Genomic DNA, 56,564 nt, shown 5'->3' with positions numbered 1-56,564 from the left:
GCTGAACGCGTGCAGATTCATCCCGTCGTCGCGCATGCTGACGCGGCCTCTGACGACGACGATGGAGTCGTTCGTGAGCGCCGGGGCGAACTCCTGGTACGCCTTCCCCATGAACATGCAGGTGATCTCGCCGCCGAAGTCCTCGACCTGGATCATCCCGTACTGGTTGCCGGAGGCCTTGGCCATGCGGTGCTGGACGCTCGTGACGAGGCCCGCGACGACCACGGTCTCGCCGTCGGCGATCGTCTCCGAGATCAGCAGGTCGGCGATCGTGGTGCTGTAGTGCTTGGCGAGCTCGGTCTCGAGTCCGGCGAGCGGATGGTCGGACACGTAGAGCCCGAGCATGTCGCGCTCAAAGGCGAGCTTGTCGCGCTTGGCCCATTCGGGCCGCTCGGGCACCTGGATCGCGGCGTGCGGCTCGTCCCAGAGGCTGTCGAAGTCGAAGCCGACCTGGCCGTTCGCCTCGTTGCGCTTCTCCCCCACCGCCGCCTCGACGGCGTCCTCGTGCACCTCGACCAGGGCGCGGCGGGTCGAGCCGAGCGAGTCGAAGGCGCCGGCCTTGATGAGCGACTCGATGGTGCGCTTGTTGGTCACCTGCAGCGGCACCTTGCGGAGGAAGTCGTGGAACGTCTCGAAGCGCCCCTTCTCCTCGCGGGCGGCCCGGATGCCCTCGACGACGTTCATGCCGACGTTGCGGACGGCGCCGAGGCCGAAGCGGATGTCGGTGCCGACTGCGGTGAAGAAGCCGATCGACTCGTTGACGTCCGGCGGGAGCACCTTGATCCCCATCCGCCGGCACTCGTTGAGGTAGGCGGCCATCTTGTCCTTGGAGTCGCCGACGCTGGTGAGCAGCGCGGCCATGTACTCCGCGGGGTAGTGCGCCTTGAGGTACGCCGTCCAGTAGGAGACGACGCCGTACGCCGCCGAGTGCGCCTTGTTGAAGGCGTAGTCGGAGAAGGGCAGCAGGATGTCCCAGAGGGTCTTGACGGCCTCCATCGAGTAGCCGTTGGCGATCATGCCGCCCGAGAAGCCCTCGAACTGCTTGTCCAGCTCGGACTTCTTCTTCTTGCCCATCGCGCGCCGCAGCAGGTCGGCCTGCGCGAGCGTGAAGCCCGCTAGCTTCTGCGCGATCGACATGACCTGCTCCTGGTACACGATCAGGCCGTAGGTCCCTCCGAGCACCTCCGAGAGCGGCTCCTCGAGCTCCGGGTGGATCGGGGTGATCTCCTGCACGCCGTTCTTCCGCAGCGCGTAGTTGGTGTGGGAGTCGGCGCCCATCGGGCCCGGCCGGTAGAGCGCGAGGACTGCGGAGATGTCCTCGAAGTTGTCGGGCTTCATCAGTCGGAGAAGGCCGCGCATCGGGCCGCCGTCGAGCTGGAAGACGCCGAGCGTGTCACCTCGGGCGAGGAGGTCGTAGGCGGCCTGGTCGTCGAGCTCGAGGTCCTCGAGCACGAGGTCCTGTCCGCGGTTGGCGCGGATGTTGTCGAGGGCGTCGTCGATGATCGTGAGGTTCCGCAGCCCCAGGAAGTCCATCTTGATCAGCCCGAGCGACTCGCACGCGGGGTAGTCGAACTGCGTGACGATCTGGCCGTCCTGCTCCCGCTTCATGATCGGGATGATGTCGAGCAGCGGATCGCTGGACATGATGACGCCGGCCGCGTGCACGCCCCACTGGCGCTTGAGGTTCTCGAGTCCGAGCGCGGTGTCGAACACCAGCTTGGCCTGCGGGTCCTCGGCGATGACGTTGCGCACGTCGAGCGCTTCCTTGTAGCGCGCGTGGGCGGGGTCGTTGATGCCGCTGAGCGGGATGTCCTTGCCCATGATCGCGGGCGGCATGGCCTTCGTCAGCTTCTCGCCCATCCCGAACGGGAAGCCGAGGACGCGCGAGGCGTCCTTGAGAGCCTGCTTCGCCTTGATGGTGCCGTAGGTGACGATCTGCGCGACGCGCTCGTCGCCGTACTTCTCGGTGACGTAGCGGATGACCTCGCCGCGGCGACGGTCGTCGAAGTCGACGTCGAAGTCGGGCATGGAGACGCGGTCGGGGTTGAGGAAGCGCTCGAAGATCAGGCCGTGGCGCAGCGGATCGAGGTCGGTGATCTTCATCGCGTAGGCCGCCATCGAGCCGGCACCGGAGCCGCGGCCGGGACCGACGCGGATCCCGTTGCGCTTGGACCAGTTGATGAAGTCGGCGACGACGAGGAAGTAGCCGGGGAAGCCCATCTGCAGGATGACGCGGGTCTCGTAGTCCGCCCGGTCGCGCACCTCCTGGGAGATGCCGTCCGGGTAGCGCTCGCGCAGTCCGGCCTCGACCTCCTTCACGAACCAGGTGTCCTCCGTCTCGCCCTCCGGCACCGGGAAGCGGGGCATGTAGTTCGCCGAGGTGTCGAACTGGACGTCGCAGCGCTCCGCGATGAGGAGCGTGTTGTCGCAGGCCTCGGGGTGGTCGCGGAAGACCTGGCGCATCTCGCGCGGCGACTTGAGGTAGAACTCGTCCGCGTCGAACTTGAAGCGCTTGGGGTCGTCGAGGGTGGTTCCGGACTGCACGCAGAGCAGCGCCGCGTGCGAGGTCGCGTCGTGCGCGTGCGTGTAGTGCAGGTCGTTGGTGGCGACCAACGGGAGGTCGAGGTCCTTCGCGAGCCGGATGATGTCGCCGATCACCCGCCGCTCGATGTCGAGGCCGTGATCCATGATCTCGGCGAAGAAGTTCTCCTTGCCGAAGATGTCGCGGTAGTCGGCGGCCGCCTGGCGGGCCTCCTTGTACTGGCCGAGGCGCAGGCGCGTCTGGACCTCGCCGCTCGGGCAGCCCGTGGTGCCGATCAGGCCCTCGGAGTACTGCGAGAGGATCTCGCGGTCCATGCGCGGCTTGAAGTAGTAGCCCTCGATCGACGCGCGCGAGGAGAGGCGGAAGAGGTTGTGCATGCCCGTCGTGGTCGAGCTGAGCAGCGTCATGTGGGTGTACGCGCCGGAGCCGGACACGTCGTCCCCTCCGCCGTCGCCCCAGCGGATGCGGGTCTTGTCGGAGCGGTGCGTCCCCGGGGTGAGGTAGGCCTCGGTGCCGATGATCGGCTTGATCCCCGCCGCCGTCGCGGTGCGCCAGAAGTCGAAGGCGCCGAACACGTTCCCGTGGTCGGTCACGGCGATGGCCGGCATGCCCTCCTCGACCGCCGCGTCGATCAGCGGCTTCACCCGCGCTGCACCGTCGAGCATCGAGTACTCGCTGTGCACGTGGAGGTGGACGAAGGAATCGTTACTCGGCAAGGATGCGCCTCCGGCGGACTGCGGGCAGGGGAGGGATGGCCGGCGACCCGGGAGGGCCCGTGGACACGGCGGGAAGAAGTCTAACCGCGCCGGACGCGGGTCCGGCCGGGAGAGCGCGGATCACTCCCCGCGCAGCACCTCGAGGGCGTGCACCAGGTCGTCGGGGTACGACGCCTCGAACTGCACCCACTCCCCCGAGCCCGGGTGGGTGAAGCCGAGCCGGACCGCGTCGAGCCACTGGCGGGTGAGGCCGAGCCGCTTCGAGAGGGTCGGATCGGCGCCGTACATCGCGTCGCCGACGCACGGGTGGCGCTGGGCGGCCATGTGCACGCGGATCTGGTGGGTGCGGCCGGTCTCGAGGTGGATCTCGAGGAGGGAGGCGAACGGGAAGGCCTCGATCGTCTCGTAGTGGGTCACCGAGGGCTTGCCGTCGGCGCGGACCGCGAACTTCCAGTCCGAGGACGGGTGGCGGCCGAGCGGGGCGTCGATCGTGCCGGCGAGCGGGTCGGGGTGGCCCTGCACGACCGCGTGGTAGACCTTCTCGACCGTGCGGTCGTGGAACGCGCGCTTGAGGTGCGTGTAGGCGCGCTCGGACTTCGCGACGACCATGAGGCCGCTCGTGCCGGCGTCGAGCCGGTGCACGATGCCCGCGCGCTCGGCCGCACCGGAGGTCGACACGGTGAAGCCCGCGGCGGCGAGGGCGCCGAGCACCGTCGGTCCCTCCCAGCCCACGGCGGGGTGCGCGGCCACTCCGACGGGCTTGTCGATCACCACGATGTCGTCGTCGTCGTGCACGATGCCGAGGCCGGGGACCGCCATCGGCACGATCCGCGGCTCCTCGCGCGGGCTCCACTCGACGCTCAGCCAGGTGCCTGCGTGCACGCGGTCGCTCTTGTCGAGGACCCGTCCGTCGGCGCTCACTCCGCCCGCCTCGGCGACCTCGGCCGCGAAGGTGCGCGAGAAGCCGAGCAGCTTCGCGACGGCCGCGTCCACGCGGAGGCCGTCGAGCCCGTCCGGGACCGGCAGCTCTCGGGACTGCGCCATCAGCGTCCGCCGGGGCGGTCGGCGTCGCGGGCCGCCTCCTCGACGGAGGAGGCCGCTGCGGGGGCGCCCGCTCCGGGGGCGGCGGGAGCGCCGTTCTCGGACACGACCTGGGCCTGCTCGTCGCGGCCCGCGCGCTCACGGGTGCCGTCGAGGCCGACGCCCCGCACGCTCAGGAGGACGAACAGCGCCATCGCCGTGCAGATCGCGATGTCGGCGACGTTGTAGATCGCCGGGAGCAGCCACGGCGTGAAGAGGAAGTCGACGACGTGTCCGAGCCCGAAGGAGGGCTCTCGGAACAGCCGGTCGAAGAGGTTGCCGAGGGTGCCGCCGAGCAGCAGGCCGAAGAAGACGCCCCACGCGGTGGAGCGGATCCGGCGCGAGAACCAGATCACGGCGACGACGACGCACGCCGCGATGATCGAGAAGATCCAGGTCGACCCGCTCGCGAGGGAGAAGGCGGCACCCGGGTTCTTCACGTAGTGCAGGATCAGGACGTCGCCGAGGACGTGGACGTCCTCGCCCAGGGGCAGGTTCGTCGTGACCAGGAACTTCGCGGTCTGATCGATCGCGAAGACCGCGAGCGCGACGAGGCCGAGGGTGACGAGCACCCTCGGCCTGACGTCCGCTGCGGCGGGACTACGCCCCAAAGCCCGACAGCGAGGACTCCGTCGACGCCGGCTGGGTGTCGAGGTCGCGGAGCTGGCCCTCGATGTAGCTCTTCAGCTTCTGGCGGTACTCGCGCTCGAAGGTACGGAGCTCGTCGATGCGGTGCTCGACCGTCGCGCGCTCCTCCTCGAGCTTCGCGACCTGCTGGCGCTGCTTGGCCTCGGCCTCGGCGACGATGCGGGCGGCCGTGGCACGGCCCTCGGCGACGAGAGCGTCGCGCTTCTCGGCACCCTCGCGCACGTGCTCCTCGTGGAGGCGGCGGGCGAGCTGCAGGAGTCCGCTGGAGCTCTCGGCCTCGTCGACCGGAGCCGACTGCGAGGAGCTGACGGGAGCGACGACCGGTGCGGGAGCCGGGGTGGGCTCGGGCTCGGGCTGCGGCTCCGGCTCGGGTGCCTCGTCGACCACCGGGGCGGGAGCAGGAGTGCTCTCGCGCGGGGCGTCGGGGACTCGGGCGTCCGACGGGCGGCTGTCGCCGGAGGAGAGGCGCTGACGAAGCTCCTCGTTCTCCTGGTTCAGGCGGCGGAGCTCCACGACGACCTCGTCGAGGAAGTCGTCGACCTCGTCCTGGTCGTATCCCTCACGGAACTTGGTCGGCTGGAACCGCTTGTTGACAACGTCTTCGGGAGTGAGCGCCATGGCTTTCCACCTTCGATTTCAAGTAGGTACACGTTTAACAACGCGCGACTAAAGCTAGCAACTTCAGGCGCACGGCGCAGTGCTGACACCGCGGGGAACGTCCGGACGTGCCAACGATACAGGGACGGTCAGGCGCGCTGGAGCCACGTGGCGATGTACATGCCCACGATGACGCAGAGCATGGTGAGGCTCCAGCCGAAATCGAGGGCGATCGGACCGATCGAGACCGGCTTGATCAGGCGTCGGAAGAAGCCGATCGGCGGGTCCGTGACGGTGTAGACGCCCTCCGCGGCGACGAGGCCGGCACCGCGGGGGCGCCAGTCGCGTCGGATCACGCGGACGAGGTCGAGCACGAACCGCGCCCACATCGCGAAGAAGTAGAGCAGCAGCACGAAGTACAGGACGCTCCCGAGGAGCGAGACGACGGAGGTCACCGGGGGCCAGGGCTCCCCGGGATCAGGACTTCGCGAAGAACGACGCGTCGGCGTCGCTCTCGGCGGAGGCGGAGTCGCCGGCGACGGTGATGTGCGACGGCGAGAGCAGGAAGACCTTGCTCGTCACGCGCTCGATGCGGCCGTAGAGGCCCTGCGAGAGTCCGCTCGCGAAGTCGATGAGGCGGCGGGCGTCCGCATCGCTCATCTGCGAGAGGTTGATGATCACGGGGATGCCGTCGCGGAAGTTCTCCGCGATGACCTGCGCGTCGCGGTACTGCTTCGGGTGGACGGTGAGGATCTCGTTCATCTCGGCGGGTGCCGTCGCCTTCGGGGTCTGGGGGGTGGGCTTGCGGAGCGGGGTGACCGTCGCGCGGGGCTGCTGCACCGGCTCGACGGGAGGGACGGGCTGCACCGGGGAGACCGGTGCGCGGTGGGCCGTCGCCGGGGCCGCCTCGACGGGCTCTGCGCGCTCGTACTCGACCTCTTCGTCGGCGAGTCCGAGGTAGACCATCGTCTTCTTCAGCGGGTTGGCCATGGGGTGTCCTCCGTGTCGTGTGTGCTCCCACAGGTGGGTCACCACGAGGTTAGGTGCGGGCGGGGCGTTCTCCGGTGATTGCCGATCCGATTCGCAGGTGTGTCGCACCCTCCGCGATCGCCTCGGCGAAGTCGTTCGACATGCCCGCCGAGATCGCCGTGGCGGAGGGCTCGACGGCGCGCACGCGGTCGGAGATGGACCGGAGCCGGGCGAACGCCGGACGGGGCTCCTCGTCCAGCGGGGCGACCGCCATCACGCCGCGCAGCGTGAGGCCGGGCGCCCCGGCGAGAGCCTCAACGAGGGGCTCGACGTCGGCGGGCGACGCTCCCCCGCGGTCGGGATCCTCGGTGAGGTTGACCTGCAGGAACACGTCGAGCGGCTCCTCCCCCGCCTCCAGCAGCGGGACGAGCGCGAGCCGGTCGACGGAGTGGACCGCGTCGGCGTAGCGGCGCACCTGGCGCGCCTTCTTGCTCTGGAGCTGCCCGATGAAGTGCCAGCGCGCAGCGGTCCCCGCCAGCTCGGCCGACTTCTCCTGCGCCTCCTGGTGCCGGTTCTCGCCGAAGTCGACGACGCCCAGCTCGAGGAGGTCGCGGAGCAGCGACACGGGGTGGAACTTGGTCACCACGATGGTCGTGATCGAGGACGCCTCGCGACCGGCAGAGCGGGTCGCGTCGGCGACCCGCTCGGAGACCTCGGCCCAGCGCGCGGCCAGCTCCGGATCCGGCACGACTACTTGAGGAAGTCGGGGATGTCCAGGTCGCTGTCGTCGTCGTCGAAGGACGGGTCGGCGACAGGGGCCGGGGCGGCGACGGGGGTGCTCGACCAGATCGAGCCGGCCGCAGGGGCGGCGGCGGGAGCCGGGACGGGCTCGGCGGCCGACTCGCTCGCCGAGCTCTGCTGCTGGCGCGGCTGGGCGATCGCGGCCTGAGCGGTCCCGCCCGGCTCTCCGCCGTCGAAGCCCGCGGCGATGACGGTGACGCGCACCTCGTCGCCGAGCGTGTCGTCGATCACGGCACCGAAGATGATGTTCGCCTCGGCGTGCACCGCCTCCTGGACGAGGCGCGCCGCGTCGTTGATCTCGAAGATGCCGAGGTTCGAGCCGCCCTGGATCGAGAGGAGCACGCCGTGCGCGCCGTCGATGCTGGCCTCGAGCAGAGGTGAGGCGACGGCCAGCTCGGCCGCCTTGATCGCGCGATCGGCGCCGCGCGACGAGCCGATGCCCATCAGCGCCGAGCCCGCGCCCTGCATGACCGACTTCACGTCGGCGAAGTCGAGGTTGATCAGGCCGGGCGTGGTGATCAGGTCGGTGATGCCCTGGACGCCGGCGAGGAGCACCTGGTCGGCGGTCGCGAAGGCCTCGAGCATCGAGATGCCGCGGTCGCTGATCTCGAGCAGGCGGTCGTTCGGGACGACGATGAGCGTGTCGACCTCGTTCTTCAGCGTCGCGACGCCGGCCTCGGCCTGCGTCTGCCGACGGCGTCCCTCGAACCCGAAGGGCTTGGTCACGACGCCGATGGTGAGGGCGCCGATCGACTTGGCGATCCGCGCGACGACGGGCGCGCCGCCTGTGCCGGTGCCGCCGCCCTCGCCCGCGGTGACGAAGACCATGTCGGCCCCCGCGAGGACCTCCTCGATCTCCTCGGCGTGGTCCTCGGCGGCGCGGCGGCCGACCTCGGGGTCGGCGCCGGCGCCGAGTCCGCGGGTCAGCTCGCGGCCCACGTCGAGCTTGACGTCGGCGTCGCTGAGCAGGAGCGCCTGGGCGTCCGTGTTGATCGCGATGAATTCGACACCGCGCAGGCCGAGCTCGATCATGCGGTTGACGGCGTTGACGCCGCCACCGCCGATGCCGACGACCTTGATCACGGCGAGGTAGTTCTGGTTTGAAGTCACGTCTCCGGCCTCCGGGCTGAACCTTAAACCTGTAGTTGAGGCTTAAAGTTATGCTGAGTATGCATTTGGGGTTCGGCTCCGACGGTAGGCGGAGTCCGGTCGCGCTCCCAGCAGACACGCCCGCAACGCTCGAAAGAACGCGCGGATCCGCCGCCGGTCAGGGCCGGGGCGCCACGACGGCGGCCTGGGGCGAGGACACGTCGTAGATGCCGACGACGGCGGGGTCGGTCGCGGCCATCAGCTTCTCGAGCACGACGGCCTTGAGCGCCGACTCGTCCGACCCGCCCCAGACGACTTCCGTGCCGTTCTGCAGGGTGAGCGAGACGTCGTCGCCGGTCGTGGCCGTGGCGGCCGTCACCTGCGGAGCGAGCGACGCGGGCAGGGAGCGCAGCACCCGCGCGGTCGCGCGGAAGCCGGCTCCCGAGGCGTCGCCGGACGCGGTGGTGAGGACCGGGTAGCCGGGCTGCGCCGAGTCCGCCGTCTCGATGACGACTCCGGCCGCGTCCACGAGCTCGAAGCGGCCCCCCGCCGCGATCACGCCGAGGGGCGTGCGCTCGACGATCGACACCACGAGGGTGCTCGGCGGCCGGGTCTGCACCGAGTAGCTCTGGATGAGCGGGGACGCGCCCAGCACGCGGCCGACCTCGTCCCGGTCCACCAGGGTGAGCGGGACGCCGAGCTGGTCGTCGAGCTCGCTCTGCAGGGCGGCGGCGTCGACGCGCTGAGTGCCCGAGATCTCGATCGTGCGCACGGCCATGAGCGGCGAGAAGGCCGCGACTCCGACGATGAGGGCGAGGGCGACGAGCGATCCGGCCACGACCAGGGCGATCAGGCGGCGCCGACGCGCGCGCTTCGTGAAGCGGCGGACCTCCCCCCGCTCGTAGCGCCTCCGCTCGCGGGCGGCCCGGGAGACGGCCCGGTTCTCGGCACCGGGCAGGCGCAGGCCCGAGAGGGTGCGGCGGACCGCGCCCGCGCGCGACGGAGTGCGCTCGGCCGGCTCCGGGTCCACGCGGATCGCGGAGACGATCCGGATCGGCTCGGTGTCCGGCTCCGGCTCGCCGCCGCGCGTGGGGACGCTCCGACCGGGCGCCGGAGGGCGTCCGCCGTCGGGCCGCTTCACGGCCGCTCCCCCGCTTCGGGCGCGAGGACCGCGGTCATCGTGCGACCGGCGCGGCCTCGCTCGCGCCGAGCGACTCGAGCACCTGCGGGATGATCCGGTAGACGTCGCCGCAGCCGAGGGTGATGACGAAGTCGCCCTCGCGCGCGATGCCGGCCGCGAGGCGGGCCGCCTCCGCCCAGTCCGGGACGAACGAGACGTGCGACGGGTCGGCGAACTTCTCGCTGACCAGCGCTCCGGTCACTCCGGGCTCCGGATCCTCGCGCGCCCCGTAGACGTCGAGGACGATCGTCTCGTCGGCGTAGCGCTCGAGCGTCTCGGCGAACTCGCGGGCGAAGAGGCGGGTGCGGCTGTAGAGGTGCGGCTGGTGCACGGCGATGATGCGGCCCTCGCCGACCACGGTGCGCGCGGCGGAGAGGGCGGCGGCCACCTCGGTGGGGTGGTGGGCGTAGTCGTCGTAGACGCTGACTCCGCGGACCGCTCCGTGCAGCTCGAAGCGGCGCTCCGTGCCTCCGAACGCCGACACGGCCTCGAGCGAGGCGGCCGGATCGAAGCCCAGGCCCACCAGCACTGCGAACGCGCCGGCCGCGTTGATCGCGTTGTGCCGGCCGGGGATGCGGAGGCGGGCCGAGTAGCGCCTGCCCTCGTACTCGACCGAGAAGCCGACGGGGCCGACGAGGTCGAGGTCGACGACGCGGACGTCCGCCCCCTCGGCCTCGCCGAAGGTCAGCACCCGTCCGCCGTCCAGCCGCTCGGTGACGCGGACGGCGCCGGGGTCGTCGGAGGAGATGACGACGAGCTCGCTCGCGGAGGAGGCGAAGGTGACGAAGGCCTCCTCGAACGCCTCCAGCGATCCGTAGTGGTCGAGGTGGTCCGGGTCGACGTTCGTGATGAGGGCGACCGCGGTGTCGTAGAGGAGGAAGCTGCCGTCCGATTCGTCGGCCTCGACGACGAAGACCTCGCCGGAGCCGGCGGCGGAGGAGGTGCCGAGGCTCTCGATGATGCCGCCGTTGACGAAGCTGGGGTCGGCGTCGACGCCGAGCAGGCCGGTGACGATCATGCCGGTCGACGTGGTCTTGCCGTGCGCTCCGGCCACCGCGACCAGGCGCTTGCCGCGCACCAGCCAGGCGAGGGCCTGCGAGCGGTGCAGCACGGGCAGGCCGCGCTCCTTCGCGAGCAGGTACTCCGGATTGTCGGGCCACAGGGCGGAGGTGACGACGACCGCCTCGGCGTCCCCGAGGTTCGCCGCGTCGTGGCCGATGGCGACCGGGACGCCGAGCTCCCGCAGCTGCTCGATGGGGTGGGACTCGCGGACGTCCGACCCGGTGACCCGGTGCCCGGCGTGGTGGAACAGCCGGGCGATCCCGCTCATCCCGGAGCCGCCGATGCCGATGAAGTGGACCGAGCCGAGCTCGTCGGGGACGGTGATGCCGAGGTCGGGCTTGATCACGGGGCTCTCGCTTTCGGGTGGGTCGCGGCGGGCGGGAGGAGCCTCCCGCGGTGCGCCGGATCAGTGTAGACGGTGGGCGGGAGTGCTCTCCCGAGCCGCGCGGAGCGGGCTCAGCGCGGAGCGGAGAGGGTCGACTCGATCAGGTCGACGAGCCGCCCGGAGCCGTCGCGGACTCCCACGCGGGCGGCCCGGCGCGCCATCTCGTCGCGACGGGCGGTGTCGGCCAGGAGCGGTACGAGCTCCCGCTGGACCCAGCCGGGGAGGAAGGCGGCGTCCTCGACGAGGACCGCTCCCCCGGCGTCGACGACGCCGCGCGCGTTGAAGCGCTGCTCGCCGTTGCCGACCGGGTACGGGACGTAGACCGCGGGCAGGCCGAGGGCTGTCAGCTCGCTGACGGTCGCCGCCCCCGCGCGGGAGACGGCCACGTCCGCGGCGGACAGCGCGAGGTCCATCCGGTCGCAGTAGGCGAGGAGGTGGTAGCCGGCCACCCCCGGGTCCGTGATCTCGGCGCGGTCGCCCGTGATGTGGAGGACCTGGAAGCCGGTGGCGACGAGATCCCGGGCGGCGGCGTGCACTGTCGCGTTGATCCGTCGAGCGCCGAGGGAGCCGCCGGTCACCAGGAGGGTCTGCCGGGACGGGTCGAGGCCCAGCGCCGCCATCGCCTCGTCGCGGCGCGCGGCCCGGTCGAGCTCGGCGATCTCGCGGCGCAGCGGCATGCCGACGACCCGCGCGTGCGGCAGGGGCGTGCCCTCGAAGGCCACGCCGACCGAGCGGGTCGCGCGCGCGCCGAGGCGGTTGGCGAGCCCGGGGCGCGCGTTGGCCTCGTGGACGGTGAAGGGGACGCCGGCGCGGCGGGCCGCCAGGTAGGCGGGTGCTGCCGCGTACCCTCCGAAGCCGACCACCGCGTCGATCCGCCGGTCGCGGATCGTCCGGACGATGCCGGCGATGGTCGCACGGAAGGCTCCGGGGAACCGCAGCGCCGCCGCGTTCGGACTGCGCGGGAACGGCAGCCGCGGGATCACCGAGAGCTCGTAGCCGCGGAGGGGGACGAGGCGGGCCTCGAGCCCCTCGGCGGTGCCGAGCACGAGCACCTCGTCGTCCGGGTTCCGCCTGCGGATCTCATCGGCCGTCGCGAGCAGCGGATTGACGTGGCCGGCGGTGCCGCCGCCGGCGAGGAGGTAGCGGGTCACTCCGCCGCCGCCTTCCTGCGGCGCAGCACGCCCGCGCCGGGCAGGGGCGCGGTCTGGGTGCGGGCGAAGGAGAGGACGACGCCGATGGCGAGGAGCGAGCTGAGCAGGGCGGTGCCTCCGGAGGAGATCAGCGGCAGCGGGACTCCCAGCACCGGGAGCACCCCCAGGACCACGCCGATGTTGACGAACGCCTGGCCGATCAGCCAGACCATGATCGCGCCGGTGCTGATCCGCACGAACGGATCGGAGGACGCGTGGATGACGCGGAAGAAGGCGACCGCGAGGACCACGAACAGCGCCAGGACGACGATCGCTCCGATCAGCCCGAGCTCCTCGCCGATGATGGCGAAGATGTAGTCGTTGTCCGCGGCGGGCAGCCAGGACCACTTGGCCTTGGAGTTGCCGAGGCCCACGCCGAAGATCCCGCCGGAGGCCATCGCCCAGGTGCCGTGCACCGGCTGCCAGCACGAGTTCTGGTACTCCTCGACGTTGGAGCAGTCGCCGAGGAAGGACATGATCCGGGTGAGGCGGTTGTCGCTGGAGACGGCGAACAGCACCGCTCCGATCGCACCGACCACCACGATCGGCACGAGGACCTTCATCTGAACGTTCGCGTAGAAGAGCGCGGCGAGGACGATGCCCGCCATGATCACGACCGTGCCCAGGTCGCCTCCGATGAGGACCAGTCCGATCGCCGCGCCGCCGACGATCAGGACGGGGATGAGCGCGTCCTTCCAGTCCTTCGGCGACCGGTAGCGGCGGGCGAGCAGGAGCCCCAGCCAGAGGGCGAGCGCGAGCTTGATGATCTCGGAGGGCTGCATGCTGAAGGCGCCGAGGCGGATCCAGTTGCGGTTCCCGCCGACGGAGTCGCCGAGCGGTGTGAAGAGCACGAGGCACTGGAGGACGCAGCCGGCGATGAGCAAGATCGGCGTCACGCGCTTCCACACGCCGAGGGGCAGCCGCGAGACCACCAGCATCATCGGGATCCCGAGGAGGGCGAACCCGCCCTGGCGCAGGAAGCCCCCGAAGGAGTCGTCGCTCGACACGTAGGAGGTGACCGACGAGGAGGAGAGCACCATCGTCAGTCCGAACAGCACCAGGAAGAGCGTGGTTCCGAAGAGGAGGTAGAAGTTCGGCGAGTGGGAGGCGAAGACCTTCGAGAGGACGATCCGCGCGGAGCGGGCCCCACTCCGGTCCTTCCCGCGCGGCTCAGTGCGCGAGCGGCCCGCGGGGCGGCTCGTCGTCGGAGCGGTCATCGGCTCCCCCTCCCAGGTGTGTCGCCACGGCGGCCGCGAAGGAGCGGCCCCGAGCCGCGTAGTCGAGGAACTGGTCCATCGAGGCCGCGGCGGGTGCGAGCAGGACGACGTCCCCCGAGCGGGCGAGCGTCGCGGCCGCCTCGACGGCCGCCTGCATCACCGCACCAGTGTCGTCCGGCACCGCCTCGCTCACGGGGAGGGCGGGCGCGTGTCGTCGGAATGCCGCGAGCAGCGCCGAGCGGTCGGCGCCGATCACCACGGCGCCCCGCAGGCGGCCGACGTGCGCGGCCACGAGGGCGTCCACGTCGACGCCCTTGAGCAGGCCGCCGACGACCCAGACGACCGACGGGTACGCGCGCAGCGAGGCGTCGGCGGCGTGCGGGTTCGTGGCCTTGGAGTCGTTCACCCAGGTCACCCCGTCGTGCTCGGCGACGACCTGGATGCGGTGGGCGTCGAGCTCGAAGGACGCCAGCGCGGTGCGGACGGCCGTGACCTCGATCCCGCACGCTCGGGAGAGCGCTGCCGCGGCGAGCACGTTCTGGACGATGTGCGGAGCGGCGAGGTTCCGAGCGGCGAGCTCGTCCACGGTGGTGATCTCGAGGGCACTGGTGCGGCGGTCCTCGAGGAAGGCGCGGTCGCAGAGGATGCCGTCGACGATCCCGAAGTCGCTCGGGCCGGGCACGCCGAGGCCGAACCCGATCGCCCGGGCGCCCTCCACCACCTCGGCGTCGAGCACCATCTGCTCGGTCGCCGCGTCGGCGCGGTTGTACACGCAGGCGACGCGGGTGCCGGCGTAGACCTTGCCCTTGGCTGCGCGGTAGGCGTCGAACGAACCGTGCCAGTCGAGGTGGTCGTCGGCGATGTTGAGGCACACGCTCGCGATCGGCTCGATCGCGCCCAGGTAGTGCAGCTGGTAGCTCGAGAGCTCCACGACGAGGACGTCGAAGCCCTGCGGGTCGCGGACCGCGTCGAGCACGGGCACGCCGATGTTGCCGCAGGGGGCGGCGCGGAGGCCGCCGGCCACGAGCATCGTCGCCGTGAGCTGGACGGTCGTGGTCTTCCCGTTGGTGCCGGTGACGGCCACCCATTCCGCCGGAGTGCCGTCGGCGCGCACGACCTTGTCGCGGACGCGCCAGGCGAGCTCGACGTCGCCCCACACGGGGATCCCGGACTCCGCCGCCCACACGAGGATCGGGTGCGTCGGCCGGAAGCCGGGCGACACCACGACCAGCTCCGGTGCGAACGCGTGCAGCTCCTCCGGAGCGGAGTCGAGGCGGTCGGCCCGGTGCAGGCGGGCGCCGATCACCTCGAGCAGGCGCTCGCGCTCCTCGTCGGCGCGGTCGGCGAGGACCAGCACCTCGGAGCCGAGCTCGGTCAGGGTGTCGGCCACCGAGAACCCGGTGACGCCCAGGCCCAGCACGGCGACGCGCAGGCCGCGCCAGTCCGAGTGCCAGCTGCGGAGGGAGTCGGGACGGGCGGGATCGGTCATGCCAGCGACAGCCATTCCAGGTAGAAGAGCCCGACTCCGGCGGCGACGAAGATGCCGGCGATGATCCAGAACCGGACCACGACGGTGATCTCGGCCCAGCCCTTGAGCTCGAAGTGGTGGTGGAGCGGGCTCATCAGGAAGATGCGCTTGCCCCGGGTCAGCTTGAAGTAGATCCGCTGGAGGATGACCGAGCCGGTCACGATGACGAACAGGCCGCCGATGAGGATGACCAGCAGCTCGGTGCGGGTGAGGATCGCCAGGGCCGCGAGCGCGCCGCCGAGGCCGAGCGAGCCGGTGTCGCCCATGAAGATCTGCGCCGGCGAGGTGTTCCACCAGAGGAAGCCCACCAGGGCACCGGAGACGGCCGCCGCGATGATGGCCAGGTCGAACGGGTCGCTCACCTGGTAGCACTTGTCGACGACCTCGGGGTTGAGGTGCTGGTCGAAGCACCACTGGTTCGACTGCCAGAACCCGATGATGACGTAGGAGCCGATCGCGAGGATCGAGGACCCGGTCGCGAGTCCGTCGAGCCCGTCGGCGACGTTCACGCCGTTCGACGTGCTGGTGACGATGATGCAGATCCACAGCACGAACAGGCCGATGCCGATCCAGCCGAGGGAGGCGAAGTCGAACGGCAGGTCGCGGATGAACGAGATCGAGGTGGACGCGGGGGTGAGCCCGTTGGAGTCGCGGACCATGATCGCGATCACCGCGAAGGCCGCGGCGACGATGACCTGGCCGGCGATCTTCGCCCAGCCGCCGAGGCCGAGGCTGCGCTGGTTGCGGGTCTTCAGGAAGTCGTCGACGAAGCCGACGAGTCCGAGCCCGACCATCATGAAGAGCACCAGCAGGGCCGACGGCGCGATCGCCCGGTTGCCGAACAGCATCCCGAGGAAGTAGCCGACCACGGTGCCGATGATGATGACGATGCCGCCCATCGTCGCCGTGCCGTGCTTGACGTGGTGCGACTTCGGTCCGTCCTCGCGGATGAACTGGCCCCACTGCAGGCGGTGGAAGAGGCGGATGAACAGGGGCGTCATCAGGAGCGTGAAGGCTCCCGAGAACGCGCCGGACAGGAGGAGTGCCCTCATCGGTGACGCTCCCCGAGACGGTCGGCGAGGAAGCGCAGCCCCGCGGAGTTGGACGACTTGACCAGCACGGTGTCGCCGGGTCGCAGGTAGTCCTCGAGGAGGTCGAACGCCTCGTCGGAGGTCTCCGCGAAGACGGACTCGCCGCTCCACGACCCCTCGCGCTCGGCCGCGACGTGGATCCGGCGGGCGCCTCGGCCCACCACCACGATCTGGGAGATGTTGAGGCGCACGGCCAGCAGGCCCACGCGCTCGTGCTCCTCGTCGGCCCACTCGCCGAGCTCGCTCATCTCTCCCAGGACGGCGACGGTGCGCCCCCCGGGCTTCGCGATCTGGGCGAGGGTGCGCAGGGCGGCCGCGGTGGAGTCGGGACTCGCGTTGTACGCGTCGTTGATGATGCGGACGTCCTCGCCGCCCAGGACCTCCATGCGGCCGCGCTCGGCGAGGGTGACGGTCGCGAGAGCCTCGACGATCGCGGGCAGCGCCACTCCGACAGAGAGCGCGGCGGCGGTCGCCGCGAGGGCGTTCATCACGTGGTGCTCGCCGAGGACGCGCAGCAGGAGCTCGGCGCGAGCGGCCTCGCGGCCCTCCCCCGCCGAGACCTCGATGGCGAAGCGGGTGCCGTCGGCGGTCGCGTCGATATCGACGGCGCGGACGTCCGCGCTCTCGCCGCGGCCGAACCAGAGGACCCGGGCGGCGGTGCGGCCCGCCATCGAGGCGACCCGGCCATCGTCGGCGTTCAGCACGGCGACGTCGTCGGCGGTGAGGTCGGCGACCATCTCTGTCTTGGCCTCGAGCGTGCGCTCGATCCCGCCGAACTCGCCGGCGTGCGCGAGGCCCACGGCGAGGACGACGCCGACGTCGGGCCTGGCCATCCGGACGAGGCGGCGGATCTCGCCGACCGCGCTCGCGCCCATCTCGGCGACGAGGAAGCGCGTCGACTCGGACACCTGGAGCATCGTGATCGGCGCGCCGACCTCGTTGTTGAAGGATCCGCGCGGAGCGACCGTCTCTCCGACCCGCTCGAGGACGGTGCGGAGGAGGTTCTTGGTCGTCGTCTTGCCGTTCGAGCCGGTGACGCCGATGACGGTGAGCCCGCCCTTCGCGCGGACGCGCCGGACGACCTCGGTCGCCAGCGCTCCGAGCGCCTCGACGGAGTCGTCGACGAGGACCTGCGGCACGTCGAGGTCGAGCGGGCGCTCCACGATGAGGAGCGCGGCACCGCGCTCGAGAGCGGCGGGAGCGAAGAGGTGGCCGTCGGTGTGCTCGCCGCGCTTGGCGACGAAGATCCCGCCGGGCGCGATCTCGCGGGAGTCGGTCTCGGTCGCTCCGTCGATCACGGTGGCGGCCGTGGCGGACGAGCCGGCCAGGTGGAGGCGTCCGGAGACGGCCTCGGCGATCTCGGTGAGGGTGAGGGCGATCATCTACAGCCAGCCCGCCTCGCGCAGCGCGTGACGGACGTCGTCTCTGGCCGAATACGGCATGTGCACTCCTGCGATCTCCTGGTGGTCCTCGTGGCCGGGCCCGGCGTAGAGGATCGAGTCCCCTTCGCGCGCGAGGGCGACGGCGGCGCGCACGGCGGCGCGCGGGTCGGCGATCTCGTGGATCTCCCGGTCGGGCACGGCGGCCCGGGCGCCCTGGAGGAGCGCGGCGCGGATGGCGGCCGGATCCTCCCAGCGCGGGTGGAAGTCGGTGACGACAACGACGTCGGCGAGGCGGGCGGCGATGGCGCCCATGTCGCTCCGCTTGGTCGTGTCGCGGTCCCCGTCCGCCCCGAACACCATGAACAGGCGGCCGGGCGTGATGGTCCGCAGCGCCTCGAGCGCGTTCTGGAACGCGTCGGGGGTGTGGCCGTAGTCGACGTAGACGCGCGGTCCGCGCTCCCCCGAGACGAGCTCCGCGCGGCCCGGGATGTAGACGTCGAGACGACTGTCCTCGAGCGCGTGCGCGACGGCGTCCAGGTCGAAGCCCGACTCCACCAGCATCACGATCGCCAGCGCGGCGTTGGACGCCATGTACCAGCCGATCAGCGAGACGGTGACGACGACGGAGCGGTTCTCGGGCCCCTCCAGGCGGAAGGTGGTGCTGTCGGGCGTCGCGTCCAGCACCGTCATCGACCAGTCGGCGGGCGTCGTCGGGGCGACTCCGACGACCGGAGAGCCGGCGAGCGTCGCGACGGGGATGCGGCTGCGCTCGGCGAGCTCGCGCCCCCAGGCGCTGTCGACCGTGACGACGCCGCGGCGTGCGCGCTCCGGCTCGAAGAGGTCGGCCTTGGCCTCGAAGTACTCGCGCAGATCGGAGTAGTCGTCGAGGTGGTCGTGGCTGAGGTTCGTGAAGCCGACGACGTCGAAGACGAGGCCGTCGATCCGGTGCCGCGTGAGCGCCTGCGCCGACACCTCGATGGAGACCGCGCGGACGGCGGACTCGCGCATCCGAGCGAGCAGGCCGTGCAGCTCGCTCGCCTCGGGAGTGGTCAGCGAGCTGACCACGGCGACGTCGCCGATCCGGCGCTCGGCGGTGGAGCTGAGGCCGGAGACGACTCCGAGCCGGCGCAGCAGCGCGTCGAGGATGTAGACGACGCTCGTCTTGCCGTTGGTCCCCGTCACGCCGAAGAGCGTCGGGACGTCCTCGCGGGTGCGGTGGATCCACGCGGCGACGTCGCCGAGGGCGGCCCGCGGGTCGGGGGTCACCAGCACGGGCAGGCCGCTGTCGGCGGCGAGCTCCGCTCCGGCCGGGTCGGTCAGCACGGCGACGGCTCCGGACGCCGCGGCGGCCGACGCGAAGGCCGCGCCATGGGCACGGCGTCCTGCGACACCGACGTAGAGGTCCCCGGACTCGACCTGGTTCGAGTCCAGCGTGACTCCGCTCACCTCGACGCCCTCGAGGCCGCGGACCGGGCCGAGGGAGAACTCGGCCACGAGCTGCGAGAGGCTCCGCGGCACGGGGTGCTCGGGGCGGAGGGAGGACTGCGGGCGAGGGTCGTGCACTGCCCGCTCTTTCTCTCGTTCTGGTGCGTGGATCGTGGTCCCGGCGGGGCTCACCACGTCGTCGGGTACTCGACGGGCGGCACCGTGGACGGCTCCACCCGGTTGGTCTTGAGCACCTGGGTCATGACCTGCTGGAAGACGGGAGCCGTCGCCTGGGACGTGTTCATCTTAACCGGATCGGCGATGGTGACCGTCACGACGTACTCCGGGTCCTCCGCCGGCGCGAGCCCGGCGAGCGAGACGGTGTAGCTCTTCGAGTAGCCGCCCTTGCCGTCGGGCTGCTGCGCGGTACCGGTCTTGGTGGCGATGTTGTAGCCGTCGACGTGGATGTCGTTCGCCAGCCAGCCCTCGTTGTAGTGCGTCTGCAGCATGTCGACGACCTGCTTCGCGGCCGAGCTCGACACCACCTGGGTGCCCGTCGCATCGGGGACGTCCACGACGGAGCCGTCGGCCGTGGTGCAGCCGTCGATCAGCTGCGACGGGAGCCGCACTCCGCCGTTGCCGAGCGTCTGGTAGATGCTCGCGACCTGCACCGCGGTCGCCGAGACGCCCTGGCCGAACATCGTCGTGTAGTTCGTCTGGTTGTCCCAGTCCTGGTAGTCGGCGAGCAGGCCGCCCTCCTCGCCGGGGAAGCCGCTCGTAGTGGGCGTGCCGAGACCGAACTTCTGCAGGTAGTCGTAGCGGGTCTGGGCCGACAGGCGGGAGCCGAGCATCGAGATGCCGACGTTCGACGAGTCCTTGAGGATGCCGGTCAGCGTGTAGTTCGTCGGGGTGTGCGCGAAGTCGTCGCTGAACGAGGCGCCGTCCTTCTCGAAGGAGTCCGGGACGACGACCTGGGTCGTCGGGCCCGCCTGGCCCTGGTCGATCAGCATCGCGGCCGTCATCGGCTTGAAGGTCGAGCCCGGCTCGAACGGCGCGCGGAACGCGCGCGAGCTGCGGTCGGCGGAGGCGCTCGCCTCGACGTTGTTGGGGTCGACGGTCGGCGTCTCGGCCACGGCGAGCAGCTTGCCGGTCTTGACCTCCTGCACCACGACGATCCCGTAGCTGCCGCCGACCTCGGCGACGCGCTGCGAGAGGACCTGCTGGGAGTAGTACTGGAGGTCGGAGTCGATGGTGAGCTTCAGCGTCCCGCCGTCGACGGCCGGGGTCTCCGAGACGGTGCTGCCCGGGATCCGGACGTAGTCGGCGCTGCGCTCGTAGCTCTCGGACCCGTTCTGCCCCGCGAGGCAGGTGTTCTCCGCGTACTCCATGCCCTCCTGGGCCGCTCCGTCCGCCCCGACGTAGCCGACGAGGTTGCCGGCCACCGCGCCGTTGGGGTAGCTGCGTCCCTGCTGGGTCTCGAAGTAGGTCCACGGGATGTCGAGCGCGACGAGCTTCTGGTAGGCCTCGAGGTCGAGCCCCTCCGAGAGGATCAGGTAGTTGGCCTTCGCGTCCTTCGCGAGCGCGGCGTCCACCGCTCCGGTGATCTGCTCGACCGACTGCCCGGTGATCGCGCCGATCTCGGAGGCGGCCTGCTGCACGCTGACCATGACCTTCTGGTCCTCGCCCAGCTCGCGCGGGAACTCGGCCACGTTCTTCGGCGAGGTCGTCAGCCGGTAGCGCGTGGTGGTGTCCGCGAGCACCGTCCCGGAGCGGTCCACGATGGGGCCGCGCTGGCCGTAGGTGACGACGCTGTTCGACTGGTTCTGGGCGGCCGCATCGGTGAGCTCGTTCGCCCGCACGATCTGGATGTCCACCAGCTTGCCGATGAAGAGTCCGACGACGGCGACGATGATGACGAACGTGACGGCCGTGCGGCGTCTGCTCGAGCGGTGGTGTCTCACTGCGGCGGTGTCCTTCTTGCTCCGGGCGGGCGGGCCGCCGTTCGTCGGGTCCGGATGGTCGTCGTGCGCCCCGCGGGGCGGGTGCCCGCGCGGAGGCGGACCGCGACGCCGTGCGTCAGTGCGTGATGGGCGCGGGCAGCTCGCCCTGCAACGGTACGGCCGCACCGTCGACAGCCGGGGAGGACGCGCTCGCGCCGGGCTGGAGAGCCGGGACGAGGGCGTTGGGCACGAGCGGCGCGGAGGCGGTGCCCGCGACTTCGCTCGACGCGGCGGAGGAGGGGTCGCCCAGCACGGCGCCGTCCGAGAGGCGGAGGTAGACCGGCGCGGTATTGGCGACCATGCCCAGGCCCTGCGCGGCGGTGGCGAGGTTCTGCGGCGAGCTCAGCGTGTCGACGGCGTCCTGCTTCTCCGCGTTGCTGCGGGTGAGCGATTTCTGCTCCGTCTGCAGCGCCGAGATCTGGTAGGCCCCCTGCGAGAGGCCGACGCTCACCAGGAGCTGGACGACGATGATCGCGAAGAGGCCGGCGACGGCGACGATCCCGTAGACGAGCTTCGGGCGCGACTGCGCCTGACCGGCCGGGACGGCCTCGATGCGGGGGCGGGGCGCCTCCTCCTCGGGGCGTGCTCGGCGGGCGGTGTCGATGACGGCGGGGTCGACGACGGCGGTGGCGCTCATGCGGTGCTCCTGATCCTCTCGGCCGCGCGCAGACGCACGGGTGTCGCTCGGGGGTTGCGGGCCTTCTCGTCGTCGGAGGCGAGCTCGGCTCCGCGGATGACGAGTCGGAACTCGGGTCGGTGCTCCGGCAGCTCCATCGGGAGGCCGGCCGGGGCGGTGGAGGAGGACGCGGCCTGGAGCGCGCGCTTGACGATCCGGTCCTCGAGCGACTGGTACGCCTCGACGACGATCCGCCCGCCCTCGTTGATCCGGCCCAGCGCGGCGGGGATCGCCCGCTCGAGGACGGACAGCTCCTGGTTGACCTCGATCCGCAGCGCCTGGAAGACGCGCTTGGCGGGGTGGCCGTTCCGCTGGATCGCGACCGGGGTCGCCGCCTGGATGATCTCGACGAGACGGCCGGAGCGCTCCAGCGGAGCCTCGCGACGGGCCTCCACGATCTTCTTGGCGTAGCGCGCGGCGAGGCGCTCCTCGCCGTACTCGTGGAAGATGCGGCGCAGGGCGGTCTCGTCGTAGTCGGCGAGGATGCTCGCCGCCGTGAGCGGGGCGGTCGAGTCCATCCGCATGTCCAGCGGCGCGTCCTTGGAGTAGGAGAAGCCACGCTCGGTCTCGTCGAGCTGGAGCGAGGAGACGCCGAGGTCGAAGAGCGCACCGTCGATCGTGTCGATGCCCAGCTCGTCGAGCACGTCGGGCAGCTCGTCGTAGACGGCGTGCACGAGGTCGATCCGGGAGGCGTGGGCGGAGAGCCGCTCCCCCGCGAGCTGCAGCGCCTCGGGGTCGCGGTCCAGGCCCACGAGGTGCAGGCCGGGGAAGCGCTCGAGCAGCGCGAGCGAGTGCCCGCCCATGCCGAGCGTCGCGTCGACGACGACCGCCCCGTCGCGCTCCAGCGCCGGAGCCAGGAGCTCGACGCAGCGCTCGAGCAGCACCGGGAGGTGCCGCTCCTCGGTCGGGCGCGGAGCGCCCTTCGGAGTGTTCTCTGCCATGGCGGTCCCGCCGTTCCCGTTCCTGTCGTCCGATCCCCATCCACCTCGCGTCCGGACACCGGGGAAGGTGCGTCCGGGCGCCGAGTGGCTGGGAGTCGCGCGACAGGACCTAGAACAGGCCGGGGATCACCTCCTCCTGGGTGTCGGAGAACACGGACTCCTGCTCCTGCAGGTAGGTCTCCCAGGCGCCCTGCGCCCAGATCTCGGCGCGGTTGCCCGCTCCGATGACGGTGAGGTCGCGGTCGAGGCCCGCGTACGCACGCAGCGGAGCCGGGAGGGTCACGCGGTTCTGCTTGTCCGGCGTCTCGGCGCTCGCGCCCGAGAGGAACACCCGGAGGAAGTCCCGCGCCTGCTTGCTGGTCACCGGCGCCTGCCGGATCTTCTCGTGCATCACCTCGAACTCGGCCTGGCTGAACACGTACAGGCACCGCTCCTGGCCGCGCGTGACGACGACTCCGGAGGAGAGCTCGTCGCGGAACTTGGCGGGGAGGATCACGCGGCCCTTCTCGTCGAGCTTGGGGGAATAGGTGCCGAGGAACACGGACTGCCCCCCACTTCTTCCGGCCAAGGATGGTGTGTCCTCCACAGTACTCCACTTCCCCCCACTCACAACCCCGGCGCGGCGCGGGGCGCGCCGGAGAGGCCCCGGTCATCCGCGTGTTTCCGCGGAATCGCGACAGCGGGGCGAAGTGGAGGGGGAAGGTCGCGGGAGGGAGGCCGCGGGCACGAAAAAAGGGCCGATCCGTGAGGATCGACCCTGTGGTGGAGCGGAGGGGGGGGGCTAGCCGCGCCCGTCTCCGCGGTTGTCCCATCTGTCGTTCAGTCGGTCCATGAAGCCGGACCCCTGGCGGTTGCCCGAGCGGGGCTTCGACGGACGGCCGACGTCGGGCAGGCCGGGCTCAGCGGAGCCGCCGGCGGCCGGGCGCATGGCCACGATCACGCCGCCGAGCATGAAGGCGAACCCGAGGATGCCGACGAGGGGCTGGCGCACGACCACGCCCGCGACGAGCACGGCGAGACCGAGGATGCCGAGCAGGATGCCGAGCACGAGGGCCCGGTAGTTGGTGCCGCCGCGCCCCTTGCCGACCGCCGCCACGAAATCGGCGTCGTTCTGGTAGAGGTTCCGCTCCATCTCATCGAGGAGCCGTTGCTCGTGTTCCGAAAGCGGCATCGTGACCCCTTCAGGGTGCGGCGTCGACCCTTTCGGGGATCGGCACCGGAATAGGCGGCGTCTGGGCTCGACCGGTCGGGCGGCGCTTCAGTGTAGACCGAGCCCGACGCGGGCACCAGGCACCTTCGGTGCATAGGCTGGTCGGGTGAACCACAGCTCTCGACTGGTCGATCGCGTCCAGCTCCGAATCGATGAATTCCTCACCGGGCGCACGCCAATTCTGCGCTCCATAGGAGAGGACGTCTCCGCCCTCGGCGACCTTTCGCGGGACTTTCTCAGCGGGGGCAAGCGGTTCCGCGCGCGCTTCTGCGAGGCGGGCTGGAACGCGGTGTCGAGCACCTCGAGCGAAGCCCATCCGAGCGGCTCCGATCCGATCGCGAGGGTGGGCGCCGGGCTGGAGCTGTTCCACGCCGCCGCCCTCGTCCACGACGACGTGATCGACAACTCCGACACCCGCCGCGGCGCTCCCGCGGCCCACCGGCGCTTCTCCTCCTTCCACGCCGACGGCGGCTGGACCGGCGACCGCGACGAGTTCGGCCGCTCCTCCGCGATCCTCCTCGGCGACCTCCTCCTGGTCTGGTCGGACGAGATCTTCGCCGCGGCGGAGTGGTCGCTCGGGGATCGAGTCGCGGCCGAGCGCGCGCGCGCCGAGTTCAACCTGATGCGCACCGAGGTCACGCTGGGCCAGTACCTCGACATCCTCGAGGAGAGCGCGTGGGTGCAGCACCCCGAGCACGAGCACCTGCAGCGGGCGGAGCGGGTGGTGGTCTACAAGAGCGCGAAGTACAGTATCGAGGCGCCGCTGGTGATCGGCGGCTCCCTCGCCGGCGGCGACGACGCGCAGCTGGACGCCCTGCGCCGCTTCGGGCTCCCGGTCGGGATCGCCTTCCAGCTGCGCGACGACGTCCTCGGAGTCTTCGGCGACCCGGCAGTGACGGGCAAGCCGGCCGGCGACGATCTGCGGGAGGGCAAGCGCACCGTGCTGCTCGGCCTCGCCCGCGGCGCGTGCTCGCCGGGCGAGCGGGCCGAGCTCGACGCGGTCGTGGGCCGGAACGACGCCGACGCGGCGTCCATCGCGCGGGCGCAGGAGATCATCGCGGGCAGCGGCGCCCTCGAGCGGCTCGAGGAGCGCATCGACCAGGAGGTGGCCGCGGCGATCGCGGTCCTCCCCGACGCGCCGCTCCGCACGGAGGGCGTGGCGGAGCTGCGCGAGCTGGCCGCCCAGGTCACGGTCCGCACCTCCTAGGAGCGGACGGGCGGGATCAGGCCAGGGCCTGGGCGACCCGCCGGACCTCGGCCTTGCGGCCGGCGCGGAGGGCGACGATCGGGCTCGTGCCCAGGCTCTCCTCGACCGTCAGCATCCAGTCGACCGCCTCGTCGTCGGTGAAGCCGGAGTCGGCGAGCAGGATCGCGGTGCCGCGGATCTCGCTCATCGGCTCCCCGTCGCGGAGGAAGAGGGCGGGGACCTTCAGCACGCCGTCGCGGCGGGTGCCGAGCAGGTGGCGCTCCTCGAGGAGGCGGCGGACCCGGCCGGCGCCGAGCCCGGTCAGCTCCACGAGGTCGGGGACGGTCAGCCACTCGAGCTCGGAATCGGTCGAGGTGGCGGGGGAAGCGGACGAGTCGGTCACGCGTCAAGACTGCCACGAGCCCGGAGGGCCGCCAACTGCGGGCGCCCCGGAGAAGGAGTCGGGCCCGTCCTGCGCCGCCCGGGCGTCGCTCACCGGTTCCCCCGGGGGTCTTGCCTAGACTCGTCGCGTGACCACCAGCCAGCTCGACCCTCTCCTCGGCCGTCTCGTCGACGGCCGGTACGAGGTGCGCTCGAGGATCGCCCGCGGCGGCATGGCGACGGTCTACCTCGCGCACGATCAGCGCCTCGAGCGCCGCGTGGCGATGAAGGTCATGCACGGCCACCTCTCCGACGACGCGACGTTCAAGAACCGCTTCGTCCAGGAGGCGCGCTCCGCCGCCCGTCTCGCCCACCCGAACGTGGTCAGCGTCTTCGACCAGGGCCAGGACTCGGACATGGCCTACCTGGTGATGGAGTACCTCCCCGGGATCACCCTGCGCGACCTGCTCAAGGAGCGCGGCCGGCTGACCGCCCAGCAGGTCGTCGACATCATGCACTCCGTGCTCTCGGGTCTCGCCGCCGCGCACCGCGCCGGGATCCTCCACCGCGACCTCAAGCCCGAGAACGTGCTCCTCGCCGACGACGGCCGGATCAAGATCGGCGACTTCGGCCTCGCGCGCGCCGCCTCCGCCAACACCGCCTCCGGTCAGGCCCTCCTCGGCACGATCGCCTACCTCTCCCCCGAGCTGGTCACGCGGGGCACCGCCGACACCCGCAGCGACATCTACGCCATCGGGATCATGATCTACGAGATGCTCACCGGAGAGCAGCCCTTCACGGGCGAGCAGCCGATGCAGATCGCGTACCAGCACGCGAACGACTCCGTCCCGTACCCCAGCGCGACGGTCGCCTCCGTCCCCACCTCGCTCGACGAGCTCGTCCTCTGGGCGACCGAGCGCGACCCGGACATGCGGCCCCGCGACGCCGGTGTCATGCTCGCGCAGCTGCTCGAGGCCGAGCGGCTCATGGGCATCACACCGAGCGACCGCCGCGGCGACACGCAGGCGGTCACCCCGCTCCCGGCGCCCGTCGCCGATCCGGCGCCCGCGACGGCCGTCTTCGATCCGGCGGAGCCCGGGCAGACCTCGGTCTTCGACCCGGCGCCGGCGCCCGGAGCGGTACTCGTGGTCGACGAGGACGACGACACCGTCGCCCGGCTCGCGAGCAGGCGCCGCGTCCGACGGCGTCGCGGCGTCCTGCTCACGGTGGTCGTGCTCCTCCTGGCGCTCATCGGCGGCGGGACGGCCTGGTGGTTCGGCGAGGGACCCGGCGCGATCGTGTCGATCCCGGACGTCGTCAGCCAGTCGCAGCAGGACGCGACGGCCCAGCTGCAGGCGCAGGGCTTCGAGGTGCAGCCGCAGGAGACGCCCGACCTCACCGTGCCCGCGGGGACGGTGGTGAGCTCCGATCCGCCCGGCGGGCAGGGGGTGCACAAGGGCTCCGTCATCACGCTGACCGTCTCGAGCGGGCCGCGCCAGCTGCCGGTCCCGTCTCTCGCCGGCCTCTCGGAGGCCGACGCTGCCGCCGCGGTGACGGGCGGCTCCTTCACCGTCGGCGACGTCTCGAAGATCTTCGACGCCGACGTCGACGCCGGTGTGGTCGTCTCCGCCTCGCTGCCGGACGGATCGGCGCTGCCCGAGACGATGTCCGAGACCAGCACCATCGCGATGGTGGTGAGCCTCGGACCGATCCCGAACGTCGTCGGCCTCTCGATCGACGACGCGACGGCGAAGGCGGAGGCGGCCGGTCTCGCCCTCGACCGCAGCGGCGAGGACTGGAGCGACACCGTGGCCGCGGGCGTCGTCCTCACGCAGGCGAACCCGGAGGCGCCCGCCGTGACCGGCGACACCGTCTCGGTCGTCGTGTCGAAGGGGCCCGAGCCCGTCGCCGTGCCGAACGTCGTGGGGATGAACCGCGACGAGGCGAAGGCGGCCCTCGAGGCGGCGGACCTGTCGTGGAGCTACTCCCTGACGACGCTCGGCCCGCTGATCGACGCGGCGCCGAACGAGCTGACCAAGGTCACGAACCAGTCCAACAAGGCCGGCGATCTCGTGCAGCGCGGCACGACGATCCAGCTGTCGATCACCATCACGACCTGACGCCGCCGGTCGAGCCCTCAACGAGGACTCGACCGGCGGTCGGGGTCGGATCAGATCGCGCGGCCCCGGAGCTCCTCCGCCACGAGGAACGCGAGCTCGAGCGACTGCATGTGGTTGAGGCGCGGGTCGCAGACCGACTCGTACCGGGTGGCGAGCGTCGCCTCGTCGATGTGCTCCGAGCCGCCGAGGCACTCGGTGACGTCGTCGCCCGTGAGCTCGACGTGGATGCCGCCCGGGTGCGTCCCCGCGGCGCGGTGCGCCTCGAAGAAGCCCTTGACCTCGTCGACCACGTCGTCGAAGCGACGGGTCTTGTAGCCGGTCGGCGTCGTCAGCCCGTTGCCGTGCATCGGATCGGTCACCCACAGCGGCAGGGCGTCGCTCCGCTTGACGGCCTCGAGCAGCGGCGGGAGGGCGTCGCGGATCCTCCCGGCACCCATGCGGGTGATGAAGGTGAGGCGACCGGGCTCCCGCTCGGGGTCGAGCTTGTCGATCAGCTCGAGCATCGTCTCGGGCGTGGTCGACGGGCCGAGCTTCACGCCGATCGGGTTGCGCACCCGCGACAGGAAGTCGACGTGCGCGCCGTCGAGCTCGCGGGTGCGCTCGCCGATCCAGATGAAGTGGCTGGAGGTGTTGTACGGCGTGCCGGTCCGCGAGTCGATGCGCGTCATGGGGCGCTCGTAGTCCATCAGCAGGCCCTCGTGGCCGGTGTAGAACTCGGTGCGCTTCATGCCCTCGAAGTCGGCCCCGCACGCCACCATGAACTTGACCGCGCGGTCGATCTCGCGGGCCAGCTGCTCGTAGCGCTGGTTCTGCGGGTTCTCGGTGAAGCCCTTGTTCCAGTAGTGGACGAGGCGCAGGTCGGCGAATCCGCCCTGCGTGAAGGCGCGGATGAGGTTCAGCGTCGAGGCGGCGGTGTGGTAGCCCTGCACGATGCGACGCGGGTCCGCGGCGCGCGACTCCGGGGTGAAGTCGTAGCCGTTGACGATGTCGCCGCGGTAGGCGGGCAGGGTCACGTCGCCGCGGGTCTCGAGGTCGCTCGAGCGCGGCTTCGCGAACTGGCCGGCCATCCGGCCCATCTTGATGACGGGCATGCTCGCGCCGTAGGTCAGGACGACGGCCATCTGCAGCACGGTCTTGACGCGGTTGCGGATCTGCTCGGCGGTCGCTCCGGCGAAGGTCTCGGCGCAGTCGCCGCCCTGCAGGAGGAACGCCTCGCCGCGGGCCGCGGCTCCGAGACGCTCGCGCAGCTGGTCGACCTCGCCGGCGAACACCAGCGGAGGGAGCGCGGCCACCTCGGCGGACGCCGCTCGCACGGCCTCCGCATCGGGCCACTGCGGCTGCTGCTTGATCTCGAGCTCGCGCCAATAGTCCAGGCCGGCGACCACGGAGGGGGCGGCGAGGACGTACGGTTCGTTCGGATCGATGACCACGAGGGTGTTCCCGGTTCTGACGGGCGCCAGCGGCGCGCGGAGGGCCGCCGTCCGGACGGACGGCAGCGGTTGACGAGCTTATAGCCTGGCAGGGCGCTCGGCCGGGAGGGGCCCCCGGCGTCGAGCGGGCGCTCAGCGGGTGAGGGCCGCGCGCTTCTCCTTGACCGAGGTCGCGTAGACGTCGAGGTACTCCTGGCCACTCAGGGCGAGGAGCTCGTACATGATCTCGTCGGTGATCGAGCGGAGGATGAACCGGTCGCCCTCCATGCCCTCGAAGCGGCTGAAGTCGAGCGGCTCCCCGAAGACGATGCCGATGCGGCCCAGCTTCGGCAGGCGCTTGCCGATGGGCATGATGCGCGCGGTGTCGATCATGGCGACCGGGATGACGGGCACGCGGGCCTCGAGGACCATGCGCGCGACACCGGTGCGGCCGCGGTACATGCGGCCGTCGGGGCTGCGCGTGCCCTCGGGATAGATGCCCAGGGCGTGGCCGCCCGCGAGGACGCGGAGGCCCGTGTTGAGCGAGGCCTCCGACGCCTTGCCACCGGAGCGGTCGATGGGCAGCATCCCCGTGGCGGTGAAGAACGTCCGCGTCGCCCAGCCCTTGAGGCCCTTGCCGGTGAAGTAGTCGCTCTTGGCGAGGAAGACCATGTTCCGCTCGATCACCAGCGGGAGGATCACGGAGTCGATGAAGGAGAGGTGGTTGCTCGCGAGGATCACGCCGCCGTTCTGCGGCACCTTGTCGGCGCCGACCACCCACGGCCGGAAGATCGTCTTCAGGAGCGGGCCCGCGACGATGTGCTTCATGAACCAGTAGAACATCGGGCTCCTCGGCGGTGCGGAAGATCGGGTGCGGCGGGTGCCGCTAGAGGGAGCTCGCGTGCAGGCGCGCCAGGTCGGCGGCCCCCACGACTCCGGCGTCATTGACGAGCTCCGCGATGCGGAACTCGGGCTCGGGGTGGTAGCCCCGGGCGGGGAGGTTGTCGAGGTAGGCCTGGCGGATGGGGTCCAGCAGGAGGTCGCCCGCCTGCGCCACTCCGCCGCCGATGACGAACATCTGCGGGTCGAGGACGGCGCTCAGGCTGGCCGCCGCCTCGCCCAGCCAGTGGCCGAGCTGTCGCAGCGCCGCGAGGGCGCCGAGGTCGCCGGCGGTGATCAGCTCGGAAATGAGGTGGCCGTTCAGCTCGCCGCCGTTGCGGGCGCGGGCGTCGGCGATACCCTGGCCGATCCCGCCCGCGTCGGCCAGCTCGCCGGCGAAGCGCTGGAGCGCGCGGCCCGAGCCGTACTGCTCGATGCAGCCGCGGGCGCCGCAGCCGCAGGGCAGGCCTCCGGGGACGACGCGCATGTGCCCGATCTCGGCCGCGGCGCCGAAGCCGCCGCGCAGGAGCCGGTCGTTGATGACGATCGCGCCACCCACTCCGGTGCCGATGGTGAGCATCAGCATGTCGCTGACGAGGCGGCCCGAGCCGTAGCGGAACTCGGCCCAGCCGGCGGCGTTCGCATCGTTCTCGATGATGATCGGCAGGTCGATGCGGGCCGAGAGCTTCTCGCGGAAGGGCTCGTTGCGCCAGTTGATGTTCGGGGCGTAGTAGACGATCGACTGCGAGGCGTCGATGAAGCCGGCGGCGGCGACTCCGACCGCGGAGACGTCTCCCGGGAGCAGGCCGGAGCGCAGATGCTCGACCATCTCGACCACGACGTCGACGATCAGCTCGGGGTGCCCGGCAGGAGTGGGCCGACGGTCCTCGCGGAGGATCCCCCCGAACTCGTCGACCAGGGCTCCGGCGATCTTCGTGCCGCCGATGTCGATCCCGATCGCGTGCACGCGAACCGCCTTCCCGTCGCCACCGGCGCGGCAGCGTCGGCGGGCCGCCCTGAGCGGCGGCCAGGACGAGTGTAGTGACCGCGAGCGCTCCGATGCGGCTCAGCGGCGAGACCCGGCGACGCGTGTCGGCCCTCCTCGCGGAGCCACCGCTGGATCGTTACCCTGAACGGATCCACAGCTTGCGCCGCGCCGGTAGGGTGGAGACGACGTTCATTCAGGTACCGAAGGAGTTGCCGTGGACCAGTTCGATTCCCCCCTGGTGGTTCCGGCCGATCCCCAGGCCAATACGACCGCCCTCCTGCTGGACCGCGTCCGCGAGACGCCCGATCGCCCGCTCTTCGCGTTGCCCGACGGCGACGGCTGGCGCGATGTGACGGCGCAGGAGTTCCTCGACCAGGTCACGGCCCTCGCGAAGGGCTTCGTCGCCGCCGGCCTCGAGCCGGGCGAGAAGGTCGGGCTGATCTGCAAGACGCGCTACGAGTGGACGCTGATCGACTTCGCCGTCTGGTTCGCCGGCGGGATCCTCGTCCCGGTGTACGAGACCTCCTCCCCCGCGCAGGTGCAGTGGAACCTCACCGACTCCGGCGCGCACGCCGTGATCGTCGAGACCCCCGAGCACTTCGCCCGCTTCGACGAGATCCGCGCCGACCTTCCCGAGGTCCGACTCGCCTGGCAGATCGGGCTGGGCGATCTGGACAAGCTCGTCGCGCGCGGCGTCGACGTGCCGGACGCCGAGATCGAGCGCCGCCGCTCGCTGGCGACCGGCACCGACATCGCGACGATCATCTACACCTCCGGCTCCACCGGCCGCCCCAAGGGCTGCATCATCCGGCACTCGAACTTCGTCGAGCTCAGCCGCAACTCGGCGGTCGCCCTGACGGAGCTGATCCACCAGCCCGGCGCGTCGACGCTGCTGTTCATCACCACGGCGCACGTGTTCGCCCGCTTCATCGCGATCCTCTGCGTGCACGGCGGGGTGAAGGTGGGGCACCAGGCCGACACCAGGCAGCTGCTCCCCTCGCTCGCGTCCTTCAAGCCGACGTTCCTCCTGGCCGTGCCGCGCGTGTTCGAGAAGGTCTACAACTCCGCGGAGCAGAAGGCCGAGGCCGGGGGGAAGGGGAAGATCTTCCGCCGCGCGGCCGACGTCGCCGTCGCCCACTCGATGGCGCTCGAGGCGGGCTCGGTGCCGCTTGCGCTGAAGCTGCAGTTCCTCCTCTTCGACCGGCTCGTGTACTCGAAGCTGCGCACCGCCATGGGCGGGAACGTCCGCTTCGCCGTGTCCGGCTCGGCGCCGCTGGGAGACCGGCTCGGGCACTTCTTCCACAGCCTCGGCATCAAGATCCTCGAGGGCTACGGCCTCACGGAGACGACGGCGCCCGCCACGGTCAACCGCACCGAGCGTTTCAAGATCGGCTCGGTGGGCCCGGCGATGCCCGGCGTCTCGATCCGGATCGCGGGCGACGGCGAGATCCAGGTGCGCGGCATCGACGTCTTCGGCGGCTACTGGAACAACGAGGCGGCGACGGCCGAGTCGTTCGACGGCGAGTGGTTCCGCACGGGCGACCTCGGAACTCTGGACGAGGACGGGTACCTGCGCGTCACCGGGCGGAAGAAGGAGATCATCGTCACCGCCGGCGGCAAGAACGTCGCTCCGGCGGCGCTGGAGGATCCGATCCGCGCGAACCCGCTGGTCGGCCAGGTCGTCGTCGTCGGCGATCAGCGCCCGTTCATCGCCGCTCTGGTCACGCTCGACTCCGAGATGCTGCCGACGTGGCTCGCGAACAACGGGCAGGACAAGGGCCTCTCACTCGAGGACGCGGCCGTGAACCCGGTCGTTCTGGCCGAGGTGCAGCGGGCCGTCGATGCGGCGAACGAGCGCGTGTCCCGCGCCGAGTCGATCCGGAAGTTCGTGATCCTCCCGACCGAGTTCACGGAGGCGAGCGGTCACCTGACTCCGAAGATGAGCATCAAGCGCAACGTCATCCTCGCCGACTTCGCCGACACCATCGCCGCCGTCTACTCCGCCGCCCCCGCCACCGAGGGCATCTCCCTCCGCTGACCCCGCGCTCTCCCCGCGTCACCAGCAGGCCGTCCCGATCGCAGCCGCCTCCGGGACAGCGCGCCCAGCTCTATCCCGTCGGCGGAACGCACGACGCTCTCCTCGACGCGCCCCTGTCGCGGTGCCGACCGCGCCGGGCCGGGCAGGGACCGGCTCCCCCTCAACACAGCCGTATCCGGTGAAGCGCGTGCCAGCGCTTCACCGTCGGCGGAACGCACGACGCTCCATGGAACGCGCCCACCTCGAAAAGCCGACCGCGCGGAGCCGGGCAGGGACCGGCTCCCCCTCGACACAGCCGTATCCGGGAAAGCGCGTCCCAGCGCTTCACCGTCCACGGAACACACGACGCTCAACGGAACATCCCCACCTCGAAAGGCCGACCGCGCGGAGCCGGGCAGAGACCGGCTCCCCCTCAACACAGCCGTATCCGGGAAAGCGCGTCCCAGCGCTTTCCCGTCGGCGGAACGCACGACGCTCCATGGAACGCCCCACCTCGCCGAGCCGACCGCGCCGAGCCGGGCAGGGACCGGCTCGGAATCCAACTCAGAACCAGTCGGATTCCCGGACGGCCTTCATGGCGGCGCGGCGGTCGTCCTGGGAGAGGCGGTCGAGGTAGAGGCGTCCGTCGAGGTGGTCGCATTCGTGCTGGAGGGCCTGGGCCATGAGGCCGTCGCCTTCGAGGACGATCTCGTTGCCGTCGAGGTCGGTGCCGCGGACCTTCGCGTGCGGGTAGCGGATCGCGGGGTACCAGAGGTTCGGGACGGAGAGGCAGCCCTCGTCGACCGGTTGCGGGTCTCCGCTGAGCTCGATGATCTCGGGGTTGAGGATGTAGCCGATGACGCCGTCGACGTTGTAGCTGAAGGCGCGGAGGTTGACGCCGATCTGGGGGGCTGCGACGCCGGCGCGTCCGGGCGGGCGGACGCTGTCGACGAGGTCCTCGACGAGGCCGCGGACGCCGGCGTCGACCGTCTCGATGGTCGTGGACGGGGTCTTCAGCACCGGGTCCCCGAAGATGCGGATCTGGCGTTCGGTCATGTGGTGCGCTCCCTCAGGGCCTCCTCCGCGCTCAGGAGGGCGTTCTCGACGACTTCGCTCGCTGCGGGGTGCGGCCAGTACTGGCTGCGGGCGAGTCCGCGGATGCCGGTGCCGGCGCTGGCGGCCTGGACGAGCGGCTGAATGAGGATACTGGCCTGCGGCCCGATGATGTGCGCGCCGAGGAGGGCGCCGTCGAGTCCGACGACCAGGAGGCAGGCGCTGGAGTCGTCCTCGAGCGCCCAGCCGAAGGCGGTGGAGCCGTACTCCTGGGTGACGGTGACGACGTCCAGGCCGTGGTCTCGCGCTTCGGCCGCGGTGAGCCCGAAGTGGGCGATCTGCGGGTGGGCGAAGATCGCGCCGGGCACCGGCGAGAGGGTGTCGGAGAGCATCTCGCCCGGGTGCAGGAGGTTGTGCGCCACGAGGCGCGCCTCGTGGTTGGCGACGTGCTTGAGCTGCCAGCGGGACGACACGTCGCCGAGGGCGAAGAGGCCGGGCACGGGGCGTCCGCCGGAGAGGACGCGCTGCTCGGGGTCGACGCTGATCCGGCCGTCCTCGTGCAGATCGATCCCGACGGAGGCGGCGGCGACCGTGTCGCTGTTGGGGTCGCGGCCGAGGGCGACGAGGAGCAGGTCGGTCTCGACCGTCGTGCCGTCGCTGAGGGCGACGCGGAGCCCGTCAGGGCGGGCGTCGACGCTCTCGGCGCTCACTCCGGTGAGCACCGTGTACCGCTCGGCGGCGATCCCGGTGAACCGGCGCGAGACGTCCTCGTCGAGGGCGCGGAGGAGGCGGTCGCCGCGGACGGCGACGGTCACGGCCGTGCCGAAGGAGGAGAAGACGTGGGCGAACTCGACGGCCACGGCGCCGCCGCCGAGGATCAGCATCCGCTCGGGGAGCTCGTCGAGCCGCATGACCGAGGACGAGTCCTGGATGCGGGGGTCCGGCTCGTACGCGGCGAGGAGCGGCCTGGGCCGCGAGCCGGCGGCCACGACCACCTGCGGAGCACTGATGCGGGCACCGCTGGCGCTGACGAGGACGTGCGGGCGGTCGCCGTCTCCGAGCGACTCGAAGCCGAAGCTCTCGCGGAGGACGGTCACGTTCGGGGAGCGCTGATCGCGGTACTCGAACCCGCCCTCGCTGATCGCGTCGATCCGGCCGAAGACCCGGTCGCGCACCTCGGCCCACTCGGGGCGGCGCAGGCGGGAGTGGACGCCGATCGGGCCGCCCTGGTCGACGTCGGTGATCACGTCGGCGACATGGACGAACATCTTGGTCGGGATGCAGCCGGCGTTGAGGCAGGTGCCGCCGAACCACTCCCCGTCGTCGAGGATCGCGACCCGCAGGCCGTCGAACTCCGGACCGACGATCGAGTTGCCGGAGCCGGCCCCGATGACGATCAGGTCGAAGGAGTCGGTGGTCGCGTCGGGTCCGTCGGTGGGGTCCTGGAACGCGGCGGACGCCGCCTCGGAGCCCCGGGGCTCAGACACGTCGGACCGGCATGCCCTCGACCACGAGCGCGGCGAGCAGGCGTGCGGCGTCCTTCGTGCCCTCGCGCAGCTGCTCCCACTTCACCACGGATCCGGCGGCGAGCACCGGGTCGTAGGGGATCCGGACGATGTCGCGGACGCGGGAGCGGAAGTGCGACTCGATCTCCTCCAGCTTCACCAGGCTCGTGCCCTGCGTCGCCGTGTTGAGCGCGACGACCGCGTTGCGCACCAGGGCGCCGTAGCCGTTCGCGTCCAGCCAGGTGAGGGTCTCGGAGGCCAGGCGGGCCTCGTCGACGCTGCCGCCCGAGACGATCACCACCGTGTCGGCGCGCTGCAGCGTGGGCCGCATCACCGAGTGCACGATGCCCGTGCCGCAGTCGGTGAGCATGATCGAGTAGAAGCGCTCGACCAGGTCGGCGACCACGTTGTAGTCGTCCTCGTCGAAGGCCTCGGAGAGCTGCGGGTCGGTGTCGGAGGCGAGGACGTCGAGGCGGGTCTCGTCGCGGGAGACCATCGTCGAGAACTCGGTGAACCCGGTCACGCCGGCCGCGCGGTTCACGACGTCGCGGACGGTCGCCCGCGTCTGCTTGGGGACGCGCTCGGCCAGGGTGCCGCGGTCGGGGTTCGCGTCGACCGCGATGATGCGGTCCTCGCGCGCGTCGGCGAGGGCCATGCCCAGGAGCGTCGTGACCGTGGTCTTGCCGACGCCGCCCTTGCGGGTCATGACCGGGACGAAGCGGGTGCCGCCCTCGAACTGCCGGCCGATCCGCTCGTCCATCGCCTTCCACGCCTTCACCTTCGCGGAGTCGCCGAGGTTGACCGTGTGGAATGTCAGGCCGTAGAGGAAGCGGTGCCAGCCGCCCGTGGGAGCGGGACGGGTCTTGCGGTTGACCTCCAGGAGCCTGTCCGGGGTGAGCATCGACGCCGACTCGGGGACGGCGGCGCTCGGCGCGGACGGGGCGGGAGCGGCGCTCGAGGACTCGGCGCGGAGGCGGTCGCGGCGCGTGGGGACGGCGGCGGGCTCCCCCGCGGATTCGGACGCCGCGGGCTTCTCGGCGGACTCCGCTCGGGCGGGGATCCCCGCCGAGACCGGTCCGTTCGCGCCGGACGGGTGAGCGGGAGCCGGTGAGGGGGTCGGAGCAGGACTCGGCTCCGGGGGCGCGAGAGCGTGCGAGCGCGAGGGCGGCAGGCCGAGGCGGCCGACGTCGATCGCGTCCTCGTCCTCGACCGGAGCGGGGGCGGTGGAGCGGCGCCGCGGGCCGGGCGGGGTGATCCGCACGCCGTCGGGCAGGAGGGTCGGAGCGGTGTCGCTCGCTCGCGGGGAGTACTGACCCGATTCCCGAGCCGCGTCCATGGCGGTCCGCGGCGTGGGACCGGTGCCGGTGTCGGGCTGTTCGTCGTTGCGCTCATCCATGCGAACGAGCCTCCTTCCGCTCAGGACGAGTGTACCGGCGGGCCCGGATCGCGCCGGGCGGCTTGGTCGGAGCGCGCTCCGACTGCTAGTGCGGCCCGCTTCCGGAGGCGGCGCGGACGGCGCGTGCAGCGAACGGTTAGGTTCTGCCGCCCGGAGGAACGTAAAGTAGTCAGCCATGCATGTACTCAGCGTGAGCTCCCTCAAGGGCGGCGTCGGCAAGACCACGGTGACGCTCGGCCTTGCATCCGCGGCGTTCTCGAAGGGCCTGCGAACGCTGGTCGTCGACCTCGATCCCCAGTCCGACGTGTCGACCGGAATGGACATCAACGTCGCCGGCCACCTCAACATCGCCGACGTCCTGACGTCGCCGAAGGAGAAGATCGTCCGCTCGGCGATCGCCCCCTCCGGCTGGACCAAGGAGCACCACGGCACGATCGACGTGCTGATCGGCAGCCCCTCCGCGATCAACTTCGACGGGCCGCACCCCAGCATCCGCGACATCTGGAAGCTCGAGGAGGCCCTCGCGAGCGTCGAGGCCGACTACGACCTCGTGCTGATCGACTGCGCCCCCTCGCTCAACGCCCTGACCCGCACGGCCTGGGCCGCGAGCGACCGCGTCGCCGTCGTCACGGAGCCGGGCCTGTTCTCGGTGGCCGCCGCCGACCGGGCGCTCCGGGCGATCGAGGAGATCCGCCGCGGACTCAGCCCGCGCCTCCAGCCGCTGGGCATCATCGTCAACCGCGCCCGCGTCCAGTCGCTGGAGCACCAGTTCCGGATCAAGGAGCTGCGCGACATGTTCGGACCGCTCGTGCTCAGCCCGCAGCTCCCGGAGCGCACCTCCCTCCAGCAGGCGCAGGGCGCGGCGAAGCCCGTGCACGTCTGGCCCGGGGAGAGCGCTCAGGAGATGGCGCACAACTTCGACCTGCTGCTCGACCGCGTGATCCGCACCGGTCGCATCGGCGAGCAGGTCCCCGCCGCGACCTAGGGCCGGCGGTTCCGCCCGACTCCTCCGGCTCGAGGTCTCGGGACGCGGGCGATGCTCGGTGCCCGAGGAGTGCCAGGGACGGCGCCGGCGGACGCTCGGCGTCGGAGTTCAGCGCGGGCTCTCGATGCGCGGGCGGAGCCCATCGTCGGATCCGCAGGGCGGGACACGGACGGAGCCCGTCATCGGACCCGCATGCTAGCGGGCGTGATCGGCGGGGAGCTCGCGTCCGGCGGACGGATCACGCGGGCGGGGCCCGCCATTCGACCAGCTCGGTGAGACTCGGGTGCCGCCCGTTGCCCGCTCAGCACGGCTGCAGGCAGGTCCGCTCCTGATCAGCTGAGCGCGCGGAGGAGACCCCGGAGTCCCCGGGGCCGCGGCCGACCCGCGAGGGGTGGGCGGTCAGCCGACGCGGCGGGAGGCGCGGCGCTGGGCGAGCTCGTCGCCCGGGTCGACCGACTGATGGTCGAGCTCGACGAGGCTCGACTCGACTTCGCGGAGGACCTTGCCGACGGCGATGCCGAAGACGCCCTGGCCGCGGCTGAGCAGGTCGATGACCTCGTCGTTCGAGGTGCAGAGGTAGACGCTCGCGCCGTCGCTCATCAGGGTCGTCTGCGCGAGGTCGTCGACCCCGGACTCGCGGAGCTGGTTGACCGCCGTGCGGATCTGCTGGAGCGAGATCCCGGTGTCGAGCAGGCGCTTGACCAGCTTCAGCACGAGGATGTCGCGGAAGCCGTAGAGGCGCTGCGTTCCGGAGCCGGACGCGCCGCGCACGGTGGGCTCGACGAGCTCGGTCCGCGCCCAGTAGTCGAGCTGCCGGTAGGTGATCCCCGCGGCGCGCGCCGCGACGGCCCCGCGGTAGCCCGCGTCGGCGTCGAGCTCGGGCAGTCCGTCGGTGAACAGGACGAGGTCGCGCTGGCCGCTGACGTCGCGGCTGACTTCTCTCATCCCTGTGCCTCTCGGATCCGGACGCCGGATCCTCCGAACGCGCTCCCTACCGTACCGACCGGCGCAGGCCGAGTAAACGACATCGGCCTCGGCGCCGCGGCGTGTCGCACGGGCCGCCCGACGGCCGGCGGCGCGGCCCTCACGAGCGGGCGATCCGCGAGAGGGCGCTGCGCACCATCGCCCCGCGGATCGTGCCCAGCTGGGTCGCGAGCCCCACCGCGTTCTCGGCAGCGCCGGCGGAGCCGGACGCCTCTCCGCGGCGGGCGCTGGAGGCAACGACGCTCTCGATGAGCGACATCTCGCGCTCGACGGCGACGCGGAGCGGTCGGAGATGGCGGGGCTCGATACCGGATCGGCCGAGGTCGACGAGCGCCTTGAGCGTCGTCACGGCCTCGTCCCCGAACACGTCGCCGCCCCGCACGAGCCCGGCGGCGATGGCCTCCTGGACGAGAGCGGGCGTGGCACCGGACTCGGCCGCGAGGCCCTCGCGGGTCAACCGCGTGGCGGGGCCGAGGAGCGAGGCGCTCGGACCCCCGACACCGGCCGGCAGGGCGGGCTCGCGTCCGGCGTCGATGTCGTCGAGGTATCCGCGGATGACCTTGAGGGGGAGGTAGTGGTCGCGCTGCAGAGCGAGGATCATCCGGAGCCGCTCGACGTCGGAGCCCGAGAACTTGCGGTAGCCGGAGTCGGTGCGGGCCGGCGAGACGAGACCCTGCTCCTCGAGGAAGCGCAGCTTGGACGGGGTGACGTCCGGGAACTCACTGGTCAGCCTGGCCAGCACCTGCCCGATGCTCAGCAGAGCGGCGGAGCCGGTGGGGAGGGCGCGCGCGGAGGAGCGGCCCACGGCTCACGCGTCCGGAGCGGCGACGAGGTCGGCGCGGGACGCGTAGAAGGTGAGTCGGAACTTGCCGACCTGCACCTCGGAGCCGTCGGTGAGGATCGCGGACTCGATCCGGACCCCGTCGAAGTAGGTGCCGTTCAGGGAGCCGAGGTCGTGGACCTCGAACGCCGTGCCGCGGCGGACGAACTCGGCGTGCCGGCGCGAGACCGTGACGTCGTCGAGGAAGATGCCCGCGTCGGGGTGACGGCCGACCGTCGTGGAGTCGGTGTCGAGGAGGAAGCGGGCGCCGGTGTTCGGTCCGCGGCGCACGACCAGCAGCGCGGATCCCGAGGGCAGAGCCCCGACGGCCTCGGCCTCCTCGCGGGACGCGCGGTTGTCGAGAGCGGCGAGCTGGGCACCGATGTCGTCGGTGAACGTCAGAGTCGTCTCCGTCGACGGCTCACCGGGAACGGAATTGTGCTGGGCGGATGATGCTCCACCGACGGGCTCGACCAAGACGTACCTCCTATCAGGTCAGCGTATCCGAATCGTGACCCTCGTCGGACCCCTGAGCACCTGTGCGGACCCCCAGGACGAGGTCCCGCGTCTGGACGGCGTAGACGATCCCGGCCCACCAGTAGAGGAATGCGCCCCACAGCGCGAAGGCCCAGGCGATGGGGAGCGAGGCGGGCGCGAGGGCCGGGAACGCCTGCCCCAGCATGATCAGCGGGAGCGCGTAGAAGAGGCAGAAGGTCGCGAATTTCCCCAGGTGGTGCACGGGAAGCGGTCCGTAGCCGTTGTTCGCCAGGACGACCGCCAGGACCACGAGCATCAGGTCGCGGGCGAGCAGCACGGCGACCAGCCACCAGGGCACCAGTCCGCGGGCCGCGAGGCCCAGGACGGTGGCGAAGATGTAGAGCCGGTCGGCGGCCGGATCGAGGACGCGTCCGAGGCGCGTCATCTGGTCGAAGCGGCGCGCGATCCAGCCGTCGAGGTAGTCGGTGAGGCTCGAGACCACGAGGGTCAGGAGCGCGAGCGCGTCCTCACCGAGGACCACGAGCACGAGGAACACCGGCACCAGGGCGAGGCGCACCATGCTGAGGACGTTCGGGACCGTCCAGATCCGGTCCTCACCGGTGCGCGCCATGCGCCCAGCCTAGGCGGGGCGCACGGCGGCGTGGTCAGCGCTTGTCGCGCCAGACCCGCTCGAACGGCAGGCGCCAGGCGTGCGGCGCGATCAGCTGGTGGATGGCGTTCGGCCCCCAGGAGCCGGGCGCGTAGAGACGGACGGGCGGCGGATCCTGCAGGAGGGGCGCGGAGACCTCCCAGAGCCGCTCGATGCCCTCCGCGGTGGTGAACAGCGTGTGGTCTCCGCGCATCGCGTCGAGGATCAGGCGCTCGTAGGCCTCGAGCGCGTCGCCCGCGCGGTCGGTCTCCTGGAGCGCGAACTGCATGCTCAGCTTGTCGAGCCGCATGCCGGGACCGGGGCGCTTCCCGTAGAACGAGAGCGAGACCTTCGAGGCGTCCGCCAGGTCGAAGGTGAGGTGGTCCGGGCCGTGGGCACCGACTCCGGAGCCCTGCGGGAACATGCTCTTCGGGGGCTCGCGGAACGCGATCGAGATGATGCGCTGGCCCTCGGCCATCCGCTTGCCGGTGCGGAGGTAGAACGGCACTCCCGCCCAGCGCCAGTTGTCGATCTCGCACTTCAGCGCGACGAAGGTGTCGGTCTCGGAGTCGGCGGCGACGCCCGGCTCGTCGCGGTAGCCGATGTACTGGCCGCGCACCACGTTCTCGGGGTTCAGCGGACGCATCGAGCGGAAGACCTTGTTCTTCTCCTCGCTGATGGCCTGGGGCTCCAGCGCGGTCGGCGGCTCCATCGCCATGAACGCCAGCACCTGGAAGAGGTGGGTGACGACCATGTCCTTGTACGCGCCGGTGGACTCGTAGAACTCGGCGCGACGGTCGAGCGTGAGGCGCTCGGGGATGTCGATCTGGACGTGATCGATGAAGTTGCGGTTCCAGATGGGCTCGAAGAGGCCGTTGGCGAAGCGGAAGGCGAGGATGTTCTGCGCCGGCTCCTTGCCGAGGAAGTGGTCGATCCGGAAGATCTGCTCCTCGCTGAAGGTCTCGTGGAGCTCCGCGTTGAGGACGACCGCGCTCTCGAGGTCGACGCCGAACGGCTTCTCCATGATGATCCGCGAGCGCTCGACCAGCCCGGCCTCGGCGAGCATCCGCACGACGGAGAGAGCTGCTCTGGGCGGGACGCTGAGGTAGTGCAGCCGGCTCACGTCCGGGCCGAGGACCGCCTCGGCGTCGGTCACGGCGGCGGCCAGCGCGGCCGGGCCGGCGGACTGCGGGACGTAGCGGAGCTTGGACGCGAACTCGTCCCACTGCGCCGGCGTCAGGGAGCGGCTCCCGAACTCGTCGTAGGCCAGCTTCGCGAAGGCGCGGAACGAGGCGTCGTCGTGCTCCTCGAGCGAGGTGCCGACGATCTGCAGGTCCGGTGCGAGGGAGGAGAGCGCGAGGTGGGCCATCCCCGGGATGAGCTTGCGCCGGGCCAGGTCGCCGACGGCGCCGAACAGCACGACGACATGGGGTGCCGCCTGCTCGGTCTGGACGGCGGGAGCGGGGGGTGCGGTTGTCACGGTCACCCCTCGATCATTCCAGTTCGGATCGTGACGCAGGCGTCATGTGCTCGATACGCACCGCCGCTAAGGTCTCTCCCGTGCATCCGTTCTCCGACGCGTCCGCCGCGACCGCAGCACCCGCCTCCGCCACCGCCCCCTCCTCCGCCGACGGGACGACCGCGCCTCCGCTCGACGAGAGGATCCGCGCCGACGTCCACCTGCTGGGCGAGCTGCTCGGCCAGGTGCTCCGCGAGTCGGGCGAGCCCTCCCTCTACGAGGACGTGGAACGCCTGCGCGCGCTCACGATCAGCGCCTACGACAGCGGCGACGCCGCCGGGACCGCGGAGGCGGAGGAGTTCGTCGCCTCGCTCACGCTCGAGCGCGCCGAGGAGGTCGCCCGGGCGTTCACCTGCTACTTCCACCTCGTCAACGTGGCGGAGGAGTTCCACCGCGTCCGCGTGCTGCGCCGGCGCGAGGCCGACGCCGGCGCGCAGTCGCCCGAGGACTCGATCCTCGCCTCGATGCGCCGGCTGACCGGGGAGCTCGGGGAGGACGAGGCGTTCGCGCGCCTGTCCCGACTGGAGTTCCGCCCGGTCCTCACGGCGCACCCGACCGAGGCGCGCCGCCGCGCAGTGGCCTCGACCATCCGCCGCATCAGCGACCTGCTCGAGCAGCGCGACGACCCGCGCATGGGCGGCGTCGTGCTGGTGGAGATCCGCCGCAAGCTGCTGGCCGAGGTCGACACGCTGTGGCGCACCGCTCCGCTGCGCGAGTCCAAGCCCACTCCCCTCGACGAGGTGCGCACCGCGATGAGCGTCTTCGACGAGTCGCTGTTCTCGGTGCTCCCCCGCGTCTACCGCCGCCTCGACGACGCTCTGCTCGGCGAGAGCTCGGGCACCCGGGCTCCGGTCGCACCGGCCTTCGTCCGCCTGGGCACCTGGATCGGCGGCGACCGCGACGGCAATCCCTTCGTCACCGCCGAGACGACCCTCGCTGCGGTGGACATCGCCTCCGAGCACGTCCTCATGGGCCTCGAGCGGGTCGCCCGCCGCGTGGGCCGCGCGCTGACCCTCGACGCGTCGACCACTCCCCCGTCGGCCGCCGTCGAGGCGCTCTGGGCCTCCTGCGTCGAGCGGGCTCCCGAGCTCGCCGCCGACATCGCCGAGCGCTCGCCCAACGAGGCGCACCGCCGCGTCCTGCTCTTCGCGGCCGAGCGCCTGGCCGCGACCCGGTCCGAGGGGCCGCTGGCCTACTCCGCCGCCGCCGAGCTGCTGGCCGAGCTGCGCACCCTCCAGGAGTCCCTGGTCGAGGCCGAGGACGTCCGCGCCGCCTACGGCGACCTCCAGGACTTCGTCTGGCAGCTCGAGACCTTCGGCTTCCACCTCGCCGAGATCGAGGTGCGCCAGCACTCGAAGGTGCACCGCGAGACGATCGCCGCGATCCGCGCCGGCGAGGAGCTCGACGAGCGCGGCCTCGAGGTCCTGTCGGTGTTCCGGGCGATCGCGAAGGTCCAGGAGCGCTTCGGCACCGACGCGGCGAGGCGGTACATCGTCTCCTTCACGCAGTCGGCCGACGACCTGCGGACGGTCTTCGAACTGGCCGAGGCGGCGACCGACGGCAAGCCGCCGATCATCGACGCGGTCCCGCTCTTCGAGACCTTCGCCGACCTCGACGCCTCGACCGACATCCTCGCCGAGATGATCCGCCTCCCCCAGGTGCAGGCGCGCCTCGCGGCCACCGGCAACCGGCTCGAGGTGATGCTCGGCTACTCCGACTCGTCGAAGGACGTCGGACCGGTCTCGGCGACGCTCGCGCTCTACGACGCGCAGGCGCGCATCGCGCAGTGGGCGGCCGACGAGGGCATCGTGCTCACGCTGTTCCACGGGCGCGGCGGAGCGCTCGGCCGCGGCGGCGGGCCGGCCAACCGGGCCGTCCTCGCGCAGCCGCCCGGATCGGTGGACGGCCGCTTCAAGCTGACGGAGCAGGGCGAAGTCATCTTCGCCCGCTACGGCAACCCGGACATCGCCACCCGGCACATCGAGCAGGTGGCGGGAGCGACGCTGCTCGCCTCCTCCCCCGCGGTCGGCGAGCGCAACGCGGGCGCCGCGGAGCGCTTCGCCGAGGTGGCGGCGACGATGGACCGCGAGTCGCGCCGCCGCTTCTTCGAGCTCGTGAAGGCCGACGGCTTCGCGCCGTGGTTCGCCCGGGTCACCCCGCAGGAGGAGGTGGGCCTGCTCGCCCTCGGCTCGCGTCCGGCCCGCCGCGGCCTCTCCGTCGAGTCGCTCGAGGACCTGCGAGCGATCCCGTGGGTCTTCGCCTGGACCCAGGCCCGCGTCAACCTGACCGGCTGGTTCGGGCTGGGCAGCGCGCTCGAGGCCGTCGGCGACCTCGACCTGCTCCGCGAGGCCTACGCCTCCTGGCCGCTGTTCACGACGATGGTCGACAACGTCGAGATGTCGCTCGCGAAGACCGACGAGGGCATCGCCCGCCGCTACCTCGCCCTCGACTCCCGCGACGACCTCGCCGGACTCGTGCTCGACGAGATGGCGCTCACCCGCCGGTGGGTGCTCTCGATCACCGGCGAGGAGAGCCTGCTCACGGGCCACCGCGTGCTCGGCCGTGCCGTGCGCCTGCGCACCCCGTACGTCAACGCGCTCTCGCTCCTGCAGCTGCGCGCACTGAAGGCGCTCCGCACCGACCCGGGCGGATCCGGGACGGAGCAGAACCAGCGGCTGCTCCTGCTCGCGGTCAACGGAGTCGCGGCGGGGCTGCAGAACACCGGCTGATCCCGGCTCGGAACGACGGAACCCCCGGCAGCCTCACGGCTGCCGGGGGTTCTCGTGCGTCTGCGGGCGCCTCCCGCCTGCGGAGCGGATCGAAGCGCCGCGCGGATCAGGCCTGCGGGGCGGCGCCGGCCTCCTGAGCGGCCTTCGCCTCCTCGTACTGGCGGCGCACCTCGACCATGTCGAGGCCGCGGACCTGCTCGATCAGGTTGTCGAGCGCGGGGGCGGGCAGGGCGCCGGGCTGAGCCATCAGCGGGATGCCGTCGCGGTACACCACGAGGGTGGGGATGGAGGAGATGCCGTAGCTCGCGGCGAGCTGCTGCTGGTCCTCCGTGTCGACCTTCGCGAAGGTGATGTCGGCGTTCTTCTCGCTCGTGGCCTCGAAGACCGGAGCGAACTGCTTGCACGGGCCGCACCAGTCGGCCCAGAAGTCGATGAGGACGATGCCGTCGGCGATCGTCTGGTCGTGGGAGTCGAGGGTCATCGCAGTCGTAGCCATGGGGGATGCAACCGGGTGCCCCCGCGGCCTATTCCCGGGCGGGATCGAGGAGGTCGAGCAGCGACCTCGGACCGACCACGGCGGCCCCGAGCGCCTCGACGCGGGCGGCCAGTCCACGGTCGGCCGTCACGACGACCGCGGTCTCGAGCGCGCCGACCAGCTCGACGATCGCGTCGTCGCCCGAGCCGTCGGCCGCGTGGACCGTCAGCCGCTCCGTGAGAGCGCCCGCCTCCGGACGGGCGGCGCGCGCCACTCCCTCGAGCACCACGGCGATGCGCGGCCAGACCGTGTCGGCGTCGACCCCCAGGAGACGGCCGGGGACGCCGGCCTCCGCGAGGCGGGCCAGGGAGGCGAGGAGGCGCTCCGCGGCGCCGGCGCGGTCGCGCCACCAGCCGTCGGGGCGTGAGCCGACCACGTTGGCGGCGTCCACGACGAGCACCGGGATCGAGGAGCCGAGCGCGCGCAGACCCGGCCAGGCCGCTCCGAAGCCCGGGTGCAGCGGCAGGGAGTCGACCTCGTCGGGGGCGACCCAGCGCAGCTCGGTGCTCTCGGCGTCGCTGATGCGGGGAGTGAAGTGCTCGCGGGACTCGGCCAGGACGGTGGAGTAGCTCCACGGTCCGATCACGACGACGCTGGAGAGCACGGGCAGGATCAGGTCGGCGGGGACGCCCGCCTCCTCCTCCGACTCCCGGAGGGCCGCCTCGAAGGCCGTCTCCTCGGGGTGACGGGCGCCGCCGGGCAGCCCCCAGGTGTCGCCGAAGTGGCTCCAGCTGACGCGGTGCTGGAGCAGGACGCGTCCCGACGGATCGCGCAGGAGGAGGCCGGCGGCGCCGAAGCGCCCCCAGAAGCGGCGTCCGTCGCCGATCTCGACCCAGCCGTCGCCGAGCGACGCGTCGAAGGGGTGGCGCGGGAGCACGGCGTCCGCGCCGGGGTCCTCGCTGGTCATGCCCTCCAGCCTCCCACACCGCGCCCGCCGCGCCCGACCCCGACGGGCTGGCAGAATCGGACGATGCGCCGCTCGAGACCCCTCCGCCTCGCGACGCTCGCCTGGCTCGCGCTGATCGCCCTGATCACGCTGACGCCCGCGCCCTACCCGGCCGGGGAGCCCAACGCGCTGATCCGCGGGATCATCGCCTTCCTCGCTTCCACGCCGCTCACCGGCTGGTTCGACTTCGACGTGGCGGAGTTCACCGCGAACGTGCTGCTCTTCGTGCCGCTCGGTGCGCTGATCGCCGCGCAGCTGCCGGCGGGTCGCCGCCTGTGGGCCGCCGCCATCGGGCTCGCCGTGTCGGCGGCCGTCGAGACAGCGCAGCTGCTGTGGCTGCCGACCCGCGTCTCCGACGTGCAGGACCTCGTCTCGAACGGCAGCGGCTCCCTGATCGGCGCCCTGCTGACGATCGCGCTGCTCCGCTTCTCCCCCCGCCGCCGCTCCCGGAAGGACCGCACCGCCCATGCCCGCTGAGACCCTCGTCGTCCTCGACCGACCCTCCCTCGACGCCGAGGCCCACTCGCCGGGAGGACCCGCGCACCGCATCGATCCGAGCGGGCGCGGCGATCTGGACGTCACCGACCTCGGCTTCACCCGCGGCGACGGCGTGTTCGAGACGATCAACCTGGTCGACGGACGGCTGCAGGCGCTCGACGCGCACCTGGACCGCTTCGAGCGCTCGGCCCGGATGCTCGACCTGCCCCGGCCGGACCGGGCCGCCTGGCTCGAGGCGATCGGAGCGGCGGTGGCCGCGCACCCGCCCGTCGCCGAGGCGATGGTGAAGACGATCCTGACCCGCGGCGTCGAGGGCGGCGGGCGGCCCACCGGCGTCGTCTTCGTCCAGACCAGCCCGGACTTCGGCCCGGCCCGCCGCGACGGCGTGCGCGTGGTGCTCCTGGACCGCGGGCTGCGCTCCGACGTGCAGTCGACGTCCCCCTGGCTGCTCGCCGGCGCGAAGACGCTCTCGTACGCGGTGAACCGTGCGGCCGTGCGGGAGGCTGCCCGGCGCGGTGCCGACGACGCCCTGTTCGTGTCGAGCGACGGCTACCTGCTCGAGGGGCCGACCTCGAACCTCGTGCTGCTGACGGGCGGGGAGCTCGTGACTCCTCCGCCGAGCCTCGGGCTGCTGCCCGGCACCACGCAGGCCGACCTGTTCGCGCTCGCGCCGGGCCTCGGCCTCGGGACGGCGGTGCGTCCGCTGCGCTCGGGCGATCTGGAGGCGGCGGACGCGGCGTGGCTGGTCTCGAGCGCGCGCAACGCCGCTCCCGTCCGCGCCGTCGACGGGACCGACCGCCGCGTCGACGCCGACCTCTCGGCCCGGATCAACGCCGCGCTGCTCGCCCGCTGAGACTCCGATCCTCCCCGTGGGACGCCCCGCGCCGAGCGCGGACGGCGTCCCGGAGGAGAGAGGGCTCAGGAGAGGCCGTCGACGTCCGCGGGGCCGCGGCTGATCAGTCCGCCGCGGACGTGCTCGACGGTGGGGTCGAGCTGGACCGGATCGCGCTCGTCCGCCGCCTCGTCGTTGATCACGGCCGAGACGATGCCGCGCCAGTCGGTGCCCTCGGCCACGGCGTCCTCGGAGCCGACGCGGCGCGTGACGAACACGGCCTCCGACTCCTCGCCCGCGTGTGAGATGACGGCGAGGACGCCGACGGTGCGACCGCCCGGGTGCTCGATCCGCCACTCCTCGTGCCCGGACGGGACGAGCGAGAACTCCAGGCCCGCGTGCGGGAAGCCGGTGGGGCGCAGCTCGGACGGGGATCCGCTCTGCGGAGGCGCGCCGCGGGTGGGGACCCCGGTGCCCTCGCCGCCCGTCGTGCTCATGCCGACGTCGCCGCGGGTTCCGCCGGCTCGGGAGCTGTCGTTCGCCGCGACCATGCGGTCGTCGCCGCTCCGCAGCGCGTCGTCCGCTCCGGTGTAGATGCTGTCGTCTCGGTTCATGGGAACCTCCTTGTCGGCGGCCAGTGTAGGACCGCGGGGTGGGTGGCGAGCGGGCGCCGTTCGTAGACTGGGGGGATGCAGATCCCGGTGACCGGTGCCGTGCGGGTGGACGCGTGGCTCTGGGCGGTGCGCATCTACAAGACGCGCTCCGCCGCGACGACCGCGGCTCGGGCCGGCCACATCCGCGTCAACGGCGAGCGGGCCAAGGCGGCGCAGACCGTGCGGGTGGGCGATGAGGTCCGCGCCCGGATCGGCGGCTTCGACCGGGAGCTGATCGTCCACGGACTCGTGGTCAAGCGGGTCGGTGCGCCGGTGGCCGCCGAGTGCATGGAGGACCGGACACCCCCGCCGCCACCCCGGGAGTCCGCGCCGGGCGTGATCGTCCGTGACCGCGGAGCGGGCCGCCCGACGAAGCGCGACCGGCGCGACATCGAGCGCCTCCGCGGATTCTGACCGCGCGACCCGGCAGCGGCCTCAGGGGGCGAGCGCGCGCAGGCGCTCCAGGAGCCCCTCCGCCGCCTCGTCGAGGAACCGCTGCTGCAGCTCGTCGCCGACCTGGACGAGGGCGATGTCGGTGAAGCCCGCCTCGATGTAGGGCACGAAGCTCTGGGCGAGCTCGTCGAGGTCGGGGCCGCAGGCGATCTGCTCGGCGACGTCCTCCGGGCGCACGAACTGGCTCGCTCCGGCGAAGCCGGCGGGGGTCGGCAGATCGGAGTTGACCGCCCAGCCGCCGGCGAACCAGCGGAACTGCTCGTGGGCCAGCGCCACTCCCTGCTCCTTGTCCGGCGCCCAGCAGATCGGGATCTGGCCGATCGTGCGCGAGGGGGCGGCGTCCGCACCGCGGACCGCGGTCCACTGCGAGATCAGCTCCGCGTCGGGCTCGGTCGTGATGAGGTGGTCGCCGATCGGCGCGAAGCGGGCGATCGACTTCTCCCCCGAGACCGCCAGGCCGATCTCGACCGGCGTGTCCGGCAGGTCCCAGATGCGGGCGGAGTCGACGCGGAAGTACTCGCCCTCCCAGGTCACCAGCTCGCCGGTGTGCAGCTCGCGGATGAGGTGGACGGCCTCCTCGAGCATGTCCTGGCGCACGGCGACCGAGGGCCAGCCCTCGCCGACGACGTGCTCGTTGAGGTTCTCGCCCGAGCCGAGGCCGAGCGTGAAGCGGTCGTCGGAGAGGATCGCGAGCGTCGCAGCCTTCTGCGCCACCACGGCCGGGTGGTAGCGGATGGTCGGCGCGGTGACGTAGGTCGTGAGGTCGATGGTCGACGTGGCCTGCGCGACTGCTCCGAGCAGCGTCCAGGCGTAGGAGGCGTGCCCCTGCTCGGTCAGCCACGGCGAGTAGTGGTCGCTCGAGACCGCGAACTCGAAGCCGAGCCTCTCAGCGTCGACCGCGTAGCCCACCAGCTGCTTGGGTCCGCTCTGCTCGGTCATCAGGGTGTATCCGAATCGCACCATCGTCCGTCCTCGTTCCGCTCGTCGTGGATGCCCGGGGGCACGTCCCATGGTGGGCGGGGCGCCGGATGCGCGCTAACCCCTTGCCCCGGTCGCGAGCGGCGGCTAGCGCGGCGTCAGACGAAGCGGATGCGGTTCTGCACCCGGGTGCGGACCTCGAACGACTCGCCGTACCCGCCGAGCCGCGGGTCGTCCGTGCCGGAGCGCAGCAGCTGCGGCAGCAGCGAGCGGCGGATGACGACGGCGCCCTGGTGCCTGCCGCGCTCGACCTGCTCGAACGGCTGCTCCAGCGCGTCGTCCGGCACGACCACGACGCTCGTCGAGAAGCGGACGCCCAGCTCGCGGCCGAGACGGCGCGCGGCCTTCGCGAGCGAGGCGATCGGCTTCTCGTCCCCGGCGATCCCGGGGCCCTCCAGCTCGCCCTTCTTCAAGCGGACCGGGTCGCCCCAGTCGGCGGAGGTCAGCGCGAGCAGGCCGGCCGGCCCGAGCACGAGGTGGTCGATCTTGAGCCCGCCGTCGCCGACCGCGACGTCGTTCCAGATCGTGTAGGCGATGCCGAGCGCGCCGACGAGCGCGGCCGTCGCCTCCTCGGCCTGAGCCTTCGCGAGCCAGGAGCGGACCTCGCGAGGAGCGGAGCGGACGATCGCCGGGTCGAAGGGGTCCTCGGTCTCGACGCCGCGGCCGAGCCACTCGCGCACCAGGCGCAGGTAGTACTCGCGCGCCGCGCCTCCCGGGTGACCGTAGGAGCGGGCGCGCACGGCCGAGGCGGTCTGCGGGCGCGGTGAGCCGGTGTACGGCGACTGCGGGGAGGACCTCCCGGGGGCGGGAGCGCCTCGGTCGTAGTCGCCGCGGGCGGAGGCGCTGCCGATCCGTTCCCAGGCGAGCTGCACCGCGTGGAACGACGCGGCGTCGCCTCCCGTGTCCGGATGGGTCTCGCGGAGGCGGAGCCGGTACGCCCGGCGGAGCTCGTCGTCGGACGCGGTGGCGGCGACGCCCAGCACCTCGTAGGGGGTGCGGGCGGCGTGGCTGTCGGGCATGTGCTTCCGGGAGGGTCGGGGCGGGGGGTTCCGAGTGTATCGACGCGGGCCGGGCGCCCGGTGGGAGCGCGCACCGCGTCGGCTCGGAACGCGCCGAGCGCCCAGCGGGGGAACGGGCGCCCAGCGGGGGTCAGTGCGCGAGCAGCTCGCGCACCCGCGGGATGACCTGCGTGCCGTAGAGCTCGATGTTGCGCATGATCGCCGGGTGCGGCAGCGTCCCGGCGCTGTACTTGAGGTCGAAGCGGTCGATGCCCAGGGCCTCGACCGTTCGCGCGATCTTCCGGGCGACCGTCTCGGGCGAGCCGAGGTGGATGGCGCCGTCGGGGCCGGCCTCCTCCTCGAAGCGCTCGCGGGTCATCGGGGACCAGCCGCGCTCGCGGCCGATGGCGTCCATCATCGCCTTGTGGTGCGGGAAGTACAGCTCGCGCGCCTCCTCGTCGGTGTCGGCGACGAAGCCGGGCGAGTGCACGGCGACCGGGAGGCGGCGCTGCTCGAGCTGGTCGAGCGCGCGGCCGAAGAGGTCGACGTAGGGGCGGAAGCGGGCCGGCGAGCCGCCGATGATCGCCAGGACGAGCGGGAAGCCGTACCGGGCGGCGCGGACGACCGACTCGGGGCTGCCGCCGACGCCGATCCAGGTGCGGAGGGTGCCGTTGTCGAGGGTCGGGTAGACGCTCTGCTCGGTGAGCGCGGGGCGGGTCGTGCCCTGCCAGGTGACCGGGCCGCCCTGGATCAGGGCGTGGAAGAGGTCGAGCTTCTCCTCGAAGAGGACCTCGTACTGCGCGAGGTCGTAGCCGAAGAGCGGGAAGGACTCGGTGAAGGAGCCGCGGCCGAGGATGACCTCGGCCCGGCCGCCGGAGAGTCCGTCGAGGGTGGCGAAGCGCTGGTAGACGCGCACCGGGTCGTCCGAGGAGAGGACCGTCACGGCGGAGCCGAGGTGGATGCGCTCGGTGCGGGCCGCGATGGCGGCGAGCACGACGTCCGGTGCGCTCACGGCGAAGTCGGCGCGGTGGTGCTCGCCGATCCCGAAGAAGTCGATGCCGACCCGGTCGGCCAGGACTCCCTCCTCGACCACGTCGCGGAGGACCTGGCCGTGCGGCAGCGGGGCGCCGTCGGGGCCGGCGGTGACGTCGCCGAACGTGTCGACGCCGAACTTGACTTCATGCATACTCATGGACTTCTGCAACCTCCGGGGGTCGACGGCTATTCCTGCGGGCGGGGTCCGACGTCCCCGGGCAGGAGCGCGTCGGAAGAGACGATCCCCGCCTCGAGCGCCGGCTCGCGGTAGGCGCGCCCGAGCGAGGCGACGGTGTCGTGCGCGTTCAGGCCGCTCGGGTTCGGCAGCACCCAGAGCGGCGCGCCCGCCACGTCCTCCTCCTGCCTGCCCTGCACCGCCCTGCGGCGTCCGAACGCGATCCGGTAGGCGGTGATGCCGACGACCGCGACGGCCCGGGGCCGCACCCGCCCCACGGTGGCGACCAGCCGCTGAGCGCCCTCGCGCAGCTCCTCCGCGGTCAGCTCGTCGGCGCGGGCGGTCGCCCGGGAGGCGAGATTGGTGATGCCGACGCCGCGGGAGACGAGCTCCGCGCGGTCCGCGGCGCTCATCCCCTCGGACACGCGCGGCGCGCGCTCGAGGATCCCGGCCGCGACGAGCGCCGGGTAGAAGCGGTTGCCGGGGTGGGCGAAGTGCGCGCCGGTGGCGGCGGTCCACAGTCCCGGGTTGATGCCGACGAAGAGGAGCCGGACGTCGTCGCCCAGCAGGTCCTCGACGGTGCGGTCCTGGAACGCTGCGAGCTCGGCGCGGGTGAACGGCATGCGACCATCCTGCCGCGGCGCAAGTCCTCTCGGCACGGGGTCGCCGGTGCCAGCATGGAGGCATGACGAACGCATCCCAGGACCATCCGATCCAGCACGGCAGCGACGACGCGCAGCTCGACGAGAAGCTGCGCGGCCTGCTGCTGCAGGTCGCCGGCGACGCCGAGCTGCGACCGGAGGAGGACGTCGAGACCCTGCTGCGCCAGCGCCTGCGCGACACGCGGATCTCGATCTCGGACGAGGCGATCCCGGGGCTCGCCAAGCGCATCCCCGGACTCATGCAGCGCGGGGGCGGCGACGTGAACCCCGGGGCGCACTAGCCCCGGGGGACGGGCGCGGGCCGAGCGGCCGCTCGGGCCGCGCCGGCTCGCGCTACTCGGGGACCGCCGGGCCCTTGCGGTGGTGGTCGAACACCAGGCTCGTGCGCGTCGAGGCCACCGCCGGATTCGCCGAGAGGTTCGAGACCACGAAGTCCCGCACGTCGCTGGAGTCGCGGACCGCGACGTGGATGATGAAGTCCTCCGAGCCGCCGAGGAAGAACACCTGCACCACCTCGGGCAGCGCGCGGATCTCCTCCGCGAAGCGCGTGATCGCCTGGCGCTGGCCGACGCGGATGCTGACGCTGATCAGCGCCTGCAGGGTCAGGCCGAGCGCCGCCGGGTCGAGCTCGGCGGTGAAGCCGGTGATGACGCCGCGCTCGACGAGGCCCCGGACGCGTGCGACGCAGGTCGACGGGGCGATGCCGGCGCGCTCGGCGAGCCGGCTGTTGGGCGTCCGCGCGTCGGCGCGGAGGAGGCGCACCAGGGTCCGATCGACCGGATCCAGGTCGTCGAGGTCGTGCAGATCCTTCGGTGGCATGCGCCCGCTCCCTCACTCCGCCGACGAACCTTCGGCCCGTGCGGTGACTTCCGACCGATCCTGCGGAGTTCCTCCGCTCCGGGCACGATCTTCGCACGATGGGGGCAGAGCCGGTGCAGGATCGGCGCCCACCGCCCGCCCCGCGGGCCGCAGCGAAGGAGCCGCCGTGCGCGTCGGGATCCCCACCGAGATCAAGAACAACGAGAACCGGGTCGCCGCCACTCCGGCCGGCGTCCACGAGCTGGTGCGCCGCGGCCACGAGGTCCTCGTCGAGGCCGGCGCGGGCCTGGGCTCGCGCGTGTCGGACGACGACTTCCGCCGCGCCGGCGCCCTCGTCGTCGACGGGCCCGACGAGGTCTGGGGCGAGTCCGAGCTGGTCCTCAAGGTCAAGGAGCCGATCGAGGCCGAGTACCCGCGGATGCGCCGCGACCAGGTGCTCTTCACCTACCTCCACCTCGCCGCCTCCCGCCCGTGCACCGATGCGCTGCTCGCGGCGGGGACGACCTCCATCGCCTACGAGACGGTCCAGCTGGACGACCGGCGGCTGCCGCTGCTCTCGCCGATGAGCGAGGTCGCCGGGCGCCTGTCGATCACGGTCGGCGCCTACCACCTCATGAGTGCCGTCGGCGGACGGGGCACGCTACTCGGCGGGGTCCCCGGCACTCCGAAGGCGAAGGTCGTCGTGATCGGCGGCGGCACGGCCGGCGAGCACGCCGCGGCGAACGCCCTCGGCATGGGGGCCGACGTCACGATCGTCGACCTCTCGCTCCCCCGCCTCGCGCAGCTCGAGAACCGCTTCCAGGGCGCGATCCAGACCCGCGCCTCCTCGGCCTACGAGATCGCCGCGCAGCTGGCCGACGCCGACCTCGTGATCGGATCCGTCCTCATCCCGGGCGCCAAGGCGCCCAAGCTGGTGACCGACGAGATGGTCGCCACGATGAAGCCGGGCTCGGTGCTGGTCGACATCGCGATCGACCAGGGCGGCTGCTTCGAGGGCTCGCGTCCGACCACGCACGACGACCCGGTGTTCCCCGTGCACCGGAGCGTCTACTACTGCGTCGCGAACATGCCCGGCGCCGTCCCCGAGACCTCGACCCGCGCGCTCACCAACGCGACGCTCCCCTACGCGCTCGCGCTGGCCGACCGCGGGTGGCGGGCCGCCCTGGCCGCCGACCCGGCGCTCGCCCGCGGCCTGAGCACCCACGACGGCCGGGTGACGAACACCGCCGTCGCCGCGGCCTTCGACCTCCCGGCCGTGCCGGTGGAGTCGCTGCTGCTCTAGGCGCCCGCGGGCGCGAGGCCGAGCCCCCCGAGGATCTCGGCGATCTCCTCCTCCGGAGCGCCGCCCACGTCGACCGTGACGTGGAGCTCGTCGTCGCCGAGGGGCTCGAGCGCCTCGAACTGCGAGTCGAGCAGCGTGGTCGGCATGAAGTGGCCGACCCGCGAGGCGAGCCGCCCGGCGATACGGTCCCTCGATCCCGCGAGGTGCGCGAAGACGAGGTCGTCGCGGCGCAGGACGTCGCGGTAGCGGCGGCGCAGGGCCGAGCAGGTCACGACGACCGAGCCGCCCGCGGCGATCCGCTGGTCCACCACGCGGGCGATCTCGGCCAGCCAGGGCGCCCGGTCCTCGTCGGTCAGCGGGATGCCGGCGTGCATCTTGTCGACATTCGCCTGCGGGTGCAGGTCGTCCCCCTCGAGGAACTCCCAGCCCAGTCGGCGCGCCAGGAGCGACGCGACGGTCGACTTGCCGCTGCCGGAGACGCCCATGACGACGACGGCGCGGACGGGGACGGTGGGAAGAGCGGTCATCAGATACCTCCTACGAAGAGACCGATCAGGAGGACCCCGGCGAGCCCGGTCACCGAGACCAGGCACTCCATCACGGTCCAGGTCTTGAGCGTCTGGCCGATGCTGAGCCCGAGGTACTCCTTCACCAGCCAGAACCCGGCGTCGTTGACGTGCGACAGGAACACCGAGCCGGCGCCGATCGCGAGCACCATGAGGGCGACCATCGGCCCGTCCATGGTCTCGGTCAGCGGCTGGAGGATCCCTGCGGCGGTCACGGTGGCGACGGTCGCGGAGCCGGTGGCGACGCGGATCACGACGGCCACGAGCCAGGCGAGCAGCAGCGCCGAGGCGCCGCTCCCCTCCGCGAGCTGGGCGACCACCCCGCCGATCCCGGTGTCGACGAGGACCTGCTTGAAACCGCCGCCCGCGCCGACGATGAGCAGGATGCCCGCGATCGGCGGCAGCGAGCTCGAGAGCGAGGCCTGCAGCTCGGTGCGGTTCATCCGGCCGCCGCGGCCGAGCAGGACCAGACCGGCCAGGAGCGCGATCCCCAGCGCGATGATCGGCGTGCCGAGGAAGTCGAGGGCGCCCTTCCAGGCGTCCGTGGAGCCCGGGGCCGCGATGTCGGCGATCGCCTTGCCCAGCATCAGCACGACCGGCAGCAGGATGCTCGCGACGGCGGCGGCGAAGCCCGGGCGGTGCTCGCGCGTCTCGCCCGCGCCCTCGCCGAAGAGCGGCGGCGTCTCCACCGGCGCCCAGCGGGCGGCGACCCGGCCGAAGAGCGGGCCGGCGACGACGACGGTGGGGATCGCGACCAGGACGCCGAACGCGAGGGTCACGCCGAGGTTCGCGCCGAGCGCGTCGATCGCGACCAGCGGTCCGGGGTGGGGCGGGACGAGGCCGTGCATCACCGAGAGGCCGGCGAGCGTCGGGATCGCCACCTTCATCAGCGGCAGACCGCTCCGGCGGGCGACCAGGATCACGACCGGGATCAGCAGCACGAGCCCGACCTCGAAGAACATCGGCAGCCCGATCAGCGCGCCGACGAAGCCCATCATCCAGGGCAGCGCGCGAGTGCTCGAGCGGGCGATGAGGGTGTCCACGATGCGGTCCGCGCCGCCCGAGTCGGCGAGGAGCTTGCCGTACATCGCGCCGAGGCCGATGAGGATGCCGACGCCGCCCATGGTGTTGCCGAACCCCAGCGCGAAGCTGGCGACCGCGTCCGCCGCCGCCAGCCCCGCGATCAGGCCCGTCGTCAGCGCTCCGATCAGCAGGGAGACGAAGGGGTGCAGCTTCAGCCAGGTGATCAGCACGACGATCACGGCGATGCCGACGACGGCGGCGAGGATCAGCTGCCCCTGCCCGG

The 56,564-nt window shown here is 72.1% G+C and carries 53 protein-coding genes (2 of these 53 cut by a window edge); 10 read left to right on the top strand and 43 right to left on the bottom strand.

Going from position 1 to position 56,564, the window contains the following annotated elements:
* The 21 genes from dnaE to C5C36_RS09195 form a co-directional block, all read right to left on the bottom strand.
* On the bottom strand, positions 1–3,207 hold the 5' portion of the coding sequence (gene dnaE / locus C5C36_RS09295) for a DNA polymerase III subunit alpha (RefSeq protein WP_374954346.1). Its footprint begins 255 nt before the window's first position; only the first 3,207 of its 3,462 coding nucleotides appear in the window; the start codon lies at positions 3,205–3,207; its stop codon lies beyond the left edge, outside the window.
* 171 nt (positions 3,208–3,378) lie between these two features.
* The gene (locus C5C36_RS09290) at positions 3,379–4,302 is read right to left on the bottom strand and encodes an RluA family pseudouridine synthase (protein ID WP_104233341.1); all 924 of its coding nucleotides are present in this window, start codon (positions 4,300–4,302) and stop codon (positions 3,379–3,381) included.
* Positions 4,302–4,910 (bottom strand): signal peptidase II, encoded by a 609-nt coding sequence (gene lspA, locus C5C36_RS09285; RefSeq protein ID WP_104309617.1) that lies wholly within the window; start codon positions 4,908–4,910, stop codon positions 4,302–4,304. Before lspA ends, C5C36_RS09290 begins: the two co-directional genes overlap by 1 nt.
* Before the next feature lie 28 nt (positions 4,911–4,938).
* A complete protein-coding gene (locus tag C5C36_RS09280; RefSeq protein WP_104267391.1) occupies positions 4,939–5,604 on the bottom strand; it encodes a DivIVA domain-containing protein in 666 nt (221 codons plus the stop codon).
* Positions 5,605–5,732: 128 nt separating this feature from the next.
* Positions 5,733–6,038 carry a YggT family protein gene (locus tag C5C36_RS09275; protein WP_258059242.1) on the bottom strand — a complete coding sequence of 102 codons (306 nt, stop codon included), beginning with the start codon at positions 6,036–6,038 and terminating at the stop codon, positions 5,733–5,735.
* A 22-nt stretch (positions 6,039–6,060) separates the two neighbouring features.
* The gene (locus C5C36_RS09270; protein WP_104222599.1) at positions 6,061–6,573 is read right to left on the bottom strand and encodes a cell division protein SepF; all 513 of its coding nucleotides are present in this window, start codon (positions 6,571–6,573) and stop codon (positions 6,061–6,063) included.
* 49 nt (positions 6,574–6,622) lie between these two features.
* Positions 6,623–7,300: a YggS family pyridoxal phosphate-dependent enzyme gene (locus C5C36_RS09265; RefSeq protein ID WP_104309616.1), complete on the bottom strand. Its 678-nt coding sequence runs from the start codon at positions 7,298–7,300 to the stop codon at positions 6,623–6,625.
* A 2-nt stretch (positions 7,301–7,302) separates the two neighbouring features.
* Positions 7,303–8,463 carry a cell division protein FtsZ gene (gene ftsZ / locus C5C36_RS09260; RefSeq protein ID WP_104222597.1) on the bottom strand — a complete coding sequence of 387 codons (1,161 nt, stop codon included), beginning with the start codon at positions 8,461–8,463 and terminating at the stop codon, positions 7,303–7,305.
* A gap of 157 nt (positions 8,464–8,620) precedes the next feature.
* A complete protein-coding gene (locus C5C36_RS09255; protein WP_104309615.1) occupies positions 8,621–9,583 on the bottom strand; it encodes a cell division protein FtsQ/DivIB in 963 nt (320 codons plus the stop codon).
* A gap of 34 nt (positions 9,584–9,617) precedes the next feature.
* Positions 9,618–11,030, bottom strand: coding sequence for a UDP-N-acetylmuramate--L-alanine ligase (murC, locus tag C5C36_RS09250; protein WP_104250759.1), 1,413 nt, complete (start codon positions 11,028–11,030; stop codon positions 9,618–9,620).
* 110 nt (positions 11,031–11,140) lie between these two features.
* Positions 11,141–12,220, bottom strand: a complete 1,080-nt coding sequence (locus tag C5C36_RS09245) for a glycosyltransferase (RefSeq protein ID WP_104309614.1) — start codon at positions 12,218–12,220, stop codon at positions 11,141–11,143.
* Positions 12,217–13,476, bottom strand: a complete 1,260-nt coding sequence (gene ftsW / locus C5C36_RS09240) for a putative lipid II flippase FtsW (RefSeq protein WP_104222593.1) — start codon at positions 13,474–13,476, stop codon at positions 12,217–12,219. Before ftsW ends, C5C36_RS09245 begins: the two co-directional genes overlap by 4 nt.
* The gene (gene murD / locus C5C36_RS09235; protein ID WP_258065530.1) at positions 13,430–14,980 is read right to left on the bottom strand and encodes a UDP-N-acetylmuramoyl-L-alanine--D-glutamate ligase; all 1,551 of its coding nucleotides are present in this window, start codon (positions 14,978–14,980) and stop codon (positions 13,430–13,432) included. Before murD ends, ftsW begins: the two co-directional genes overlap by 47 nt.
* Positions 14,962–16,056 (bottom strand): phospho-N-acetylmuramoyl-pentapeptide-transferase, encoded by a 1,095-nt coding sequence (mraY, locus tag C5C36_RS09230; protein ID WP_104222591.1) that lies wholly within the window; start codon positions 16,054–16,056, stop codon positions 14,962–14,964. Before mraY ends, murD begins: the two co-directional genes overlap by 19 nt.
* A complete protein-coding gene (gene murF, locus C5C36_RS09225) occupies positions 16,053–17,477 on the bottom strand; it encodes a UDP-N-acetylmuramoyl-tripeptide--D-alanyl-D-alanine ligase (RefSeq protein ID WP_104247145.1) in 1,425 nt (474 codons plus the stop codon). The genes mraY and murF overlap by 4 nt, the downstream gene beginning before the upstream one ends.
* The gene (locus C5C36_RS09220) at positions 17,478–19,040 is read right to left on the bottom strand and encodes a Mur ligase family protein (protein WP_104238697.1); all 1,563 of its coding nucleotides are present in this window, start codon (positions 19,038–19,040) and stop codon (positions 17,478–17,480) included.
* 50 nt (positions 19,041–19,090) lie between these two features.
* On the bottom strand, positions 19,091–20,863 hold the full coding sequence (locus tag C5C36_RS09215; RefSeq protein ID WP_244229623.1) for a penicillin-binding protein 2: 1,773 nt from the start codon (positions 20,861–20,863) through the stop codon (positions 19,091–19,093).
* A gap of 115 nt (positions 20,864–20,978) precedes the next feature.
* The gene (locus C5C36_RS09210) at positions 20,979–21,539 is read right to left on the bottom strand and encodes a hypothetical protein (protein WP_104309613.1); all 561 of its coding nucleotides are present in this window, start codon (positions 21,537–21,539) and stop codon (positions 20,979–20,981) included.
* Positions 21,536–22,519 carry a 16S rRNA (cytosine(1402)-N(4))-methyltransferase RsmH gene (gene rsmH / locus C5C36_RS09205; protein WP_104225374.1) on the bottom strand — a complete coding sequence of 328 codons (984 nt, stop codon included), beginning with the start codon at positions 22,517–22,519 and terminating at the stop codon, positions 21,536–21,538. The genes C5C36_RS09210 and rsmH overlap by 4 nt, the downstream gene beginning before the upstream one ends.
* Positions 22,520–22,628: 109 nt before the next feature.
* Positions 22,629–23,060: a division/cell wall cluster transcriptional repressor MraZ gene (gene mraZ, locus C5C36_RS09200; RefSeq protein ID WP_104222586.1), complete on the bottom strand. Its 432-nt coding sequence runs from the start codon at positions 23,058–23,060 to the stop codon at positions 22,629–22,631.
* Between the two features lie 240 nt (positions 23,061–23,300).
* A complete protein-coding gene (locus C5C36_RS09195) occupies positions 23,301–23,690 on the bottom strand; it encodes a DUF3040 domain-containing protein (protein ID WP_104222585.1) in 390 nt (129 codons plus the stop codon).
* Positions 23,691–23,835: 145 nt separating this feature from the next.
* On the opposite strand from C5C36_RS09195, the gene C5C36_RS09190 reads away from it, so the two are divergent.
* Complete coding sequence (locus C5C36_RS09190) at positions 23,836–24,936, top strand: polyprenyl synthetase family protein (RefSeq protein WP_104238695.1); 1,101 nt, start codon at positions 23,836–23,838, stop codon at positions 24,934–24,936.
* 16 nt (positions 24,937–24,952) lie between these two features.
* Here C5C36_RS09190 and C5C36_RS09185 read toward each other — a convergent pair whose 3' ends face one another.
* Entirely contained in the window at positions 24,953–25,318 is a 366-nt protein-coding gene (locus tag C5C36_RS09185; protein WP_104222583.1) for an Rv2175c family DNA-binding protein, read from the bottom strand.
* Between the two features lie 127 nt (positions 25,319–25,445).
* Between C5C36_RS09185 and pknB the strand changes: the two genes are divergently transcribed.
* Positions 25,446–27,416, top strand: coding sequence for a Stk1 family PASTA domain-containing Ser/Thr kinase (gene pknB, locus C5C36_RS09180; RefSeq protein ID WP_104250750.1), 1,971 nt, complete (start codon positions 25,446–25,448; stop codon positions 27,414–27,416).
* Positions 27,417–27,466: 50 nt separating this feature from the next.
* On the opposite strand, the gene C5C36_RS09175 is transcribed toward pknB, so the two are convergent.
* The 3 genes from C5C36_RS09175 to C5C36_RS09165 form a co-directional block, all read right to left on the bottom strand.
* A complete protein-coding gene (locus C5C36_RS09175; protein ID WP_104222617.1) occupies positions 27,467–28,801 on the bottom strand; it encodes a class II 3-deoxy-7-phosphoheptulonate synthase in 1,335 nt (444 codons plus the stop codon).
* A 177-nt stretch (positions 28,802–28,978) separates the two neighbouring features.
* Positions 28,979–29,668, bottom strand: a complete 690-nt coding sequence (locus C5C36_RS09170) for a 1-acyl-sn-glycerol-3-phosphate acyltransferase (RefSeq protein ID WP_104222581.1) — start codon at positions 29,666–29,668, stop codon at positions 28,979–28,981.
* 43 nt (positions 29,669–29,711) lie between these two features.
* Entirely contained in the window at positions 29,712–30,671 is a 960-nt protein-coding gene (locus tag C5C36_RS09165) for an ROK family glucokinase (protein ID WP_104222580.1), read from the bottom strand.
* Between the two features lie 235 nt (positions 30,672–30,906).
* Here C5C36_RS09165 and C5C36_RS09160 point away from each other — a divergent pair, with 235 nt between their 5' ends.
* Positions 30,907–32,730, top strand: a complete 1,824-nt coding sequence (locus C5C36_RS09160; protein WP_104257314.1) for a long-chain fatty acid--CoA ligase — start codon at positions 30,907–30,909, stop codon at positions 32,728–32,730.
* 543 nt (positions 32,731–33,273) lie between these two features.
* Here the strand turns inward: C5C36_RS09160 and def are convergent.
* From def to C5C36_RS09145, 3 genes are read right to left on the bottom strand one after another with little or no spacing between them, the layout of a single operon-like run.
* Positions 33,274–33,765, bottom strand: coding sequence for a peptide deformylase (gene def, locus C5C36_RS09155; RefSeq protein WP_104222578.1), 492 nt, complete (start codon positions 33,763–33,765; stop codon positions 33,274–33,276).
* Positions 33,762–35,249, bottom strand: a complete 1,488-nt coding sequence (locus C5C36_RS09150; protein ID WP_104309612.1) for a mycothione reductase — start codon at positions 35,247–35,249, stop codon at positions 33,762–33,764. Before C5C36_RS09150 ends, def begins: the two co-directional genes overlap by 4 nt.
* On the bottom strand, positions 35,242–36,663 hold the full coding sequence (locus C5C36_RS09145) for a MinD/ParA family protein (protein ID WP_258063289.1): 1,422 nt from the start codon (positions 36,661–36,663) through the stop codon (positions 35,242–35,244). The genes C5C36_RS09150 and C5C36_RS09145 overlap by 8 nt, the downstream gene beginning before the upstream one ends.
* Positions 36,664–36,838: 175 nt before the next feature.
* Here C5C36_RS09145 and C5C36_RS09140 point away from each other — a divergent pair, with 175 nt between their 5' ends.
* The gene (locus tag C5C36_RS09140) at positions 36,839–37,648 is read left to right on the top strand and encodes a ParA family protein (protein WP_104222576.1); all 810 of its coding nucleotides are present in this window, start codon (positions 36,839–36,841) and stop codon (positions 37,646–37,648) included.
* Positions 37,649–38,047: 399 nt separating this feature from the next.
* On the opposite strand, the gene C5C36_RS09135 is transcribed toward C5C36_RS09140, so the two are convergent.
* From C5C36_RS09135 to zwf, 5 genes are all read right to left on the bottom strand, one after another.
* A complete protein-coding gene (locus tag C5C36_RS09135; protein ID WP_104222575.1) occupies positions 38,048–38,593 on the bottom strand; it encodes a MerR family transcriptional regulator in 546 nt (181 codons plus the stop codon).
* Between the two features lie 139 nt (positions 38,594–38,732).
* Positions 38,733–39,437 (bottom strand): MerR family transcriptional regulator, encoded by a 705-nt coding sequence (locus tag C5C36_RS09130; protein ID WP_104222574.1) that lies wholly within the window; start codon positions 39,435–39,437, stop codon positions 38,733–38,735.
* 3 nt (positions 39,438–39,440) lie between these two features.
* On the bottom strand, positions 39,441–39,929 hold the full coding sequence (locus C5C36_RS09125) for an FHA domain-containing protein (RefSeq protein ID WP_104222573.1): 489 nt from the start codon (positions 39,927–39,929) through the stop codon (positions 39,441–39,443).
* A 13-nt stretch (positions 39,930–39,942) separates the two neighbouring features.
* Positions 39,943–40,560, bottom strand: a complete 618-nt coding sequence (locus tag C5C36_RS09120) for a CDP-alcohol phosphatidyltransferase family protein (protein ID WP_104222572.1) — start codon at positions 40,558–40,560, stop codon at positions 39,943–39,945.
* A 34-nt stretch (positions 40,561–40,594) separates the two neighbouring features.
* Entirely contained in the window at positions 40,595–42,058 is a 1,464-nt protein-coding gene (zwf, locus tag C5C36_RS09115) for a glucose-6-phosphate dehydrogenase (RefSeq protein WP_104225448.1), read from the bottom strand.
* 44 nt (positions 42,059–42,102) lie between these two features.
* Here zwf and C5C36_RS09110 point away from each other — a divergent pair, with 44 nt between their 5' ends.
* Positions 42,103–44,826, top strand: a complete 2,724-nt coding sequence (locus C5C36_RS09110) for a phosphoenolpyruvate carboxylase (protein ID WP_104309611.1) — start codon at positions 42,103–42,105, stop codon at positions 44,824–44,826.
* A gap of 106 nt (positions 44,827–44,932) precedes the next feature.
* Here the strand turns inward: C5C36_RS09110 and trxA are convergent, their stop codons facing one another.
* Both trxA and C5C36_RS09100 read right to left on the bottom strand, forming a co-directional pair.
* Positions 44,933–45,322 carry a thioredoxin gene (gene trxA / locus C5C36_RS09105; RefSeq protein ID WP_104225382.1) on the bottom strand — a complete coding sequence of 130 codons (390 nt, stop codon included), beginning with the start codon at positions 45,320–45,322 and terminating at the stop codon, positions 44,933–44,935.
* 28 nt (positions 45,323–45,350) lie between these two features.
* Positions 45,351–46,268 (bottom strand): NUDIX domain-containing protein, encoded by a 918-nt coding sequence (locus C5C36_RS09100; RefSeq protein WP_104309610.1) that lies wholly within the window; start codon positions 46,266–46,268, stop codon positions 45,351–45,353.
* A 63-nt stretch (positions 46,269–46,331) separates the two neighbouring features.
* Here C5C36_RS09100 and C5C36_RS09095 point away from each other — a divergent pair, with 63 nt between their 5' ends.
* Together C5C36_RS09095 and C5C36_RS09090 are read left to right on the top strand one after the other, a co-directional pair.
* Positions 46,332–46,784: a VanZ family protein gene (locus tag C5C36_RS09095; RefSeq protein WP_104225384.1), complete on the top strand. Its 453-nt coding sequence runs from the start codon at positions 46,332–46,334 to the stop codon at positions 46,782–46,784.
* Entirely contained in the window at positions 46,774–47,658 is an 885-nt protein-coding gene (locus C5C36_RS09090) for an aminotransferase class IV (protein ID WP_104309609.1), read from the top strand. Before C5C36_RS09095 ends, C5C36_RS09090 begins: the two co-directional genes overlap by 11 nt.
* A gap of 65 nt (positions 47,659–47,723) precedes the next feature.
* Here the strand turns inward: C5C36_RS09090 and C5C36_RS09085 are convergent, their stop codons facing one another.
* Positions 47,724–48,251 (bottom strand): hypothetical protein, encoded by a 528-nt coding sequence (locus C5C36_RS09085; RefSeq protein WP_104309608.1) that lies wholly within the window; start codon positions 48,249–48,251, stop codon positions 47,724–47,726.
* A 75-nt stretch (positions 48,252–48,326) separates the two neighbouring features.
* Here C5C36_RS09085 and C5C36_RS09080 point away from each other — a divergent pair, with 75 nt between their 5' ends.
* A complete protein-coding gene (locus tag C5C36_RS09080) occupies positions 48,327–48,704 on the top strand; it encodes an RNA-binding S4 domain-containing protein (protein ID WP_104309607.1) in 378 nt (125 codons plus the stop codon).
* A 21-nt stretch (positions 48,705–48,725) separates the two neighbouring features.
* Here C5C36_RS09080 and C5C36_RS09075 read toward each other — a convergent pair whose 3' ends face one another.
* From C5C36_RS09075 to C5C36_RS09060, 4 genes are all read right to left on the bottom strand, one after another.
* A complete protein-coding gene (locus C5C36_RS09075) occupies positions 48,726–49,706 on the bottom strand; it encodes a TIGR03557 family F420-dependent LLM class oxidoreductase (protein WP_104222565.1) in 981 nt (326 codons plus the stop codon).
* A gap of 113 nt (positions 49,707–49,819) precedes the next feature.
* Positions 49,820–50,740 (bottom strand): J domain-containing protein, encoded by a 921-nt coding sequence (locus tag C5C36_RS09070; protein WP_104309606.1) that lies wholly within the window; start codon positions 50,738–50,740, stop codon positions 49,820–49,822.
* 130 nt (positions 50,741–50,870) lie between these two features.
* A complete protein-coding gene (locus C5C36_RS09065) occupies positions 50,871–51,905 on the bottom strand; it encodes an LLM class flavin-dependent oxidoreductase (protein WP_104309605.1) in 1,035 nt (344 codons plus the stop codon).
* Positions 51,906–51,940: 35 nt separating this feature from the next.
* Positions 51,941–52,552, bottom strand: a complete 612-nt coding sequence (locus tag C5C36_RS09060) for a mismatch-specific DNA-glycosylase (protein ID WP_104269162.1) — start codon at positions 52,550–52,552, stop codon at positions 51,941–51,943.
* Positions 52,553–52,614: 62 nt separating this feature from the next.
* On the opposite strand from C5C36_RS09060, the gene C5C36_RS09055 reads away from it, so the two are divergent.
* Complete coding sequence (locus C5C36_RS09055) at positions 52,615–52,872, top strand: hypothetical protein (protein WP_104269163.1); 258 nt, start codon at positions 52,615–52,617, stop codon at positions 52,870–52,872.
* Between the two features lie 52 nt (positions 52,873–52,924).
* Here the strand turns inward: C5C36_RS09055 and C5C36_RS09050 are convergent, their stop codons facing one another.
* A complete protein-coding gene (locus C5C36_RS09050) occupies positions 52,925–53,410 on the bottom strand; it encodes an Lrp/AsnC family transcriptional regulator (RefSeq protein WP_104222560.1) in 486 nt (161 codons plus the stop codon).
* Positions 53,411–53,576: 166 nt separating this feature from the next.
* Between C5C36_RS09050 and ald the strand changes: the two genes are divergently transcribed.
* On the top strand, positions 53,577–54,692 hold the full coding sequence (gene ald, locus C5C36_RS09045; RefSeq protein WP_104250738.1) for an alanine dehydrogenase: 1,116 nt from the start codon (positions 53,577–53,579) through the stop codon (positions 54,690–54,692).
* On the opposite strand, the gene C5C36_RS09040 is transcribed toward ald, so the two are convergent.
* Together C5C36_RS09040 and C5C36_RS09035 are read right to left on the bottom strand one after the other, a co-directional pair.
* Positions 54,689–55,219: a gluconokinase gene (locus tag C5C36_RS09040; protein ID WP_104225392.1), complete on the bottom strand. Its 531-nt coding sequence runs from the start codon at positions 55,217–55,219 to the stop codon at positions 54,689–54,691. The genes ald and C5C36_RS09040 overlap by 4 nt on opposite strands.
* Positions 55,219–56,564, bottom strand: partial view of a GntP family permease gene (locus tag C5C36_RS09035; RefSeq protein ID WP_104309604.1) — the 3' portion only. It continues 61 nt past the right edge of the window; the window shows 1,346 of its 1,407 coding nt (coding positions 62–1,407); the start codon falls outside the window, past its right edge; the stop codon is at positions 55,219–55,221. Before C5C36_RS09035 ends, C5C36_RS09040 begins: the two co-directional genes overlap by 1 nt.

Origin of the sequence: Rathayibacter sp. AY1G1 (genome assembly GCF_002932095.1) — a bacterium.
Lineage (GTDB): Bacteria > Actinomycetota > Actinomycetes > Actinomycetales > Microbacteriaceae > Rathayibacter.
The sequence above is the reverse complement of the archived record's forward strand: the minus strand, read 5'-3'. Positions and strand labels throughout refer to the sequence as shown.

Bases quoted from the DNA above. Each gene is read 5' to 3' on its own strand.
- C5C36_RS09085 (WP_104309608.1), bottom strand. From the start codon at position 48,251: ATGAACCGAGACGACAGCATCTACACCGGAGCGGACGACGCGCTGCGG.
- C5C36_RS09140 (WP_104222576.1), top strand. From the start codon at position 36,839: ATGCATGTACTCAGCGTGAGCTCCCTCAAGGGCGGCGTCGGCAAGACC.
- C5C36_RS09060 (WP_104269162.1), bottom strand. From the start codon at position 52,552: ATGCCGTTCACCCGCGCCGAGCTCGCAGCGTTCCAGGACCGCACCGTC.
- murD (WP_258065530.1), bottom strand. From the start codon at position 14,980: ATGGCTGTCGCTGGCATGACCGATCCCGCCCGTCCCGACTCCCTCCGC.
- def (WP_104222578.1), bottom strand. From the start codon at position 33,765: ATGACCGAACGCCAGATCCGCATCTTCGGGGACCCGGTGCTGAAGACC.
- C5C36_RS09065 (WP_104309605.1), bottom strand. From the start codon at position 51,905: ATGCATGAAGTCAAGTTCGGCGTCGACACGTTCGGCGACGTCACCGCC.
- C5C36_RS09170 (WP_104222581.1), bottom strand. From the start codon at position 29,668: ATGTTCTACTGGTTCATGAAGCACATCGTCGCGGGCCCGCTCCTGAAG.
- C5C36_RS09100 (WP_104309610.1), bottom strand. From the start codon at position 46,268: ATGACCAGCGAGGACCCCGGCGCGGACGCCGTGCTCCCGCGCCACCCC.
- C5C36_RS09040 (WP_104225392.1), bottom strand. From the start codon at position 55,219: ATGACCGCTCTTCCCACCGTCCCCGTCCGCGCCGTCGTCGTCATGGGC.
- ftsW (WP_104222593.1), bottom strand. From the start codon at position 13,476: ATGACCGCTCCGACGACGAGCCGCCCCGCGGGCCGCTCGCGCACTGAG.
- C5C36_RS09075 (WP_104222565.1), bottom strand. From the start codon at position 49,706: ATGGTGCGATTCGGATACACCCTGATGACCGAGCAGAGCGGACCCAAG.
- C5C36_RS09135 (WP_104222575.1), bottom strand. From the start codon at position 38,593: ATGAGAGAAGTCAGCCGCGACGTCAGCGGCCAGCGCGACCTCGTCCTG.
- C5C36_RS09070 (WP_104309606.1), bottom strand. From the start codon at position 50,740: ATGCCCGACAGCCACGCCGCCCGCACCCCCTACGAGGTGCTGGGCGTC.
- C5C36_RS09120 (WP_104222572.1), bottom strand. From the start codon at position 40,560: ATGGCGCGCACCGGTGAGGACCGGATCTGGACGGTCCCGAACGTCCTC.
- C5C36_RS09280 (WP_104267391.1), bottom strand. From the start codon at position 5,604: ATGGCGCTCACTCCCGAAGACGTTGTCAACAAGCGGTTCCAGCCGACC.
- C5C36_RS09095 (WP_104225384.1), top strand. From the start codon at position 46,332: ATGCGCCGCTCGAGACCCCTCCGCCTCGCGACGCTCGCCTGGCTCGCG.
- C5C36_RS09195 (WP_104222585.1), bottom strand. From the start codon at position 23,690: ATGCCGCTTTCGGAACACGAGCAACGGCTCCTCGATGAGATGGAGCGG.
- rsmH (WP_104225374.1), bottom strand. From the start codon at position 22,519: ATGGCAGAGAACACTCCGAAGGGCGCTCCGCGCCCGACCGAGGAGCGG.
- C5C36_RS09080 (WP_104309607.1), top strand. From the start codon at position 48,327: ATGCAGATCCCGGTGACCGGTGCCGTGCGGGTGGACGCGTGGCTCTGG.
- C5C36_RS09210 (WP_104309613.1), bottom strand. From the start codon at position 21,539: ATGAGCGCCACCGCCGTCGTCGACCCCGCCGTCATCGACACCGCCCGC.
- C5C36_RS09050 (WP_104222560.1), bottom strand. From the start codon at position 53,410: ATGCCACCGAAGGATCTGCACGACCTCGACGACCTGGATCCGGTCGAT.
- C5C36_RS09055 (WP_104269163.1), top strand. From the start codon at position 52,615: ATGACGAACGCATCCCAGGACCATCCGATCCAGCACGGCAGCGACGAC.
- C5C36_RS09110 (WP_104309611.1), top strand. From the start codon at position 42,103: ATGTGCTCGATACGCACCGCCGCTAAGGTCTCTCCCGTGCATCCGTTC.
- mraY (WP_104222591.1), bottom strand. From the start codon at position 16,056: ATGAGGGCACTCCTCCTGTCCGGCGCGTTCTCGGGAGCCTTCACGCTC.
- murF (WP_104247145.1), bottom strand. From the start codon at position 17,477: ATGATCGCCCTCACCCTCACCGAGATCGCCGAGGCCGTCTCCGGACGC.
- C5C36_RS09290 (WP_104233341.1), bottom strand. From the start codon at position 4,302: ATGGCGCAGTCCCGAGAGCTGCCGGTCCCGGACGGGCTCGACGGCCTC.
- C5C36_RS09090 (WP_104309609.1), top strand. From the start codon at position 46,774: ATGCCCGCTGAGACCCTCGTCGTCCTCGACCGACCCTCCCTCGACGCC.
- C5C36_RS09145 (WP_258063289.1), bottom strand. From the start codon at position 36,663: ATGGATGAGCGCAACGACGAACAGCCCGACACCGGCACCGGTCCCACG.
- trxA (WP_104225382.1), bottom strand. From the start codon at position 45,322: ATGGCTACGACTGCGATGACCCTCGACTCCCACGACCAGACGATCGCC.
- C5C36_RS09270 (WP_104222599.1), bottom strand. From the start codon at position 6,573: ATGGCCAACCCGCTGAAGAAGACGATGGTCTACCTCGGACTCGCCGAC.